The sequence below is a fragment of the Sphingomonas sp. genome (assembly GCF_017745215.1).
GTDB lineage: Bacteria > Pseudomonadota > Alphaproteobacteria > Sphingomonadales > Sphingomonadaceae > Sphingomonas.
The window spans coordinates 112284-167881 of sequence record NZ_JAGHZV010000004.1 but is presented as its reverse complement, the minus strand read 5'-3'; the positions used below and the strand labels follow the sequence as shown (position 1 = coordinate 167881).

The window sequence follows — 55598 nt, the reverse complement described above, 5'->3', positions numbered from 1 at the left end:
TCCGAATTCGTGGCGCGCCAGCTTGCCGGCCCGCTCGCTGCCGGCGACGTCCCGACCGTGCGGCATCTCGCGGCCGATTATGTGCAGGCGGCCGACCTCGCCGCGCTCGAGGTGCGCGATCGCGAGGGCCGGCTGGTGGCCAGGGCCGAGCTCGCCGACAAGATCGTCGACACGCTGCCGCTTCGCACGCTCCCGGTCGTCCACAAGGGCGAACCTGTCGGATCGATCACCGCGCGCGCCCAGCTCGACGGGCTGCACGACACGTTGCGCGGCCTTGTCGTGCCGGTGCTGCTGCTGGCGCTGGTACTGCTCGGCGCTTCCGCAATCGCGTCGTGGCAGTTCAGCCGCTATCTGTCGCGCCACCTGCGCGCCGTCCGCAAGACCGCCGAGCGTATCCGCGGCGGCGCATTCGGCGCCACGCTCGAGCCGCGCGGTGCGCCAGACCTGCGCGCCGTGTCAGAGGCGATCAACGCAATGTCGCTTCGCCTTGCCGAACTCCACGCGGGGCAGCAGGCCGTGATCGAGGAACGCACGCGCACGCTCCAGTCGACCTTCGAGCATATGGCCGAAGGCGTGGCGATCTTCGACGCGGCGGGCCGGCTGCGCGCGAGCAATCCCAATTTCGCGGGGCTGGCGGGCCTTCCCCCGCAATCGGGCGACGGGATCACGCTTGCCGGGCTCGTGGACATGCACGCCGCCGCTGGCGCCTATGCGGCGCCCGAAATGGCGCCCTTCGAAACGCTCTGCCGCGCGACCGAATGGGACGGCCCCTCGCTCGCGTTCGAGATGCCGATGGGCGATCGGATCGTCGCGATCCGCCGCACGCGCCTCCCCGACGGCGGCTTCATCGCGATCCACGAGGACGTGACGCGCCAGCGCGCCGACCAGCGCCGCCTGCTCCACGGCGCCAAGCTGGCGACGCTCGGCGAGCTGGCGACGGTCACCGCGCACGAGCTCAACCAGCCGCTCAACGTCATTCGGCTGACCGCCGACAACGCCCGGGCGAGGGTGGCCGAAGGCCGGGCCGAGCCGGACTATCTCGAGCAGAAGCTCGCGCGCATCGCCGAGCAGACCGCCCGCGCCGCCGCGATCATCGACCATATGCGCGTGTTCGGCCGCAAGCCTGCCGAGCAGCCGCGCCCGTTCGACCTGGGCGAGGCGGTGCGCTCGGCGGTCGGCTTTTTCGGCGAGACGGCTCGGCTAGACGGATGCGCGGTGGAGCTGGATATCGCGGACGGCGTGATGGTCCGAGGCCACCCCAGCCTGATCGAGCAGGTGGTCGCCAATCTCGTCTCCAATGCGCTCGGGGCGTTCCGCACGAACCGGACCGAACGGCCGCGGCTGCGCATCCGGGTGCACAAGGTGGAGAGCGGGGCCGAGGTGACGGTGTCGGACAACGGCGGCGGCATTCCCGCCGAGGTGCTCCCGCACATCTTCGAGCCGTTCTTCACCACCAAGGGAGCGCAGGAAGGAACCGGGCTCGGGCTCTCGATCAGCTATGGGATCGTCGGCGATATGGGTGGGCAGTTGAGCGCCGCGAATCTCGGTGACGGCACCTCGTTCGCGTTCGTCCTGCCGTTGTGCGCCGAGGCCGGCGGCTGACCCAGCTGCAATCCTTGAAGGATGGCGGCTTCTGGATGCATCCGACCCATGAAAACGTGCATGTCCGATCTTTGACAGCGCAGCTGTCGATGACAGCGACGCATACCGGGCAATGCCACCCGTTAGATCGAAACCGGGCAGGCCTTGAGCGATAACCATACCCCCGTGCACCGCATTCTTCCGATCGCGAGGTTACTTAAGCGGTCTTCGAACGCGGCACCGCCGCCCGCAGCTGATCGAGATAGTCGCTCCACCACTGGTGCATCGCCACGCGTTCCTCCCAGTAGCGGCCGCGATTGTAGGTGCCGCGGATCGAATCGGTATCGGCGTGCGCGAGCGAGCGCTCGATCGCATCGGGGTTCCACTTGCCGCTCTCGTTGAGCAGCGTGGATGCAGTCGTCCTCAGGCCGTGGGCAGTGACTTCTCCCACCGCATAGCCCATGCGCCGGAACGCTTGGTTGACGGTATTCTCGCTGAGCGGCCGGCGCGAAGTGTGGAATGCCGGGAACACAAAGCCGTCCGGGCCGGTCAGCTCGTGGAGCTCAGTCAGATAGGCCACCACTTGCCGCGACAAGGGCACGGCGTGCGGCCGACGCATCTTCATCCGCTCCGCCGGAATCTTCCACACGGCATTTTCGAAATCGATCTCGGGCCATCGGGCGTGCCGGAGCTCGCCGGGTCGGGCCATGACATGGGGCGACACCTGCATCGCGAGCCGCGTGATCAGATGGCCCGAATAGGCGTCGATCGATCGAAGCAGTTCGCCCACCGCCTTCGGCTCGAGAATCGCAGCATGATGCTTCGTCCTGGGCGTGACCAGCGCTCCGCGGAGCAGCGACGTCGGGTCGGCCTCGCAGCGGCCTGTCGCGACGCCGTAGCGGAAGACGCGGCCGGCGAAGGAGCGGCAGCGCCGCGCGGTCTCGTGCTTGCCCTTCGCCTCGATACGCTTGAGCGCCGCGAGAACGTCAACCGGCTTCAGCTCGGCGAGCGGGCGGGTGGCGATTGGCGCGAGCTGCTCCAGCAGCCAGTTAGCCTTGGTGACCGTCGTGTCCGCGCGGCCCTCCCGCACCATCTTGTCGATATATTCCTTCGCGACGTCCCCGAACGGGTTGGCGGCGTTGTACATCGCGAGGAGCTTGGCGCGCTTGCGCTCGGCGCCGGGATCCACGCCTTCACGAAGCTGACGCCTTGCGTCATCCCGCTTCTGGCGCGCTTCGGCCAATCCGACCTCCGGATAGCCGCCGAGCGCAATGCGCTTGTCCTTGCCGAGGTGGCGATACTTGAAGCGCCACAGTTTCGAGCCGGTCGGATGCACCTCGATGTACAAGCCGCGCTCGTCGGTGCGCTTGTAGATGCGCTCCTGCGGTTTGAGCGCGCGAATCTCCAGATCCTTCAAAGGCATGGCGAACAATCCCGATCAAGCGGTCCAGCCTGAGCGACCCATTCCCGACTCTCTCCAGATGGCCCCAAGGCCATCAAAAAAGTGGGGCCATCCATGGTCCAAACGGTGGCCCGATTCGTGGGGCCATCGTATGAAATCTGTTGAGACGGCTTAGGACCCGACATCGAAAAAATGGCAGATTTCTGCCGTTTTGTCGAGGCTTATGAGACCTTTTGAGGGGGGTAAATGGTGCCCAGAAGAGGACTCGAACCTCCACGCCCTTGCGAGCGCCAGCACCTGAAGCTGGTGCGTCTACCAATTCCGCCATCTGGGCACGGGGTAGGCGGGCGCCTCTAGGGGAGGCGGCTCCCGATTGTCAACCGGGCATTCGGCCGCCCCGGCACATTCCTCGCGCGCCCGCGTCCCGCGCCGACTGATATCCCACGCCGGAATTCGCGGCCGCACCAGCCCGGCGCCACCCCGGCGGTGCCGTACTCCTCCCGCCGCTGCTCCCAACGCTCGCCTTTCGCGCCACGCCCGCGCAGCCGCCGCTTGCCGTTTGCGCGCCGGCGCGGCATGGGACGAGTCCCCCCTGTGCGAGGCTCGTGTGAGACAATGGCTGCGATGAAGGACAAGCTCGTTTCCCTGATCGGCGGCGGCGGCTTTCTGGGCCGCTATGCCGCGCAGGAACTGCTGCGCGCCGGCGCGCGCGTGCGAATCGTCCAGCGCCGCCCGCGCGAAGCCTGGTTCCTCAAGCCCCAGGGCGGGCTCGGCCAGACCCAGTTCGTCGCCGCCGACGTCGCCCTGCCCGAGACGATCGCCCGCGCCGTCGACGGCTCCGACGCCGTGGTGAACCTCGCCGGCACGCTCGCCGGCGACTTCCACGCCATCCACGTCAAGGGCGCGCAGACCGTCGCCCAGGCTGCGAGCCGCGCCGGTGCGGGCGCGCTGGTCCACGTCTCGGCGCTCGGTGCCGATGCCGAATCGCCCTCCGCCTACGGCAAGTCCAAGGCGGCGGGCGAGCGCGTCGTGCTCGAGGCCTTCCCCGGCGCGACGGTCCTGCGCCCCTCCTTCCTGTTCGGGCGCGAGGACCAGTTCGTGAACCGCTTCGCCGCGATGATCGCCGCATCGCGGATCGTGCCGGTGCTCGCGGGCCGTACCCGCTTCCAGCCCGCGTGGGTGGTCAATGCCGCCGAAGCGATCGTCGCCGCGCTCGCCGACCCGGTGGCGCACGGCGGCAAGACCTATGCGCTGGGCGGACCCGACGTGCTGACCATGGCCGAGCTGTTCCAGTGGATCGCGAGCGAGATCGGCCGCGCGCCGGCACTCGTCGACCTGCCCGACCCGATCGGCGCACTCGTCGCGGCGATGCCGGGGACGCCGATCAGTGGGGACCAGTGGCGGATGCTCAAGGCCGACAATGTCGTCGCGGACGGGGCACCGGGCTTCGCCGCGCTCGGCATCGCGCCGGTGCCGCTGGGCAGCGTCGCGCCGGGTTGGCTGGTGCAATATCGCCGCCACGGCCGGTTCGGCTCGGCCGAGGCGGCCTGAGGCTCATCGAAGAATACGCGCGGAGGGCGCTCGCGCGGGCGCCCCGCAGTGAAGGGGGCGTAGCGTGATCGAAATACTCGTCATCATCCTGCTTGGCATCGTCGAGGGGGTCACCGAATTCCTGCCGGTCTCGTCGACCGGGCACCTGATCCTCGCCTCCGAACTGCTCGGCTATGATTCGGCGCGCTGGGCGCTGTTCAACATCGTCATCCAGCTCGGCGCGATCCTGGCGGTGGTGGTGCTCTACTGGCGGACCTTCTGGGCGGTGCTCCAGGGACTGCTCAAGGTCGACCCGGTGTCGATCCGCTTCGTGCGCAACGTGATCGTCGGCTTCATCCCCTCGGCGATCCTCGGCGTGCTATTCAACAAGTACATCGAGGCGATGCTCGGCTCGCCGATGATCGTCGCGGTGGCGCTGGTCGTCGGCGGCATCGCGATCCTCGCGGTCGAGCGGCTGGCGAAGCCCGGCGAGATCCACGGCGTGGCGGAGATGCCGCTGTCGCGCGTGATCGGCGTCGGCCTGATCCAGTGTCTCGCGATGATTCCGGGCGTCAGCCGTTCGGGCGCGACGATCATGGGCGCGCTTGCGCTGGGGGTCGAGCGGCGGACCGCCGCCGAGTTCAGTTTCTTCCTCGCCATCCCGACGATGCTCGGCGCGACCACGCTGGAGCTCGCCAAGCACCATGACACGCTTGGCGCCGCCAATTCGGTGGGCTGGGGCGGGGTCGCGCTGGGCTTCGCCGTGGCGTTCGTCGTCGCGGTGCTGGTCGTGCGCTGGTTCGTCGGGCTGGTGAGCAAGCGCGGTTTCGCCCCCTTCGCCTGGTATCGAATCGTCGCCGGATCGACCGCGCTGGTCTGGCTGCTCATGCGATAGGGCCGATATGGCCATAAATATCTCGAAGATTGCCCGAGGGCCGAGTTCGCTGCGGGTAATTTGAAGAGATAGGTCAGCAAACATGACCTATTCGTGCTGAATCCGCGTGACTCCGCTGGGGCGAGGGGCTATGGGCATCGCATGGCCGACGATGCGATGCTCAAATTCGTGGTGCGGGGGCAGGCCTATCCGGCCAAGCGCGCCCCCGAGCTCCGCGCCGAAGATTTCCGCGAGATCGCGGACCGCTATGCCGTTCCCGATGCGGCGGCGCAGGCGGGCCGCTGCTCGCAATGCGGCGTGCCCTATTGCTCGGTGCATTGCCCGCTGCAGAATCACATTCCCGACTGGCTGCGCCTGACAGCCGAGGGGCGGCTGCGCGAAGCCTATGAGCTGTCGAACAGCACCTCGACGATGCCCGAGATCTGCGGCCGCATCTGCCCGCAGGACCGCCTCTGCGAAGGCAATTGCGTGATCGAATTCTCGGGCCACGGCGCGGTGACGATCGGCTCGGTCGAGAAGTTCATCACCGACACCGCCTGGGAAGAGGGCTGGGTCGAGCCGCTCGTCGCCGGCCCGGCGAACGGCATGTCGGTCGGCATCATCGGCGCGGGTCCCGCGGGGCTGGCTGCGGCCGAATATCTCCGGCTGATGGGCTATGCCGTGCACCTCTACGACCGGCACGACCGCGCCGGCGGGCTGCTCACCTATGGCATCCCCGGGTTCAAGCTCGAGAAGTACGTCGTGATGCGCCGGGTCGACCGGCTGGCCGCGGGCGGCGTCGAGTTCCACCTCGGCTTCGAGGTCGGCCGCGACGCGACGCTCGACGCGCTGCGGCAGAAGCACGACTCGATCCTGATCGCCACCGGCGTCTACAAGCCGCGCGCGATTCACGCGAAGGGCGTCGATGCGAGCGGCGTGGTCGAATCGCTCGACTATCTGATCGCCTCGAACCGCAAGAGCTTCGGCGACGACGTTCCCGAATTCGAGGACGGCCGGCTCAATGCCGCGGGCAAGCATGTCGTCGTCGTCGGCGGCGGCGACACGGCGATGGACTGCGTGCGCACCGCGGTGCGCCAGGGCGCGGCCTCGGTGAAGTGCCTCTACCGCCGCGACCGGGCGAACATGCCGGGCTCGCAGCGCGAAGTCGCCAATGCCGAGGAGGAAGGCGTCGAGTTCGTCTGGCTCTCGGTGCCCGACTCGTTCGAGGGCAACGGGGCGGTGAGCGCCGTCAAGGTCGCCAGGATGCGGCTCGGCGCGCCCGACGCGAGCGGCCGCCGCGCGCCCGAGGCCGATCCGGGCAACGAAGTCGGCATGCCAGCGGATCTGGTGATCAAGGCGCTCGGCTTCGATCCCGAGCCACTGCCGCAGCTGTTCGGCGCGGCCGAGCTCGGCGTCACCCGCTGGGGCACGCTCAGGACCGACGGCGCGACGATGATGACCAACCTCGACGGCGTGTTCGCCGCCGGCGACATCGTGCGCGGTGCGAGCCTGGTGGTCTGGGCGGTGCGCGACGGCCGCGACGTCGCGCCGCACATGGATGCCTGGATGCGCGCGCACGCCCGCCAGGCCGAGAGCGTGGCGGCCTGAGATGACGAACAAGGCTCACGCCCTCGCCGGCGCAATAGCGCTGGGTCTCGCATTCGCGACGGCTCCCGCCGTGGCGGCGCCGCCGCTGCCCGTCGCCGTCGCGGTGGCGGACAGGCCGCTCGACGCGCTGGTCGCGGCATTGGTGCCCGACGACCGGATGACCGAGATCGCGATCCTTGCCTTCGATCGCCAGGTCGAGAAGGGCGGGGACGATACTTCGTCGCTCTTCGCCCGGCACCCTGGCTTGCGCGACCGCGTCGCCGATGCGCTGCGGCCCGAAGTCGCCAGGGTCACGCGCAAGGCGCTGCCCGAGCTGCGCACGCGGATCCGCGTGATCCTCGCGGCCGAGCTTTCGCCGCAGGAGATCGTCGATGCCGGCGACTTCTTCGCGAGCCCGACCGGGCAGAAGGTCTATGGCGCCGCGCTCAAGTCGATCGGCGACAATGCCGGCTCCGGCGAAGCCGATCGCAGCGCCGCGGCGACCAGGGCGGTGATGCAGAGCCTCGGCGCCGACGATTATCCGGTGATGCTCAAGTTCGGCGCGAGCAGCGCCTCGACCAAGATGAAGTCGATCAACCCGCGGATCGCCGAGGCGAGCAAGGCCTGGGCGCTCGCGCTGGTCGCTAAGAATGAGGCGAGGATGCGCCGCGTCGCGCGCAAGGCGACCGAGAAGTTCCTGGCCGACGAGAAGCGGGGGAAGGCATGAGTCTGGGCAAGTCCTTGATCGGCGCCGCGGTACTGTTTTGTCTCGCCGGCACTTCGGTCGCTGCGGGCCCCGAGGATCACGAGGCGCTGGCCAGGCGCTTTGTCTCGGTGCTGCCTGCATCGGACGAGGCGGCCGAGCCGACTCGGCTCGATGAGGGCCAGGCCCAGCGTCAGGCCGATCTCGTCAAGGCCAACCCCGGCAAGGCCGACGCCGTGCGCGCGGCCTTCGCACGCCGCATTGCCTGTTCGGACGAGAAGCGCGACGCGATGCTCCCGGCGATGATGCTCGCCATCGCGCGCTCGCTCAGCGACGAGCAGCTCCAGTCGCTGATCGCCTTCTACACCTCGCCCGATTTCGCGCGGCTCTCCGCGCTCGACGGCGAGAGCGCCGAAGCCAAGGCGCTGATGGCGCGCTATCCGCTCGAGAAGTTCGCCGAGGCAATGAAGGCCTATGCCACGGCGCATGTGATCGAGGACGTCATGGCCGCCGAGCAGGCGTGCGACGCCGAGCTCGACGAGGCGCTCGCCAAGACGGGAGTCCGGCCATGAAGCTTGCTTTTCGCGTTGGTTTCGTCCTTGCCGGCGCTGCGGTGCTCGCGCTCAGCCCCGCTTCGGCACTGGCCCAGACGACGCTCGCGCCGACGCCTGCGCCTGCCGCCGCGCCGGTCGCGGATCCGGCGAAGCTCGCCGTCGCACGCCAGATCGCGGTCAAGGTCTTCCCGCTCGGCAGCTACAAGCGGATGTTCGGCGACGGCTTCGGCAAGATGATGGACGGCATGGCCGACAGCTTCGCCGAGATGCCGATCAGCACCCTCTCACAGATCGCGGGCCTCTCGCAGGACGACGTCAAGGACCTGGGCGACGCCAAGATCGGCGAGGCGATGAGCATCTACGATCCGCACTGGCGCGATCGGATGAAGCTCGGCACGTCGAGTGTGTTCAAGCTCGTCGCCGAGCTGATGGGCGAGTTCGAGCCACGCATCCAGGAAGCGCTTGCGCGTGCCTATGCCCATAATTTCACCCTGGACCAGCTGAACGAGCTGCTGGCCTTCTTCAACACGCCGACGGGGGCGCTCTACGCCGATCGCTCGATGCTGATGTTCATGGACCCGGAAGTGATGAAGGAGAGCCAGGCGCTCGTCCCCGAGCTCATGAAGAAGATGCCCGAGATCATGAAGGACGTGCAGGAGGAGCAGGCCTCGCTGCCGCCGCCGCGCCGCATCCAGGATCTGAGCCCCGAGGATCGCAAGAAGCTTGCCGGGCTGCTGGGCGTCAAGGTCGAGAACCTCGACGATCCCAAGACCGAATGACCCTCCGTCTCCGGAAGACCGACTGATGACCGACTCGCTTGAAGCCCAGCGCGAACGCCTTGCCCGCGAGGGCATGTACCGCCCCGAGTTCGAAGGCGATGCCTGCGGCGTCGGCCTCGTCGCCGCGACCGACGGCAAGGCGAGCCGCCGCGTCGTCCAGTCGGCGATCGACGCGCTCAAGGCGGTGTGGCACCGCGGCGCCGTCGATGCCGATGGCAAGACCGGCGACGGTGCCGGCATCCATGTCGACCTGCCGGTCAGGTTCTTCGACGATGCGATCGCCGCGGGCGGGCATCGCGTGATGCCCAACCGGCTCGCCGTGGGGATGATCTTCCTGCCGCGCACCGACTTGGGGGCGCAGGAAGCGTGCCGCACGATCGTCGAGAGCGAGCTGATCGAGGCGGGCTACACCATCTACGGCTGGCGCCAGGTGCCGGTCGACATCCGCGTGATCGGCCAGAAGGCGCAGGCGACGCGTCCCGAGATCGAGCAGGTGATGATCGCCGGGCCGCTTCCGGGCGCAAAGGGCGCCGCCGAGTTCGAGAAGGAACTCTACCTCGTCCGTCGCCGGATCGAGAAGCGCGTGATCGAAGCGCAGATCAGCGGCTTCTACATCTGCTCGCTGTCGTGCCGCTCGATCATCTACAAGGGGCTGTTCCTCGCGGAGTCGCTCTCGGTCTTCTACCCGGATCTCCAGGACGAGCGGTTCGAGAGCCGCGTCGCGATCTTCCACCAGCGCTATTCGACCAACACCTTCCCGCAATGGTGGCTGGCGCAGCCGTTCCGCTGCCTCGCGCACAACGGCGAGATCAACACGATCCGCGGCAACAAGAACTGGATGCTGAGCCACGAGATCAAGATGGCCAGCCTCGCGTTCGGCGACAATTCGGAGGACATCAAGCCGGTGATCCCGGCCGGCGCGAGCGACACCGCCGCGCTCGACGCGGTGTTCGAGGCGATCTGCCGCTCGGGGCGGGACGCGCCCACCGCCAAGCTGATGCTCGTCCCCGAAGCCTATTCGGACGAGGACACGCCCGCCGACCATCTCGCGATGTACAAGTACCTCGCGAGCGTGATGGAGCCGTGGGACGGCCCCGCCGCGCTGGCCATGACTGACGGCCGCTGGGTGGTCGCCGGCATGGACCGCAACGCGTTGCGCCCGCTTCGCTACACGCGCACCGACGACGGGTTGCTGATCGTCGGCTCGGAGTCGGGCATGGTGCCGGTCCCCGAGACCGAGATCGTCGCCAAGGGCCGGCTCGGGCCGGGCCAGATGATCGCGATCGATCTCGACGAGGGCACGCTCTACGACGACCAGGCGATCAAGGACCGGATCGCCGGCGAGGCCGATTATGCCGCGAAGATCGGCGAGTTCCTGACGATCGACAAGCTGCCCAAGGCCGGCCCCAAGGCAGTCGAAGTCCAGCGCTACGACCGCGCCGAGCTCACCCGCCGCCAGGTCGCGGCCGGGCAGACGCTCGAGGACATGGAGCTGGTGCTGGCACCCATGGTCGAGACCGCCAAGGAAGCGGTCGGCTCGATGGGCGACGACACGCCGCTTGCGGTCATCTCGGACAAGCCGCGGCTGATCAGCCAGTTCTTCCGCCAGAACTTCAGCCAGGTCACCAACCCGCCGATCGACTCCCTGCGCGAGCGGCAGGTGATGACGCTGCGCACGCGTTTCGGCAATCTCGCCAACATCCTCGATACCGAGGGCGCGCCGGGCAAGGTGCTCGTGCTCGAGAGCCCGGTGCTGACGTGCAGCGACTGGGAGCGGCTGAAGCGCCATTTCGGCAGCCAGGCGGCCGAGATCGACTGCACCTTCGAAGTCGGCGACGATCCCGAAGGGCTGCGCGACGCGATCCGCCGCATTCGCAACCAGGCCGAGCAGGCGGTGCGCGCGGGCTGCACCGAGCTGTTCCTCACCGACGAGGCCATCGGGCCCGACCGGATGGCGATCGCCGGCGTGCTCGCCGCGGCGGCGGTGCACACGCACCTCGTCCGCCGGGGCTTGCGGAGCTTCGCGAGCGTCAACATCCGCACCGCCGAATGCCTCGACACCCATTATTATGCGGTGCTGATCGGCGTCGGCGCGACGACGGTGAACGCCTATCTCGCCGAAGCCTCGATCGCCGACCGCCACGGCCGCGGCCTCTTCGGCGACCTCACGATCGAGCAATGCCTCGCGCGCCACCGCAAGGCGATCGACGAAGGGCTGCTCAAGATCCTGTCGAAGATGGGCATCGCGGTGATCTCGTCGTACCGCGGCGGCTACAACTTCGAAGCGGTGGGCTTGAGCCGCGCGCTGGTCAACGACCTCTTCCCCGGCATGCCCGCGAAGATCTCGGGTGAAGGCTATGCCTCGCTCCATCTGTCGGCGCGGATGCGGCACGACGCCGCCTTCACCCCCGGCATCGTCGCGCTGCCGATCGGCGGCTATTACCGCCAGCGCAACGGCGGCGAGACGCACGCCTATTCGGCGCAGCTGATGCACCTGCTCCAGACTTCGGTCTCGAACGACAGCTATTCGACCTATCTGCAATTCTCGCGCGGCGTGCGCGACATGCCGCCGGTCTATCTGCGCGACCTGCTCGAGTTCAACTTCCCCGAGCACGGCATCTCGATCGACCAGGTCACGCCGATCACCGAGATCCGCAAGCGCTTCGTGACGCCGGGCATGTCGCTCGGCGCGCTCTCGCCCGAGGCGCACGAGACACTGGCGATCGCGATGAACCGCATCGGCGCCAAGGCGGTGTCGGGCGAAGGCGGCGAGGACAAGTCGCGCTACACGCCCTATGAAAACGGCGACAACGCCAACTCGGTGATCAAGCAGATCGCTTCGGGCCGGTTCGGCGTCACGGCCGAATATCTCAACGCCTGCGAGGAGATCGAGATCAAGGTCGCGCAGGGTGCCAAGCCCGGCGAGGGCGGGCAGCTGCCCGGCTTCAAGGTCACCGAGTTCATCGCCAAGCTCCGCCATGCGACGCCGGGGGTGACGCTGATCAGTCCGCCGCCGCACCACGACATCTATTCGATCGAGGACCTGGCGCAGCTCATCTACGATCTGAAGCAGATCAACCCGCGCGCCCGCGTCTGCGTGAAGCTCGTCTCGTCCGCCGGCATCGGCACCGTCGCGGCGGGTGTCGCCAAGGCGCACGCCGACGTGATCCTCGTCGCCGGCCACGTCGGCGGCACCGGCGCCTCGCCGGTCACCTCGGTGAAATACGCCGGCACGCCGTGGGAGATGGGCCTTTCCGAGGTCAACCAGACGCTCACGCTCAATGGCCTGCGCGGCCGGGTGGTGCTGCGCACCGACGGCGGGCTCAAGACCGGGCGCGACATCGTCATCGCCGCGATCCTCGGCGCCGAGGAGTTCGGCATCGGCACGCTCAGCCTCGTCGCGATGGGCTGCATCATGGTGCGGCAATGCCATTCGAACACCTGTCCCGTGGGCGTCTGCACGCAGGACGAGCGGCTGCGCGCCAAGTTCGTCGGCACGCCCGAGAAGGTGATCAACCTGATGACCTTCATCGCCGAGGAAGTCCGCGAGATCCTGGCGCGGCTCGGCTGCAAGAGCCTCGACGAGGTGATCGGCCGCACCGAGCTGCTGAAGCAGGTCAGCCGCGGCGCCGAGCATCTCGACGACCTCGACCTGAACCCAGTGCTCGCCAAGGTCGACGCCGACGACGCCAACCGCCGCTTCAGCCTCGGCACCTGGCGCAACGAAGTACCCGACAGCCTCGATGCGCAGATGATCAAGGACGCCGCCCCGGTCTTCTCGCGGCGCGAGCGGATGCAGCTCACCTATACGGTGCGCAACACCGATCGCGCGGTGGGGACGCGGCTGTCGAGCGAAGTCACGCGGCTCTACGGCATGTCGGCGCTCGCCGACGGGCATGTCCATGTCCGCCTGCGCGGCACGGCCGGCCAGTCGCTCGGCGCATTCCTGTGCAAGGGCATCACCCTCGAAGTGTTCGGCGATTCGAACGACTATGTCGGCAAGGGCCTGTCGGGCGGGATCATCATCGTCCGCCCGATGGTGAGCTCGCCGCTCGAGAGCTGGAACAACACGATCGTCGGCAACACCGTTCTCTACGGCGCGACGTCGGGCCGGCTGTTCGCCGCCGGCCAGGCGGGCGAGCGCTTCGCGGTGCGCAACTCGGGCGCGCAGGTCGTGGTCGAAGGCTGCGGCGCGAACGGCTGCGAGTATATGACGGGCGGCGTCGCGGTGGTGCTGGGCAAGGTCGGCGCCAATTTCGGCGCGGGCATGACCGGCGGCATGGCCTTCGTCTACGATCCCGACGCGAGCTTCGAGCGCCGCGCCAATCCCGAGAACATCACCTGGCAGCGCCTCGCCTCGGCGCATTGGGAAGGCGTGCTCCGCGGCCTGGTCGAGGCGCACGCCGAAGCGACCGACAGCCGCTACGCCCAGGGCCTGCTCGACGAATGGGACCGCGTGGTGGGGAGCTTCTGGCAAGTCGTGCCCAGGGAGATGCTGACCCGGCTGCCGCACCCGCTGGCCGAGGACGCTGTGGAGGACGTGGAGATGGTCGCCGCGGAGTAGCGGAACGCTATCTCCGCCGCGTCAGTCGCCCATCCTTCCCGCCGCGTAGAGCACGATGTTGCGCGCGAGCAGCCGATAGACGGACGGTTGCGGCGTGTCGTTCTCGATGATCTCGGCGGCCGTAACGTGGAAGTTCGAAGCGAGATCGGCGCAGGCGTCCTGTACGCCCGCCAGGATCGGCTCGCGGACGTCCTCCGCGGTCAAGCCCTGGTGGTGCCGGCGGCTTCCGATCGGCGGAAGCACCGCGATCGGAAAAGGCGCGCCCGCCCCGCACCGCAAACAGTTCCACGCCGCGTCCTCGCGCGCAAGCCCGGCTCCGCGACCGGCGGCGCGGTGCTCGCTTGGCGAACCGCACGCTCAGCGCCCGACGATCGTCGCGCTCAGCCGCGGCGGGGGGATGAAGGAGAGGAGCATCAGCGCCGGGATCGCGAGCAGCTTGGTCAACCGATAGGCGAGCGGCTGGGGCGCGGCTGGCTCCTGCTCGATGCGCTCGGCGGCCTCGATCAGCAGCGCGCGCGCGTCGTCGGCATGGTCGCGGTGGACGAGGATCGGGATGCCGCCCAGCGCGAGCGTGATCGGGCAGTCGACGCCGCTGTGCCCGGCATTCTTGGCATAGGCCGGAATGCCGTACCATTCGAACATCGAGAGCATCACGGCGATCTGCGGCGCGCGATAGGCGATCGCCACGGTTTCGAAGGGTTCGTCCGACACGGCAGGCCTTCCTGTCGCACAGGCTGCGCTGTCGCGCGTTCCGGAGCAAGCGCAATCGTCCCCGCTTTACGCGCCCGCGCGGCCGGGCCTAAAGCGAAGGCCATGTGGCAACTCTATCAATTCCCGCTCTGCCCCTTCTCGCGCAAGGTGCGGCTGCTGCTCGCCGAGAAGGGCGTCGGCTACGAGCCGGTGAAGGAATATCCCTGGTTGCGGCGCGACGAGTTCGTCGACCTCAATCCCACCGGCCAGGTGCCGGTGATGGCCGATACCGAACGCGGGGTGACGCTGATCGATTCCTCGGTGATCTGCGAATTCTTCGAGGAGACCGTCTCCAAGTCGCCGATGCTCAACGGCACCGCGACCGACCGCGCCGAGCAGCGCCGGCTGATGATCTGGTTCGACGAGCATTTCTTCCGCGACATCACCGCGCCGCTGCTCCACGAGCGGATGCTCAAGCGCATCGTCTACAAGCAGGCGCCCGACGGCACCGCGCTGCGCACCGCGATGAAGGCGGCGGTCAGCCACCTCGATTACATCGATTATCTGCTCGACCACCGCACCTGGCTCGCCGGGCCGCAGATGAGCCTCGCCGACCTGGCAGCGGCGGCGCAGATCTCGATCGCCGACTATCTCGGCGGGATCGACTGGAAGAGCCATGAGCAGGCCAAGCGCTGGTACATCGGCATGAAGAGCCGCCCGAGCTTCCGCCCGCTGCTCGCCGAGCGGATGGAAGGCATCGCGCCCCCCGCCGATTACGAGAAGCTCGACCTATAGGCCCTTGGCGGCCGCCGAAAACCTGCGATAGTCGGATCCGGGCCGGGGGCGCAGATCCTCCGGCAAAGGGGGAGGCCATGGCTGAGACCGGCACCGAACGCTGGAATGCGCTCGACGCCCTGCGCGGCGCCGCCGTCGCCGGGATGATCATCGTCACCAGCCCGGGCGACTGGAACGCATCCTATGCGCCGCTTCGCCATGCCGAGTGGAACGGCTGGACGCTGACGGACATGGTGTTCCCCACGTTCCTGTTCAGCGTGGGGCTTGCGCTCGGGCTGTCCTTCCCGCGTCCGCTCGATCGGGCGGACGCGCGCAAGGCGCTCTGGATCCGCGTCGCGCGACGCGTGATCGCGCTCGTCCTGCTCGGGCTCGTGCTCAACGCGCTCATGGAATTCGGGCGCAGCCTGTGGATGCCGCAGGCGAGCGTCCCCGACACGGTGCGGATTCCGGGGATCCTGCAGCGGATCGCGCTCTGCTACCTGCTCGGCGTCGCGCTGATCGTGGCGACCGCGCTGCGCGATGCCGATGGCCGCTCGCGCGTGAACCCGATCGCGATCTCGATCGCCATCGCCGTGGCGCTGCTGCTCTATTGGGGCCTGATGATGCTGGTGCCGGTGCCGGGGTTCGGCGCCGGGCGGCTGGATCCCGCCGGCAATCTCGCCGGCTATGTCGATCGCGCGATCTTCACGCCGCCGCATCTCTGGTGGCTGGGCTGGGCGACGCCCGGTGGACCGCCGGTCTATGACCCGGAAGGGCTGCTCTCGACGCTCCCGGCCACCGCCAATTTGTTGTTCGGCGTGCTGGCGGCGCTGGAATGGCGGCGAGCGCCAGCGCGGGCGCCCGTGCGGATCGCGATCGCCGGTGCGGTGCTGTTCGCCGCGGGGCTGGCGTTCGATCCGCTGTTCGCGATCAACAAGCGGATCTGGACGAGCAGCTTCGCCTTGCTGAGCAGCGGCTTTTCGGCGTTGTTGCTCGCGGCCTTCGCGCTGGCGCTGGGGAGCAGCCTTGCCGAGCGGCTGTCGGCGCCGCTGCGCATCCTCGGCGGCAATGCGATCCTGGGCTTCACCCTGTCGATCGTGCTCGGCGTCATTGGCGGGATGCCGTTGCTTCACCTCGGCGGGAAGCCGGCGACGCCGCAGGCCTGGGGCGATGGCGTCGCGCTGGGCATCGTGCCCGATCCCCAGCTCGCCTCGCTGGCTTGCGCGTTCGCGATCCTCGCCCTGATCACGCTCCTGATCTGGCCGTTGCACCGGCGCGGCATCCACTTCCGGCTCTAACCGCGGGCATGGGCAGGGCGCGCGCGTCAGGCTAAGACTGGCCGCGAACCGCATGATCCGGAGGCGCCGCGATGCTCGAACATGTCCCCTGGTGGCTCGGATCGGCGCTCAAGGGCGTGCGCGCCGGCGTGGGCAAGCTCGCGATCGTCCAGCCCGAGCTCGGGACCTTCGAGGCGCTGCGGCTGGTGAGTCCCGCCTTCGCCAACGGCGGGCGGATCCCGCCGCGCTTCACCGCTGATGGTCCGGGCGTCTCGCCGCCCCTGTTCTGGACCGGCGTGCCCGAAGGGACCGAGCGGCTGGTGCTGATCGTCGAGGACCCCGACGCGCTCGCCCCCCAACCGGTGGTGCACGCGGTGGTGTGGGACTTGCCGGGCAGCGACGGCGAGCTCGCCGAGGGCGCGATCACGGCGGACGGCGCGGGCGACGAGAGCGGCGACGTCGGCCGCAACAGCCTGTTCGGCGAGGGCTGGCTGCCCCCCGATCCGCCGCCGGGACATGGCGAGCATCATTATGCCTTCCAGCTCTTCGCGCTCGGGCCCTGCCCCGAGGTCGGGCGCAGCCCGGGTCGCGGCGCTGTGGTGAAGGCGATGGCGGGGCACGTCCTCGCGGCAGGCCTGCTCACCGGTACCTATTCGCGCGGCGAAGGCGCGTCGGTGGGACCGATCGGGTACGCCGCGCCGGCTTGAGACGGGCCCGCCAACAATGGACGTCATCCCGGCGAAAGCCGGGCCCCGGGCCACGGGCGATGACCTGCTTGACCCTGGGTTCCCGGCTTTCGCCGGGATGACGATGATCGGATCGGCTTGGGGCGGTCAGCCGTTGACGATCGTCCCGCCGTTCGGGTGCAGCACCTGCCCCGACATGTAGCTCGAATCCTCGCAGGCCAGGAACAGGAAGGCGGGTGCGACTTCGTTGGGCTGGCCCGGGCGGCCCATCGGCGTCGTCTCGCCGAAGGTCTCGAGCTTCTCCGGGTTCGCACCGCCCATCGGGTTGAGCGGCGTCCAGATCGGCCCCGGCGCGACCGCGTTCACGCGAATGCCCTTCTCGACGAGGTTCTCGGAGAGGCTGCGCGTGAAGGCCGTGATCGCGCCCTTGGTCGCGCTATAGTCGAGCAGCTCCTTCGAGCCCTGGTACATCGTCACCGAGGTGCAGTTCACGATCGCCGAGCCCTTGCCCAGGTGCGGCAGCGCCGCCTGGACCATGAAGAACATCCCGAAGATGTTGGTCTGGAAGGTGCGGCGGAGCTGCTCCTCGCTGATGTCGCGGATGTCCTCGTCCGGATGCTGCTCGCCGGCGTTGTTGACCAGCACGTCGAGCCGGCCGAACGCCTCGATGACCTGCTCGACCGCGCGCTCGCACATCTTCTTGGAGCCGACATCGGCGCGGATCGTGATCGCGCGCCGGCCCTCGGCCTCGACGATACGCTTCGTCTCCGCCGCATCGTCGTCCTCGAGCAGGTAGAGGATCGCGACGTCCGCGCCTTCGCGCGCATAGAGCGCGGCGACGGCGCGGCCGATGCCGCTGTCGGCGCCGGTGATCAGCGCCACTTTGTCCTTCAGCCGTCCCGATCCGGGGTAGCGCGGTTGCCATTGGGGTTTGGGTTCGAGGGCGCTCTCATGGCCGGGCAGCGCATCCTCGTGGATCATTTCATCGGTGTCGCTCATATCGGCAGCTCTCTCCTGGGGCTGCCTGGCGTAACCGGCGCGGAAGGCCCGTTGTTCCGCGCATCTCCTTGTTTGTGCGGCCATTGCCGCCTGGTTGAAGGTCAGGCGATGAGGCTCATCCCCTGGGTGCCGCTGACGACGATCAGGACCGCGGTCAGCATGAACGACGCGACGCCGAAAGCGATCTGCCGTACCATGTTCTTATCTCCCTGCATTGTCTTGTTGCCTTGTTGGTCGGGGTTCGTGCCGGTCAGGCGACCGGCACGATCGGCGCCGAAGCGAACAGCGCGACGGCAGTGAAGAGCAGCGCACCGAAGACGGCGACGGTGTTCTGGAAGGCGCTGAAACGGACAGTCATGGTAGATACTCCCTGGTGTTTGGCTGGCCGGACCGTTCCGGCTGCCGGTGCCAGGAAGATTGCAGGGAGCGTGCCAATTTACTAAGTCGTTGAAATTGCTGATAGCGCGCTGCGTTGCAACATTGTTCTTGGGATTTTGTTCGCCGGATCATGGTGAATTGCGCCAACTGTCGGTGAATCTTCAAACGATGGGGTCGATATGCCTCCAGCCCATCGTCACCCCGGCCTCGTGCTGGGGGCCACGCAGCCGCATCGACTGCACCAAGGCTCTATTCCAGCCCTCGTCTCCCGGTGGACCCCGGCACAAGGCCCGGGTGACGGCACATTCGTGATCCGTTGAAAGCGATCCGCGGGTCGAACGGCCTCAGCCGATGTGGACGCGGTTCCGGCCGCCTTCCTTGGCGACATAGAGCAGCTGGTCGGCGCGCTGGAACGACGATTGGTAGCTGTCGCCGCGAACCACGAGCGTGAGCCCGGCCGAGAAGGTGACCGCGCCGAGCGGCTCGTCGCTCTCGCGCAGGCGGTAGCGCTTCGCGGCGACACTGGCGCGCGCGCCGTCGAGCGTGGCGCGCGCGATCTCCAGATCGATGCCCGAGAAGAGCACCGCGAATTCCTCGCCGCCGTAGCGCGCGACGAGGTGGTGGCCGCAGGAATGGGTGAGCGCGTCGGCGATCGCCTTGAGCACGCGGTCGCCCACGGCATGGCCGAAGCGGTCGTTGACCGACTTGAAGTGGTCGACGTCGCACATCGCGACGCAGATTTTCTCGCCCGATGCGGCCTGGGCGGCATAGGCCTCCTCGAAGGCGCGGCGGTTGGGCAGGTCGGTCAGCGGGTCGCGGCGGGCGTTGTCGCGCGCTTCCTCGAGCTTCTTGCGCAGCTCGCTCGCCTCGCGCGTCGCGGCTTCGAGCCGAGTCTCGGCCGAGCGGACGCGCTCGAGCATCGTGCCGGTGATCCGCGCGACTTCGTCGATGCTGCCGCCGACGTCGTTCGCAGCGGCGGTGCGCTTGATCGCCGCGGCGCTCTCGGCGAGGTCGCGGCCGAAGCCTGCGGTCTCGGCGCGCATCGCATGGACCATGTCCTCGAAGCCTTCGACCTGCATCTGCGTCTGCGCGACGAGGCCCTGGTGCGCCTGGGTGGCGGCCGCGGTGTTGGCGGCGGCGCCGGTATCGGCGGGCACGGGCTTGAGGTCGTAGTTGAGCGTCTCGATGTCGCGCAGCGTCAGCCGCACCCCGCCGTCGGTCAGCGCCATCACGGCGCGCGCGAGCGGACCCTGCGGGTCGGCGAGCACGTGATAGGCGAAGGCGAAGTTCGCCGGATCGGGCTCGAGCCGCTGGTCGAACAGGAACGCGCCGATCCGATCGTACAGGCGGCGCGCCGCTGTCGCATCGGTGCACGGTCCCTGGACGGCTTTCGTTGCGGCCATGCGCCCGCTGATCCCTTGTTTCGATCGGCAGGTGCGGTCAGCACGCCGATGTGCGGCAAGGGTTAGCGGGCAATCGCTAAAATAGAGTTGTCGCCCGATTCATCTTTGATCGGATGCGGAACGATTCCGGATCGAATCGATGCCGCCGACTCAATGATGCTTGTGCGCCTCATGGTATTTGCGCACCGCTTCGAGCGTCAGTTTCACATGATCGGCCGGATTCATGTCGCTGTGCGCGAACAGGATCTTGCCGCCCGGCGCGATCACATAGCTGGTGCGGCTGGTGATCGTCGTCGGCGTGCCGTCGGGCTTCTTGAGCAGCACGTCATAGCCCTTGATCACCGCCGGGCTCGCCGCGGCGACCGCGAACTTGCCCGAGCAGAGCTTGGTGTCGGCCGAGAATTCGACGATCCGGTCGACATTGCCCGCGGTCATGCCGATCACGGTCGCGCCGGCCGCCTGGAAGTCGGGCACCGCCTCGGCGAAGGCGTGCGCCTCGGCGTTGCAGCCGCCGGTGAAGGCGGCGGGGAAGAAATAGAGCACCACCGGCCCCTTCTTGAGCGCGGCCTTGAGGTTGACCGAGAAGGGCTTGCCCGCCAGCGCGCCTTCCGCGGTGAAGTCGGGCGCGACCTTGCCTGGCGTCAGCTCGGCGGCGGCGGGGACGGCGAAGGGAAGGGCCAGGGCAGCGAGCAGGATCAGCGGACGGCGCATGCGAAAGTCTCTCCGGTCTGAGTTGGAACGCTTGTACGAGGTCGTTGCGCGCCTGTCCAAGCCGATCAGCGACACCTTAACGCGTCAGCGCGATGCCGAACCGCACATGCCTGTCGCTGACGTTGAACCGGTCGAGCGTCTCGCCATAGCCGGTATAGGCCTGCCCGAAGACATAGAAACCGATACCATTGTCGAGCTTGGCAAGCGGATAGGAGAGGAACGCCTCGGCCGATCCCTTGCGCGTTTCGAAATTGCCGCGGCCGGTGACGCTGAGCTTGATCCCGTCGGCCTGGCCGATCGCGGCGGTGAGCGAGGTATAGCCCCAATAGTCGGTGAGGCCGTGCGCCGCCTGGACGCGGCCGACATAGTACCAGGCCTGGGGCGCGACATCGAGCCGCCAGCCGCTGCCGAGGTCCCAGCTCTTCTGGACGCGCGCGAAGATGCGGTTGGCGTCGACCGAGCCGATGTCGCCGCGCCCGTTCGAATCATGGCGATAGCCGATCGCGAGCGTGACATCGTCGGTCACCGGCAGGTCGGTGTAGATCTCGGGGCTGTAGTTGGTCGAGCGCACCGGGCCCGAAGGCTCGTCGAGCGCCCAGAACATCGTCTGGGTATAGGCGAAGCGCAGCCGCCCGAGGTTGAGCGGGGCGTGCTCGCCGAACGGGCGGAAGGCGAAGCTGAACTGCACCTTGGCGCCCGCGTCCTGCAGCCCGAAGGCGCCGTAGATCGGCTCGTGCGGCTCGAACCGGTCGAGGAAGCCCGCCGACGAGCCGGTCGAGCTCTGCACCACGGTCTCGCCCGGGCCGGGCATGTCGGCGGCGGGGTGCGCCTCGCCCGGCGGGATCGCCTTGCCGGCGACGCTCACCGGCACGTAGCGGCGCTTGGCGAAGGCGCCGGGCGCCACCGTCTCGCGCGGCGCGGGCAAGCGCTCGAGCACCAGCCGCGTGCCGTCGGTCGCGGTGACTTCGATCTCGCGCGGGCCTTCGTCGTCGGTCGGCTTGTCGGTCTCGTTGACGAGGAACACCTCGACCCCGCGCAGCGCCTCGACTTCGCTCGGCGGCTGGCTCGGCACCGCGCGCAGCTGCGCCATCGCGGGCGTCGCGGCGAAGAGGCAGACGGCGAGGGCCAAAGGCAAGCGCATCGCTCCGCCGCTTGGCAGGCGATCGTGACAGTTGCGAGTCCAAACTGCAGGCTGGCGTCATCCGGCTCGCGGCCCTAGGCGGGAACCATGCCCGTCACCGATGCCGACATCGCGCTCACCCACCGCCTCGCCGACGCCGCCGGCGCAGCGATTCGCCCTCGCTTCCGCGCCGAGTTCGGGCTTGAGACCAAGGCCGATCTCTCTCCGGTCACGCTCGCCGACCGCGAGGCCGAGGAAGCGATGCGCCGGCTGATCATCGCCGAGCGGCCGATGGACGGCATCGCCGGCGAGGAGTTCGGCGTGCGCGAGGGGACGAGCGGGCGGCAATGGGTGCTCGATCCGATCGACGGCACGCGCGCCTTCATCGCCGGGCGGCCGATCTTCGGCACGCTGATCGCGCTGGTCGAGGACGGCTGGCCGGTGATCGGGGTGATCGACCAGCCGGTGCTGCGCGAACGCTGGATCGGCGTGGTCGGTCGCGCGACCGAGTTCAACGGCGCGCCCGCGAGCACGCGCCTGTGCCGCGAGCTCTCGCAGGCGCTGCTCGCGACGACGTCGCCGGCGCTGTTCGACGATGCCCAGCTCCATGCCTTCGAGCATCTCGACGCGGCGGTACGCAGCACGGTGCTGGGCGGCGACTGCTATAATTACGCGTGCCTGGCGTCGGGCCATCTCGACGTGGTGGTCGAGGCCGGCCTCAAGCTTCACGACTTCGCCGCGCTGGTGCCGGTGGTCGAAGGCGCGGGCGGGCGGATGTGCGACTGGCAGGGCGACCCCCTCCACGCCGGGAGCAACGGCGAGGTGATCGCTGCGGGCGATCCGGCGCGGGTGGACGACATCCTCGAAGCGATGGCCTGCGGGGGGCATTGAGCTCTCTCCCCAAGCCGTCATCCCGGCGAAAGCCGGGATGACGATTCAAGTTGGTCAGGTTCGTGCCAGGCCCTAAGCCGCCGCCTCGCGCACCGCGTCGCAGATGCGGTCGACCACCGTCTCGACCTGCCCGCGGTCGTCGCCCTCGGCCATCACGCGGATCACCGGCTCGGTGCCCGAGGGGCGGATGACGAGACGGCCGTTGCCGTTCAATTCGGCTTCCGCCGCTGCAATGGCTTCCTTCACCCGCGCATCCTCCAGCGGCTTGCCGCCCTTGAAGCGCACGTTCTTGAGGATCTGCGGCAGCGGATCGAAACGATGGAGCACTTCGCTCGCGGGCGCGCCGGCGCGGACCAGCTCGCCGAGCACCTGCAGCGCCGCGACCAGCCCGTCGCCCGTCGTCGCATAATCCGACAGGATGATATGCCCCGACTGTTCGCCGCCGACATTATAGCCCGACGAACGCATCTTCTCGAGCACATAGCGGTCGCCGACCGAGGTGCGCACCAGCCCGAGCCCCTGCGCCGAGAGATGCCGCTCGAGCCCGAGGTTGGACATGACGGTGGCGACCAGCCCGCCGCCCTTCAGCCTGCCCTGGCGCGCCCAGCCCGCGGCGATCAGCGCCATCAGCTGGTCGCCGTCGATCACCTTGCCCTTCTCGTCGACGACGATCAGCCGGTCGGCGTCGCCATCGAGCGCGATGCCGATCGCCGCGCCCGATGCCACCACGCTCTCGCAGAGCGTGTCGGGTGCGGTCGAGCCGACGCCGTCGTTGATGTTCTTGCCGTTGGGGCTGACTCCGATCGTGACGACTTCGGCACCCAGCTCCCACAGCGCCGAGGGCGCGACCTGATACGCCGCGCCGTTTGCGCAATCGATCACGACCTTGAGCCCGTCGAGCGTGAGATCCTCGGCGAAGGTCGACTTGGCGAAGTGGATGTAGCGCCCGCGCGCATCCTCCACGCGCCGCGCGCGGCCGATGTCGCCCGCCTGCGCGAGCTGCGGCTCGCCTTCGATCAGCGCCTCGATCGCTTCCTCGTCGGCGTCCGAGAGCTTGTAGCCGTCGGGGCCGAACAGCTTGATGCCGTTGTCGGCGAAAGGATTGTGCGAGGCCGAGATCATCACGCCCAGGTCGGCGCGCATCGAGTGCGTCAGCATCGCCACGGCGGGCGTCGGCATCGGCCCGACCAGCACCACGTCCATGCCGACGCTGGTGAACCCCGCGACCATCGCATTCTCGAGCATGTAGCCCGAGAGCCGCGTGTCCTTGCCTATCACCACGCGGTGGCGGTGGTCGCCGCGCCGGAAATGCGCGCCGGCGGCCATGCCGACCTTCATCGCCATCTCGGCGGTCATCGGGCGAACGTTGGTGAGCCCGCGGATTCCGTCGGTCCCGAAATATTTTCTTGCCATGACGCACCTTCTCGCGGCCTTGTGCCCGCCGCAGGGCGTCCTGATAGCGCCGAAACCAACCGAGAGCGAGCATGTCGGCGCTATTCCATCCCCTTCTGCTGATCGTCGGCCTCCTCCTCGGCAAGCTCGGCAAGCCCCAGCCGGCGCGCATCCTGTTCGCGCTCGCGGTCGGCCTCGCCGCGGGAATCGTCGGCGCAGCCTGGGCGCCCGACCAGGCGCTGGCCTGGACGAGCTATGTCGAGCCCTTCGGCACGCTCTGGCTCAACGGTCTCCGCATGGCGATCGTGCCGCTGGTGGTGGGCCTGCTGGTCACCGGCATCGCCGCCACTGCCGATGCCGCGCGCGCCGGGCGGCTGGCGGGGCGGGCGATCCTGACCTTCGTGGTGATCCTCACCGCGAGCTCGATCCTCGCCGCGCTGCTCACCCCGGCGCTGCTCCAGCTCTGGCCGCTCGACCCGCACGCCGCCGCCAAGCTCCAGGCGAGCTTCGCGACCGCCAAGCCGGCGGGCCCCGTCCCCGGCTTCGGCGACTTCCTGGCGGCGCTCGTCCCGACCAATCCGATCGCGGCGGCGGCGAACGACGCCTTCCTGCCACTGATCGTCTTCACCACGGTCTTCGCCTTCGCGGTGATGCGGCTGCCCGACGCGCAGCGGAGCGTGCTCACCGCCTTCTTCCGCGCGCTGGCGGACGCGATGCTGGTGGTGATCGGCTGGGTGCTGTGGCTCGCGCCGATCGGGGTGTTCGCGCTGAGCTACAGCTTCGGCGCGCACGCCGGGACCGCGGCGATCGGGACCTTGCTCCACTATGTCGCGATCGTCGCCGGCGTCGGGCTGGTGGTATGGGCGGCGGCCTATCCGCTCGCGCTGTTCGGCGGCGGCGTCGGCATCGGCCGCTTCCTCTCGGCGAACGCGCCGGTGACCGCGGTGGCGGTGAGCACGCAGAGTTCGCTCGCGTCGCTGCCGGCGATGCTGCGCGCCTCGGAGCGGATCGGCGTGCCGGTCGCGACCTCGGGCGTGGTGCTGCCGCTGGCGGTGGCGATGTTCCGCGCGACCGGGCCGGCGATGAACCTCGCGGTCGCCATCTATGTCGCACATGCGCTGGGGATGCAGCTGACCGCGGCGCAGCTTGCCTTCGGAGTGATGGCCGCGACGGTGACGACGATGGGCGCGGTGAGCCTGCCGGGCTCGATCAGCTACGTCAGCTCGATCGCGCCGATCGCCGCGGTGATGGGCGTGCCGATCGAGCCGCTCGGGCTGCTGGTCGCGGTGGAGACGCTGCCCGACCTGGTGCGCACGCTCGGCAATGTCGCGATGGACGTCGCGGTGACCGCGACGATCGCGCGCCACTCGGGCGAAGGTGAAGCGCCGCGGAGCGAGACCGACGCGCTGCTCGGGGGATAGGCGTCACCGCAACGCCACAATCGGCGCGCAGCCTCCAGCGATGATCATGATCGCCCTCCCGCTCGCAGCGCTCCTTTCGAGCACCGGCCCCGATACCGAGGTCACGCGCCACCGCTTCGAAGGCGCGCGGATCGAGCGATATGGGCCGATGCCGCCGTTCGACTCGGGGTTCCTGTGGATGCTGCGCGAGATGCGCGTCACCACCGCCGAAGGTGAAACGCGCACGCTCTACGTGACGCACCTGAGCAAGAACCAGGACTATCCACAGCCGGGATCGCATTGCGACTTCACCACGGTCGTACGGCACATCGCGGGTACGCCCGACGGCGCGATGATCACCGCGGACGGGGGACGCGATTCACCGCTCGGCGACGTGGTCGAGGACCTGCGCTGCGACAAGCCCTAGCGCAGCAGCACCAGTTCCTCGGCCATGCTCGGGTGGAGCGCCACGGTCTGGTCGAACGCGTCCTTGGTCAGGCCCGCCTTCACCGCTACCGCCGCGGCCTGGAGGATCTCCGGCGCCTCGGGGCCGATCATGTGGAGCCCCACCACGCGCCCGGTGTTGCCGTCGCAGACCATCTTGTAGAGCGAGCGCTCGTTGCGGCCGGCGAGGACGTTCTTCATCGGCCGGAAGTCCGAGGCATAGACCTTGACCGCGCCCAGCCGGTTGCGAGCCTGGCCCTCGGTGAGGCCCACCGAAGCGATCGGCGGGTGGCTGAACACTGCGCTGGGGACGTTCTCATAGTCCACCCGCGTCGGCTTGTTGCCGAAGATCGTGTCGGCGAAGGCCTGGCCCTCGCGGATCGCGACGGGGGTCAGCTGGATGCGGTTGGTGACGTCGCCCACCGCGAAGATCGAGTCGACGCTCGAGCGATTGTCGTCGTCGACCTTCACTGCGCCCTTGTCGTCGAGCAGCACGCCGACCGCCTCCAGCCCCAGCCCCTCGCTGTTGGGGACGCGGCCGGTGGCGAAGAGCACGCAGTCGACCGTTACGGGCTCATGGTTCTTCATCTCGACGGTCAGCGAGCCGTCGTCGTTCTTCACGATCCCCTTGAACCCTGCGTTGAAGCGGAACTCGATCCCCTTCATCATCGAGATCTGGAGCAGCCGGTCGCGCAACTGCTCGTCATAGCCGCGCAGGATCGCGTCCGAGCGGTTGATCAGCGTCACCTTGCTGCCGAACTCGTTGAAGATCCCGGCGAACTCGTTGGCGATATAGCCGCCGCCCGCGATCAGGATGCGCTTGGGCAGCGCTTCCAAGTGGAAGACCTCGTTCGAGGTGATGCCGTGCTCGCTCCCCGGGCAATCGGGAATCTGCGGGCGCGCGCCGGTGGCGATGAGGATATATTTCGCGCTGACCTTGCGGCCGCTCGCCAGCGTCACTTCGTGCGGGCCGGTGACGGTGGCGCGCTCGAGCAGGATGTCGACCTTGTTGTTGTTGAGCGTGTCCGTGTACGCGGCGTTGATCCGGTCGACATCGGCCAGGACATTGTCGCGCAGCACCGTCCAGTCGAAGTCGCATTCGGGGACGTTCCAGCCGAAGCGACGCGCGTCCTTGAGGTCCTCGGCGAAATGCGCGCCGTAGACGAGCAGCTTCTTGGGCACGCAGCCGCGGATCACGCAGGTGCCGCCGACGCGATATTCCTCCGCGACCGCGACGCGCGCGCCATGCGCCGCCGAGACCCGCGCGGCGCGGACGCCGCCCGATCCGGCGCCGATCACGAACAGGTCATAGTCGTAGCTGGGCATTTTCTGGTCCTCGTTGCGTGGGGCGCAATTTCGTGTCGAGGGCGGCACGGTTCAAGCAGCCTCGCGCGACTTCGCTGGCCGGCGCCTTAGAGACACGCCCGTTCCGAGCCAAATGCCTTTCCGCTATCGACGCGATACGCCTCAGCGCTTGCGGACGAACTCGGCGCGCAGCACCAACCCCTTGATGCCGTCGAACTTGCAGTCGATCTCCTGCGGATCGCCGGTGAGGCGGATCGACTTGATCAGCGTGCCGCGCTTGAGCGTCTGGCCCGCGCCCTTGACGGGCAGATCCTTGATCAGCGTGACCTGATCGCCGTCCTGCAGAAGATTGCCCACCGAATCGCGAACTTCCACGGCGTCGACTGTCGCGGCCATGGCCGCCGCGTCGGTGGCGCTGATCCATTCGCCGCTTGCCTCGTCGAACACATAGCTGTCGTCGTCGCCCATCAACCGAACGCCCGCGCGATCAGGTCGGTCGTCGAGGGATCGAAGTCGCCGCCCTTCTCCGCCGCCTTGGCCATCTCCTTGCCCAACTCCACCCCGAACTGGTCGAAGGCGTTGATCCCCAGCAGCGCCGCATTTACGAAGGTCCGCTGCTCGTAGAAGGCGATCAGCGCGCCGAGCGTGCGCGGGTCGAGCTGGTCGAGCAGCAGCGTGGTCGAGGGCCGGTCGCCCGGATAGGCGCGCGCCTCGTCGGCATGGCCGCGGCCCGCCATCAGCGCCGCGCCTTGCGCGAACATGTTGAGCAGCAGCTGGCGGTGGTGCGCCTCGTCGAGCGAATCGCCGCCCTCGATCGCACCGATGAACTCGACTGGCACGAGGTGGGTGCCCTGGTGGAGCAGCTGGAACACCGCATGCTGCGCATCGGCGCCCACCCCGCCCCAGGTGATCGGCGAGGTCGGATAATCGACCGGCTGTCCTTCGGCGGTCACGCGCTTGCCGTTCGATTCCATCTCGAGCTGCTGGAGGTAGCTCGGCAGCAGCGCGAGCCGCTCGTCATAGGCGAAGACCGCGCGCGTCTCGCAGCCGCGGACCTGGGTGTAATAGAGGTCGGCGAAGGCGGCGAGCACCGGGGCGTTCTGCTCCAGCGGGGTGAAGCGGAAGTGGCGGTCCATCTCGGCCGCGCCTTCGAGCAGTTCCTCGAACGCGTCCCAGCCCAGCGCCAATGCCGCCGGGAAGCCGATCGACGACCAGAGCGAATAGCGCCCGCCCACCGACTCGGCGAAGGGCAGGATGCGCGTCTCGTCGACGCCCCATTCGATCGCCTTTTCGGGATTGGCGGTGAGCGCGATCACCCGGCCATAGGGATCCTCGACGCCGTTCTCGGTCAGCCAGGCGAGCGCGCTCTCGGCGTTGAGCAGCGTCTCGGTGGTGGTGAAGGTCTTGGACGCGACGGCGATGAGCGTGGCCTCGGGATCGAAGGCGTCGAGCGCTGTCTCGAGCGCGACGCCGTCGACGTTCGAGACGATCGCGACGTCGTAGCGGTCCATGTCGCGGCCGAGCGCGTCGACGAGCAGGTCGGGCCCCAGCGCCGAGCCGCCGATGCCGATGTGGATGAGGTGGCGCACCGGCCCCAGCGCCTCGGCCTCGATCGCGTCGATCAGCGCGCGCATCCGCGAGTGGAAGAGCTTGGCGCGCGCCACGCTGTCGGGCGCGCCCTCGCCGCGCTCGGCGCTGTGCTCGACCGCGCGGCCTTCGGTGACGTTGACGATGTCGCCCGCGAACAGCGCATCGCGCTTGGCGGTGAGGCCCATTGCCTGGGCAATCTCGGCGAAGGCGGCGATCGCCTCGCGCGTCAGATGCGTCTTCGACCAGTCGAAATGGATGCCCGCGACATCGGTGCTGAGCGATGCGAGCCGGTCGGGATCGTCCGCGAACAACTGGGTGAGCGGGGTGCGCGGCAGCGCCTGGACTTTCGACCAATCGGGAACGGGCATGGGATTTCCTCCTGGCTTCGCACCCGCCCTATCGTCCCGTTGCGGAAGCCGCCACCCGGATTCCCGCGCTTGACGCCAAAGCGCTGCCCGAGGCACAGCAGCGCGCATGGAAAACACCACGCCTGCCGGGCCCGAGGGCGCCGACAAGACCGCCGGGGCCGCAGCGGCGCCCAAGTCCGAATGGCGCGACCTCGGGCTGTTCCTGCTCAAGCTGGCGGTGGTGGTGATCGTCATCCGCAGCTTCATCTTCTCGCCGTTCAACATCCCGAGCGAGTCGATGCTGCCGCGGCTGCTGATCGGCGACTATCTGTTCATCACCAAGTTCAACTACGGCTATTCGCGCCACTCGTTGCCGTTCAGCGTGCCGCTGCTGCCCAACATGCACTGGGCCGATCCGGCGCGCGGCGACGTCGTCGTGTTCAAGGCACCCGAGCATAATGGCGAGGACTGGATCAAGCGCGTGATCGGCCTGCCGGGCGACACGGTTCAGATGGTGGGTGGCCAGCTGATCCTCAACGGCAAGCCGGTGCCCAAGGAGAAGATCGCCGATTTCATCGTGCCGGTCTCGCCCAATTTCGGCTGCGAGAAGATCCAGTTCCAGGAGACCACGGCCGACGGCAAGGTCCAGTGCCGCATCCCGCGCTATCGCGAGACGCTGCCGAACGGGAAGCAATATGAAGTGCTCGACCAGGGCACCGATCCCAATCGCGCCTTCGACCCCGACAATACCGAGGTCTATACCGTGCCGCCGGGGCATGTCTTCCTGATGGGCGACAACCGAGACGATTCGACCGACAGCCGCTTCGCCCAGCCGCCCAACGGCCCGGGGATCGGTTTCGTGCCGATGGCCAATCTCGAGGGCCGCGCGGTCGCGACCTTCTGGTCGACCGACGGCAGCGCCAATTGGTTCCTGCCTTGGACCTGGTTCACCGCGGCGCGCTGGGAGCGGATGGGGCGCGGTTTTTGACCGACGCGACCCTGGCCGAGTGGATCGCCGCGACCTTCGGCCAGGCGCCGGGCGACCTGTCCGGCTATGAGCGCGCGCTGACCCACGGCAGCCAGGCCGCGGCGAACTACGAACGGCTCGAGTTCCTCGGCGACCGCGTGCTGGGGCTCAGCATCGCCGAGTGGCTCTACCTGCGCTTCCCGGGCGAGCCCGAGGGCATGCTCTCGCGCCGCTTCAATTCGCTGGTGACGGGCCAGGTCTGCGCCGAGATCGCGCGCTCGCTCGACGTCGCGGCGCACCTCAAGCTCGGCAAGCAGGCGCGCGAGGATGGCGCTGCGGACAGCGACAATGTGCTCGGCGACGTGATGGAGGCGCTGATCGGCGCCTTCTACCTCGATTGCGGGCTGGAGGCGGCGCGCAGCTTCATCCGCGCCGCCTGGGACAGCCGGATCGAGGCACAGCCCCAGGCGCCCAAGCATCCCAAGTCGGCGCTCCAGGAATGGGCCGCCGCGCACAACCGCCGCCCGCCGGAATATACCGTGCTCGACCGCGCGGGACCGAACCACGCGCCGCGCTTCACCGTGAAGGTCTCGATCGGCAAGCTGGCCGAAGCGACGGCGGAAGGCACGAGCAAGCAGGAGGCGGAGACCGCGGCGGCGGCGGCACTGCTCGAGGAGTTGCGGGGATAGCCTTCCCCCTGATCGTCACCCCGGCGAAAGCCGGGGCCCAGGGCCACGCGCGATTCGCTCTCCTACTCCTGGGTCGCGGCTTTCGCCGGGATGACGCTTTGGTTTCAGTCGAGCGCGATCTGCTCTAGAGGCGCGCGATGGAATCGACGAACCCCACCCAACGCTGCGGCCTGATCGCCGTGGTCGGCGCGCCCAATGCCGGCAAGTCGACTTTGGTCAATGCGCTGGTCGGCCAGAAGGTCGCGATCGTCAGCCCCAAGGCGCAGACCACGCGCGCGCGGCTGATGGGGATCGCGATCGAAGGCGACACCCAGCTGCTGCTCGTCGACACGCCCGGCATCTTCGCCCCCTCGCGCCGGCTCGACCGGGCGATGGTCGCCGCCGCGTGGGAAGGCGCCGAGGGCGCCGACGCCGTCGCGCTGGTGGTCGACGGCAAGGGCGGGATCGGCCCCAAGGTCGAGACCGTGCTCGAGAGCCTCGAGACCCGCCGCGAGCCCAGGATCCTGATCCTCAACAAGGTCGACGTCGCCGACAAGCCCAGGCTGCTCGGCCATGCCGCGCGGCTGAACGAAGCGCTGCCGTTCGACGAGACCTTCTTCGTCTCGGCCACCACCGGCGACGGCGTGCCCGAGCTGAAGGCCGCGCTTGCCGCGCGCATGCCCGCTGGGCCATGGCACTTCCCCGAGGACCAGGTCTCCGACGCGACCGAGCGGATGATCGCCGCCGAAGTGACGCGCGAGCAGCTCTACCTCCAGCTCCACGCCGAGCTGCCCTATGACAGCGCGATCGAGACCGAGAAGTACAGCGAGCGCGAAGACGGCTCGGTCGAGATCCACCAGCAGATCCTCGTCGCGCGCGAGACCCAGCGCGCGATCGTGCTCGGCAAGGGCGGCAGCCGGATCAAGGAGATCGGCGCGCGCGCCCGCGCCGAGCTCTCGAAGCTGATGGGCGTCCCCGTCCACCTCTATCTCCACGTCAAGGTGAACCCGAAGTGGGAGGACGATCGCGCGCTTTACCGCGAGATCGGTCTCGATTGGGTCGAATAATCGGCGACTTTCACGGCTGGGTAAGATCGGCGTGAGATGAAGCGGGCTTGGTTCAACGGAATCGGCCCGGACACGACGGATGAGCAAGAAGATCAAGGCGGCGATCGTGCAGGATGCGCCGCTGCCGCTGGCGATCGGCGAAGGCCTGGATCGCGCGGTGCAGCTCGCCAAGCAGGCGATCGAGACCGGCGCGAAGGTGATCGCGTTCGGCGAGAGCTTCCTCGGCGGCCAGCCCGCCTGGCTCGAGCATCATCCCGCCGCCTCGCTGTGGGAGCATCCCGGCACGCGCGAGCTCCACGCGCTGCTGCTCGACCAGGCGGTCCGCGGCAATGATCCGCGCTTCCAGCCGCTGCAATGGGTGGTCGACATCGCCGATGTCGCGGTCTCGATCGGCGGCTATTCGCGCGTGCGCCGCAGCCTGTTCAACACCCAGTTCCTGTTCCGCCCCAAGGCACCGGTGCTCGTCCACCGCAAGCTGATGCCCGCCTCGAACGAGCGGATGCTGATCGGCACCGGTGACGGATCGACGCTCGGCGTGCACGAGGCGCCCTGGGGCAAGGTCGGCCAGCTCGCCTCGAACGAGCATTGGATGCCGCTCGCCCGCGCGGCGATGCACCACAGCGGCGAGGCCGTGCACGTCGCCGCCTGGCCGACGGTGCGCGACATCAGCCTGCTCGCCTCGTGCCACTATGCCTATGAGGGCCGCGCCTTCGTGCTCGCCGCGGGCACGGTGCAGCACCACGACGACTATCTCCACGGCTATGCCCGCGCCGGCGGCGACGGACCCGGCCGCGCATTGCTCGACCAGTTGCCCGAGGGCAGGCTCCAGCACGGAGGCAGCGCGATCGTCGCGCCCGACGGGGTGGTGATCGCCCAGGCCGGCGAAGGCCCCGAGATCCTCACCGCCTGCCTCGATCTCGGCGAGATCGAGCACGGCCTGGCGACGCTCGACATCGACGGCCAGCATGCCCGCCCCGACGTGTTCGAGCTGCGCATCGACCGGCGCCCGCGCACGGGCATCGTCGACAGCGACGACGAAGCTTCCGAAGCGGCCTGAAGGCGCTTCGGGCCACCGGCGAAGGTCGAGACCCGGGACGGGGACGGACAGCACCCATCCTCCCGGGTCTCGGCCTTCGCCGGTGTATCTCCGCTCCCCTTCTTCGTCGGGGTGGTCGATCGTTTTGTTGCTTGGCCTGACCCGGCGGCTCCCGCTATCGCGCGGCTTCGCAGCTGGGGAGAAGCCAAATGCCCTATCGTTTCGAGACGCTCGACGTGTTCACCGACCGCCGCTTCGGCGGCAACCCGCTCGCGGTGTTCACCGACGCGGCGGGGATCGGCGAGGCCGAGATGCAGGCGCTCGGCAACGAGTTCAACCTGAGCGAGATCACCTTCGTCTTCGCCCCCGAGGACCCGGCGAACACGGCGAAGGTGCGGATCTTCACCCCCGCGCACGAAATGCCCTTCGCCGGCCATCCGAGCATCGGCACCGCCTGGGTGCTCGCGCGCCATGGCAAGGCGAAGGGCGGCGAGATCCGCCTCGAGGTCCCCGCGGGCGTGGTGCGCGTGGTGATGGCCCATGGCGCGGACGGCGAAGTGACCGGCGGCATGCTCACCGCGCCGCAGCCGCTCTCGACCGGCCGGACGGTCGACGTTGCGACGATCGCGGCCTGTGCGGGCCTCGCGCCCGAGGACGTCGTCACCGCGACGCACCCGCCGATCGCCGCGAGCGTCGGCGCGAGCTTCGTCTTCGCCGAAGTGACGCCCGAGGCGCTGCCCCGCGCGCTCCCCGAGCTCAGCGGCTTCCGCGCCGCGACCCGGGCCTATGGCCCGCGCTTCGAGCTGTTCCTCTACGCCCGCGACGGCGACCGGATCGACGCGCGGATGTTCGCGCCGCTGGTCGGCGTGGTCGAGGACCCGGCGACGGGCAGCGCCAATGCCGCGCTCGCCGCGCTGCTGCTCTCGATCCTCGGCGGCGACGAAGCGCGCTTCGCGGTCCGCCAGGGCGAGACGATGGGCCGGCTCAGCCTGCTCGACATCGAAGCGCTGCGCACGCCCGAAGGCATCCTCGGCCGCGTCGGCGGCTCGTGCGTCGCGATGATGACGGGGGAGTTTCTTTAACCTTCAAATCGTCATCCCGACTTTCGCGGGGATGACGACTGTGAGAAAACCCCCTTCCACCGGGCCTCTTTTCATTCGCTGCCAAGGGGTGTATTGCTCATCCAATACACATGAACAGGGAGACCCGAGAATGCGCCTTCTGCTGATCTGCGCCGCCGCCCTGCCGCTCGGCGCGTGCCATGCGAGTTGGGAGCACAAGGGCACCGAAGTCGCGCCCAGCGGCACGGGCGCGACGCGCAGCTACGCCGCGACCGGCTTCACCGGCGTCGACGTGCGCGGTTCGGACGACGTGATCGTCAAGGCCGGCCAGGCCTTTTCGGTGACCGCGCAGGGCGATTCGAAGCTGCTCGACAAGCTCGACATCCGCGTCGACGGCGACACGCTGCGCATCGGCCGCAAGGAAAGCTGGAGCTGGAGCGGCGGCAACGCGCGCATCACCGTGACGATGCCCAAGCTCACCTCGGCGAGCGTCGCCGGCTCGGGCAACCTCACCGCCGATCGAGCCGAGGGCGACTTCTCCGGCGACCTCGCGGGTTCGGGCAATCTCGAGGTCGCGGGCCTCGCGGGCGGCAAGGTCGATCTGTCGGTCGCCGGCTCGGGCAACATCAAGGTCTCGGGCACGGCGCAGAGCCTCCATGCCGACACCGCCGGCTCGGGCGACATCGACGCGCGCGGGCTCAAGACCTCGAGCGCCAACGTTTCGGTCGCGGGCTCGGGCAACGTCAACGGCAATGTCGAGGGCGAGGCCGACGTCTCGATCGTCGGCTCGGGCGACGTCGACCTGGGTGCGAGCGCGCATTGCAAGGTGAGCGCGATGGGCTCGGGCGAGGCGCACTGCGGGCGCTGAGCCGGGGTTTTTTGCATCGGCGGCGCAGGCGTGCGAAACCCGCACCATGCGCCGCCTCCTGCCGCTGATCCTGCTCCTCGCCGCGGCGCCCGCGGGCGACCAGCGCAGCTTCATCGTCAGCGGCTTCGATCGGCTGCGCGTCGACGGGCCGTTCGAAGTGGCGGTGGTCCCCGGCAGCTCGCCCGACGCGCACGCCGAAGGGACGCGCGACGCGCTCGACCGCGTCCAGGTGCGCACCGACGGCACCACGCTGGTGGTGAGCGCGGGCACGCTCGGCTGGGAAGTCCGCGCGCGCGACGCGATCACGCTGCCCAAGGTGACGGTCGTCGCGCCATCGCTGCGATCGGTGCTGATCACCGGCGGCGGCAAGGTCGATGTTGCCGAGCTCAAGGGCCAGCGCGTCGAGGCGACGGTGAACGGCGCGGGCTCGCTCAGCATCGCCAATGTCGACGCCGAGAGCTTCTCGGGCTCGCTCACCGGCGGCGGCTCGATCCTGGTCAGCGGCAAGGCGGGGCAGGCGAACTTCAATTCGCTCGGCTTCGGCAGCATCGACGCTTCGGGTCTCATCGCTGGCGACCTGGTGGTGCGCTCGAACAGTACTGGCGGCGGGCACTACGCCGCACGCTTCACCGCGCGGGTGACCGCGATGGCGACGGGTTCGGTGCGCGTCGAAGGCCAGCCCAAATGCTTCCTCTCGGGCACGGGCCCGATCAGCTGCGGCGACAATTCGAACGTGGAGCGGCGGTAGACTCGAACTCGATCACCCTGAATCGTCATCCCGGCGGAAGCCGGGATGACGGCTGATCAAACCTGATCGGGTTTGCTTCTACGCCGCCAGCGGGAACCTGAGCAGCCGGTCCTCCAGCGCCACCAGCGCTTCCGCCCGCGGCCCCACCGCCCGCACGATCTCGCGGTGGCGCGCGTCGAGCCCACCGGTGAGCGCGCCGAACGCCGGCAGGATCAGCTTGGTCGCGGTCGCGACGAAGCAGCGTCGCGACACCAGCCGCCCGCGTACGCTCACGCGCAGCTTGGGGTGGAAATGCCCCGATAGCTCGGGCCGCGCATCGGCGGGATCCGCTTCGTGGCGCAGCATCACCCCGTCGACCTCGGCCTCCTCGGCGATCCGCCCGCCGAAGGGATCGGCGAGCGCCTCGTCATGGTTGCCGGTGATCCAATGCCAGTCGACGCGCGCCGTCAGTCGCTCGAGCAGAGCGCGCGCATCCTCGGGCAGCCGCTCGCAGCCCAGCGAATCGTGGAAGCTGTCGCCCAGGCACCAGAGCTCGCCCGCGCCCGTCCGTGCGATCAGCGCTTCGACCGCGTGCAGCGTCGCCAGCGAATCATAGGGCGGTAGCATCTGGCCGTGCCCGGCGAACCAGCTCGCCTTCTCGAAGTGGAGATCGGCGACGAGCAGCGCGCGCCGCGCCGGCCAGTAGAGCGCGCCCTGTGCGAGCGCGCGAAAATCGTGGCCGGCGAACGAAAGGGGAACCATGCCCCGCTATCGCGCGGGGGAAGGCTCCAGGTCAACAGCGTCTTATCGGCTGACTCTTGTCGCCGCGACGGAGCAGCGCATGCTCGCCGTCGACGCGCTCGACGGTGTAGCGGATGACGTCGGGCGGATCGAGCGTCTCGCTGTCCTCGCCTTCCTCGCCCTCCTGGCTCATCCGCTGGGTGATCGTTTCGGTCACCTCGTTGCCCGCAGCCTGCCAGCTGCCGAAGTCGCCGTTGGCTTCCACCTTGCCGTCGGCGCCATAAGTGACGCCGAAGTCGCTCGCGCAATCGTCGCCATAGGCCCAATGGTCGACCAGCCAGGTCGAGAGCGGCGCATCGAGCGGCGGGATCGGGCTGGGCGTCGGTGTCTCGACCTTCGGGATCGCGCTATTGCCTTCGGGCGCGCCGCCGCATCCGGCGAGCGCCAAGATCAGGATTCCGACAATCCAGCGTCCAGCCATGCAGCCCTCCCTCGCCGGAGGAGGATAGCCGCAATCCCTGCACCGCAACAGGCCTCACGCCGCAACCGGCGCCTTCGCCATCGCGCCCACTTCGGCGAGGATCCGCACCCAGGAGCGCATCCCCTTGTGGAAGCTCTTGAGATCGTATTTCTCGTTGGGCGAGTGGATGTTGTCGTCGGGCAGCGCGAAGCCGACCATCACGCTGTCCATCCCCAGGATGCGCGAAATCGAATTGACCACCGGGATCGACCCGCCGCAGCCGAGCAGCGCCGACTTGCCCCATTCGGCGTCGAGCGCGGCGCGCGCTGCGGCGACTTCGGGGCTGTCGCTCGCCAGGCTGATCGCCGGGCTGCCGGGGCCGCGCAGGCTGAACTCGGCGGTGCAGTCGGAGGGCAGGCGGGTGCGGACATGGTCCTCGAACGCCGCCCAGACCTTGTCCGGATCCTGCGTGCCGACGAGGCGGAAGCTGATCTTGGCGTGCGCCTCGGCGGGGATCACGGTCTTGAACCCCTCGCCGGTATAGCCGCCCCAGATGCCGTTGACTTCGGCGGTGGGCCGCGACCAGCTCTGCTCGAGCACGTCATAGCCCTGCTCGCCCGCGGGCACGCTGAGCCCCACGTCGCCGAGGAACGCCTTGTCGTCGAAACCGAGCGCATCCCACGACTTGCGGACATCGGCGGTCACTTCGGGCACGCCGTCGTAGAAGCCGGCGAGCGTCACGCGGCCGTCGGCGTCCTTCATCTCGCCGAGGATCGTCGCGAGCAGCTGGATCGGGTTGCGCGCCGGGCCGCCGTAGAGTCCCGAATGCAAGTCGCGCGACGCCGCATGGATGGTCACTTCGCCCGCGACATTGCCGCGCAGGCCGATGGTGAGGCCGGGCGTCTCGGTATCCCACATCAGCGTGTCGCAGATCATCGCGAAGTCGGCCTTCAGCTCCTCGGCATTGTCGTGGAGGAACGGATCGAGGCTCTGCGAGCCCGACTCCTCCTCGCCCTCGAGCAGCATGGTGACGCGGCAGGGAAGCTGGCCGCTCGTCTCCTTCCAGGCGCGGCACGCTTCGATGAAGGTGCGCAGCTGGCCCTTGTCGTCGGACGAGCCGCGGCCGGTGATCTGCCTGGCGCCGTCGGCGCGCGTCTCGATCGCGGGATCGAAGGGATCGCGCCGCCACAGGTTGAGCGGATCGACCGGCTGGACGTCGTAATGGCCGTAGAAGAGGATGTGCGGGCCCTTCGCGTCCCTGGGACCGTCATGGTGCGCGACGACCATCGGATGGCCGGGCGTCGGCGCGACGCGGGCGGTGAAGCCGAGGCCGACCAGCTCATCGGACAGCAGCTGCGCGGCGCGCACGCATTCGGCGGCATAGGCCGGGTCGGTCGATACCGAAGGCACGCGCATCAGCGCGAACAGGCGGTCGACGGTGTCGTCGAGGTGATCCTCGATCCAGGCGAGAGCGGGGGCGGAGTCGGTCATCGGAAGGACTTAGGCCTGGGGCCGGACCCTCGCAAGCGCCACGCCTTCTTCGTCCTCCCGGCTTTCGGCGGGATGACGAGGCGTTGGAAAAATCAGGGCTGTTGCGCGAGCAGATACAGCTGCCGCAGCGCGTCGATCGGCTTGAGCCCGTCGGCGGCTTCGTAATGCCAGAAGGTCCAGCCGTTGCACGACGGCGCCTGCTGGAGCGTCGCGCCGACCTTGTGGATCGAGCCTTCGCAACCCTCGGCGCGCAGCGATCCGTCGGCCTGGACGGTCGCGCGCCAGCGGCGGCGCGTGTCGCTCAGCACCTGGCCCGGCTCGAGCAGCCCGCATTCGACCAGCGCGCCGAACGCCACCCGCGGCGCGGCCTTGCCCGCCTGCATCGTCTTCAGCGCCGATTCGTCGAGCGGCAGCGCCGCGGCGATCCGGTCGGTCGCGGCGGCGCAATAGCCCGGCTCGCGCTCGATGCCGATCCAGCGCCGCCCCAGCCGCTTGGCGACCGCGCCGGTGGTGCCCGTGCCGAAGAAGGGGTCGAGGATCACGTCGCCCGGCTGCGTCGTCGCGAGCAGCACGCGGTAGAGCAGCGCCTCGGGCTTCTGGGTCGGGTGGACCTTGACGCCATTGTCCTTCAGCCGCTCCTGCCCGCCGCAGATCGGGAATTCCCAGTCCGAGCGCATCTGCAGCTCGTCGTTCAAGGTCTTCATCGTGCGATAGTTGAAGGTGTAGCGCGCCTTCTCGCTGGTCGACGCCCAGATCATCGTCTCATGCGCGTTGGTGAAGCGCGTGCCCTTGAAATTGGGCATCGGGTTCGACTTGCGCCAGACGATGTCGTTGAGGATCCAGAAGCCGAGGTCCTGGATCGCCGCGCCGACGCGGAAGATATTGTGATAGCTGCCGATCACCCAGATCGAGCCCGAATCCTTGAGCACGCGGCGCGCCTCGGCCAGCCAGGCGCGGGTGAAGGCATCGTAGGCGGCAAAGCTGTCGAACTTGTCCCAGGCGTCGGTGACTGCGTCCACATGACTGCCGTCAGGCCGGCTGAGGTCGCCGCCGAGCTGGAGGTTGTAGGGCGGATCGGCGAAGATCACGTCGATCGACTTGGACGGCAGCGAGCGCATCGCTTCGATGCAATCGGACATCAGGATGGTGTCGAGCGGCAGCGCGCCCTCGGCAATTGCCGCGACCCTGGCCCGGCCGTTCACCTTCTCAAGCACACCCATCGCAGAAAATCCCCCGGTTGGAGGCGCGTTTTCGTCGCCGTCGGACTCCGCCGTCAAGCGGAGATTGGTTAACGAAAATCCTTCCCAAATGGTTAGGACTCAGAACATTTCGAGACTTATCCACATCTGGAGTCGTGAAGTTATCCACAGGCACAAGCGCTGGGGTGTGGCACGAAAGACTCAGCCGGTCCGGATCGCGAGCCCCGCCGGGCGCTTCCGGCGTCCTATAATGGGCTGAGACCATTTCCCGAGGATCCGCAACCCGATGATGCACGAAGCCGCCGCGCCCGAGGCCGCCGCCGCGCCGACCGCCGACGACGTCGTCAATTTGATGCTGAGCGTGATGTCCGACGGGCTCGACCATCCCGAGCTGTGGGAGGTCATCCCCGGCCTCGCGCGCGATCCCGCGCTGGTGCCCGCGCTCCAGCAGCGCCTGGCGTACGAGCCCAACTATCTCACCAAGACCTGCCTGCGCCTGCTGCTCGGCATGTGCGCCTCGGCCGACGGCGAGACTGCGGAAGTGCTCGAGATCCTCTCGCCGCTCGCTGCCCAGTTCAGTCAGTCGCTGCTCGTCCAGGGCGCGCTGTTCCACCTCGAGGCCAAGCTCGACCCCGGGAATCCGAAGTACCAGCTGCAGGGCAAGGTCTGCCTCACGCCGTTCAGCCAGCTCGACGTGCTCGACGGCAGCACGCACCAATGCTGCGCGAGCTGGCTGCCCGCCTCGCTCGGTAACCCGCACGTCGCCGATTGGGAGACGATGTGGAACGGCGAGACCGCGCAGGCGATCCGCGCGAGCATGCTCGACGGCTCCTACCGCTACTGCAACAAGCGCACCTGCCCCTATATCCAGGGCAACAAGCTCCAGCCGATCGCCGAGCTGGAGGCCGATTCCAAATGGGGCGAGATCATCAAGGCGCGCGAGACGCGCATGCCGCGCGGGCCCGAGACGATCAACCTTTCCTACGACCGCACCTGCAACCTCTCGTGCCCGAGCTGCCGCACCGAGCGCTACGCCGCCGACGACGCGACGCGCGACCGCTACGAGGCGCTGCAGGAGCACATGATCCTGCCGCTGCTCAAGAATGCGAAGACGGTCTACATCACCGGCTCGGGCGATCCGTTCGCGAGCAAGAACTTCCGCCGGCTGATGGAGCAGCTCACGCTCGAGGATTATCCCGAGCTCAAGTTCATCGTGATGACCAACGGGATGCTGTTCACCCCGCGCCAATGGGCGGCGTTCCCTTCGCTCCACAATCGCGTCCAGTCGCTGCGGATCAGCGTCGACGCGGCGACCGGACCGACCCACGAGCTGCTCCGCCGCGGCGCGCGCTGGGAGACGATGCTCGAGAACATGACCTTCGCGGGCACGCTCAAGGCCGAGGGGCTGATCGAGGATTACATGCTCACCTTCACGGTGCAGAAGGAGAATTACCGCGAGATGGGCGACGTGGTCGATCTCGCGCGCGAGATGGGCTGTTCGAGCGTCTATTTCGGCCGCGTGACCAACTGGGGGACGTTCAGCGAGGCGGAGTATCAGGACAAGGCGGTGTTCGTACCGGGCCATCCCGAATACGACGCCTTCGTCGAGGCCACTCTCGACCCGCGCCTGCGCGATCCTCTGGTGTGGCCGAGCGACCTCGACGAGTTCATCCGCGCGGAGCGGTGAGGCGAGTCGACCGGCCGAAGAGTCACAAGAGTCACGACCCGTCGCCGGGATTCGGCCATCCGGACTTCACCTGGTTCAAAGAGCGGCCGGACGGGTCCAGCCGCGCCAGCCAAGCAGCCGAATTCCTACATTGCAAGCGCCTCGGCCCGCGCCCTATTCCGCCGCGAAGTCGAGGTGGCGTGCTGAACTCGTTTACGCAGCGTGGCACCGATAAACGCCATCCCGAGCAGCATCATTGCCCACGTGTACGCCTCGGGGACGGAGGAAATGCTCAACTGAGTGGGTGAGAAATACAAGCCCGTGGTACCGGCATGCAAGGGATGCGGCTGAGAGGTTAGGCGCCGAAAAGAAACGGCCGCACCCGAAGGGGGTAGGATGGGGTGAATTCCGTAGACATCATCATCGCCCTCGATCACGTTAGAATAAATGCTCGCCACACCGCCTAGTTCTACATCATAAACAACGTCCAACGTATCAACCGTAACATCGCGCAATGGGATATATACGAATAATCCTGTATCGATTTCTGTATTGATAAATCCATTGGTCGGTAAATATATTAGATATACATCTTTGATTTTTATCTTTGCGACACCACCAAAATAGGATTTATCTGCTTCCACGTGCGACGGAATATCAAACCAAATCTCAAACGGCCTACCAGTAAACAATTCATTCAGGCCCCAGAAGCCCAGACTCTCGGTACACGCTGCTGTTCTTGTGATGGAAATGCGCGTGGTCGCGCCCGCACTCGTGGCGCTAATGCAGGCGAATATGATAAGTAACGCCGCTCGAAGCATCGCCCCCTCCAGACTATCCGATCGATAATGCGATCTTTGGGCGAAAATTCGGGGAAGTCTATTCCGTTAAAATCGACGCGGAGAGCCTCAACTCACTCTGCGCCACCGGCGCGAAGCTCCGCCGGTGGTGCGGCGTGGGGCCCAGCGTGCGCAGCGCTTCCTGGTGGACCCTGGCGGCATAGCCCTTGTTCGAGGCCCAGCCATAGCCGGGATGGAGCGCGTCGAGCTCGATCATCAGGCAGTCGCGGTGGTGCTTGGCGACGATCGACGCCGCCGCGATCGACAGGCTGAGCGCGTCGCCGCCGACGATCGCGGCGCTGCGATGGTCCCAGTCGGGGCAGCGGTTGCCGTCGACGAGCACCATCGCCGGCGCGAAGCCAAGCGCCTCGACCGCGCGGGTCATCGCCAGCATCGTCGCCCAGAGGATGTTGAGCGTGTCGATCTCCTCGACGCTCGCGAGGCCGATGCCGACCTTCGCGCACTCGAGCAATTGCGCGCAGAGCTTCTCGCGGCGCGGCGCGGTCAGCGCCTTGGAATCGTCGATCCCCTCGGGGATGCACCTGGGGTCGAGCACCACCGCGGCGGCGACCACCGGCCCGGCGAGCGGGCCCCGGCCGGCCTCGTCGACGCCGGCGATCGGGCCCTTGTGGAGCCGCATGTAGCGGCGCTCGTGCTTGAGGTCAGGCATCGCTGAGACGCACCTCCACAACCGTCATCCCGGCGAAAGTCGGGACCCAGGGCAGCAGGCTGCATCGCTCGTGGCCCTGGGTCCCGGCTTTCGCCGGGATGACGGAAGGAAGAACGCTGACCGGAAGAAGAAAAGCGTCAGGCATCGCTGAGGCGCCACGGCGGGAAGCGGCGCATCTCGCCGGCCTGGTAGAGGCAGACGACGTTGCCTGCGGGGTCGCGCAGCCGCGCCTCGCGCCACCCCCAGGTCTCGTCGCGTGGTTCCTGGTCGAACGCGAAGCCCTGGCTGCGCAGGAAATCCACCTTCAGATCGAGATCGCCGCATTCGAAATAGACCACCGGCTTGCCCGCGATCTCGTCCGCCGCCTCGATCGAGAAGGTCGCGCCGCCCTCGGTCTCGAAGCGGGCGTAGCGCGGCTTGGAGCGGACGATCTGCTTGAGCCCGAGCAGCCGGTAGAAATGCTCGCTCGCCGCGAGGTCCTCGGCGGGGACGGTGACCTGGTTGAGCATCGGCTCGAAGCGGGTGAGGTTGAGGTCGAGCCGCACGCCCTGCTGCGCCATCGGGCCATGGCCCTGCCCCAGCCCCGGCGCGTCGCGCATCGCCATCCGCACGAAGCGCCGCGCGCGCGTCACGGCCTCGACCAGGCTCCAGTCCTTGGCGAGCTCGACCGCGATCGCGCTCGACAGCGTGCAGCCGGTGCCGTGGGTCGACTCGCCGTCGATCCGCGCGTTGGTCCATTCCACTTCGGGCGGCTCGCCGCTGCCGTCAGGACAAAAGAGCCGGTCGGTGACTTGGCGGCCCTTGGCGTGGCCGCCCTTGACCAGCACCGCGCAGCCGCGCCGCGCGACGAGGCTGCGCGCGCTCTCGCGTTGCCGCGCCTTGTCGACCGAGGACATGCCCGAGAGCGCCTTCAACTCGGGGAGGTTGGGCGTGCAGACGGTGCTCAAGCGCATCAGCCGCTCGAAGGCGGCGATGGTGGCGTCGTCGGCGAGGCTGGCGCCCGATGTGGCAACCATCACCGGATCGAACACGACGGGCACGCCGGGCAATTCCTCGAGCTTCTCCGCCAGCATCAGCGCGGTCCGCGCCGAGCCGATCATGCCGACCTTGATCGCGTCGACGCCCAGGTCGCGCACCACGGCGTCGATCTGCGCGGCGACGACGTCGGTCGGGATCGGGTGAACCGCGTCGACGCCCTGGGTGTTCTGCGCAGTGACGGCAGTGATCGCGGTCATCGCATGGCCGCCGAGCATCGAGACGGTCTTGATGTCCGCCTGGATTCCCGCGCCGCCGCCCGAGTCCGAGCCGGCGACGATCAGGACGCGCGGGATCATGCGCGCCCCCGAAGCGACACTGGACGAACCGACTCATGCATGACGTGCATGGCGCTTGCCTCTCGCACAGATCGGCCCCCCAGCGACAGGGGGCAAATGATCAGCCTTGGAACTTCCTCGCGGTGGAGGCGGGGTTGTTCCTGAGCGCCTTGCCCACGCGCGTCGGCCGATCGAGCAGCTCGCCGCCGCAATTGGGGCAGGCATCGTCGAGCGCCTCGGCGCATTCGGCGCAGAAGGTGCATTCGAACGAGCAGATGAACGCGCTGCCCTCGTCGGCGGGCAGGTCGGTGCCGCAGCGTTCGCAATCGGGGCGCATCTCGAGCATCGCGGCGATCCTTAGGCGCATCGCGACTGCGAGGAAAGCGCTAGGGTTCGCGCGCGACGAGCGGGAGAGTGCGGCGATGATGTTCGCGAAACGGCTGCGGGAAGGGGTGAGGTCCGGGCGGATCACCTGCTCGGTGCGGATCTGGCAGCGGCCCAAGGTCAAGACGGGCGGCGTCTATGCGGTCGAGGGTGGGCACATCGTCGTCGAGGCGATCCGCGAGATCGTGATGGAGGACGTCACCGAGGAGCTGGCGCGCCGTTCGGGGTTCGACGGAATCGGCGACCTGCTCGAGACCGCGAGGCACGGGCCGGGGACGAACGTGTATCTGGTGGAGTTCCGCTTCGTGGGGACGGAGGGTTGAGGGAGTCGACCCGGTCAGGGTTAGTCAGCCATCATCCCGGCGAAAGCCGGGATGATGGTCGAGAGGTCCGGGGCACGTGCTTCGTCACCCCAGCAACCCCTCCACCCACGCCGGCACCAGCACACCCGCCGGCCCTCGGCGGCTCTCGCCGAACCAGCCGCTGCCCTCGGACGGATCGAGGTTCATCTCAAGCGTCTCGGCGCCATGGTAGCGCGCGGTCTGGACGAAGCCCGCGGCGGGATAGACTGCGCCCGAGGTGCCGATCGACACGAACAGGTCGGCACGCGACAGCGCCGCTTCGATCCGCTCCATGTGATAGGGCATCTCACCGAAAAAGACGATGTCGGGCCGCAGATACGGCGCCCCGCAGGCCTCGCAGCGCGACCGCGGCGGCAGCGAACCCCGCCAGACCACGCGGTCCCCGCACGCCGCGCACAGCGCCGAGAGCAGCTCGCCATGGATGTGCACCATCCGCTTCGAGCCCGCGCGGTCGTGCAGGTCGTCGACATTCTGCGTGACCAGCAGCAGCTCGCCCGGCCATTCGGCATCGAGCCGCGCGAGCGCATGGTGCGCGGCATTGGGCTCGACCTCGCCCAGCTTCGCCCGCCGCTCGTCGTAGAAGCGATGCACCAGCTCGGGGTCGCGCGCGAGCGCCTGGGGCGTGCAGACATCCTCGACGCGCTGCCCCTCCCAAAGCCCGCCGGGCCCGCGGAAGGTGGCGACGCCGCTCTCGGCCGAGATGCCCGCGCCGGTGAGGATGACGATGTTCCGGATTTCGCGCATGCCGCCCCGATAGCGCAGTCAGAGCGCCCGGAACATCACCAGCGCATCGACGAACCCCAGCCGCGGATGCCGGAAGGCGCCGGGGAGGGTCCCCACCAAGTCGAACCCCATCGCCTGCCAGAGATGGACCGCGGGCGCGTTGCTGCTCACCACGAAGTTGAACTGCATCGCGCGGAAGCCCATCGCGCGCGCCGCTTCCAGCGAATGCGCGCAGAGCGAACGCGCCAGCCCACGCCCGCGCGCCTCCGGATGCACCGCATAGCCGGCATTGGCGACATGGCTGCCCGGCCCCGGCTGGTTCGCGCGGACATAGGCGGTGCCGAGGATGCGCCCCGCCTCCGCCGCCACGAACACGCTTCGCCCCGGCCCGCCCCAATAGGCCAGCGCCTCCGCCTCCCCCATCGCCGAATCGAGCGCATAGGTCTCGCCCTCGCGGATGATCGGCTCGAGCACCGTCCAGATCCCTCGCGCGTCGGCAGGCGTGGCGGGGCGGATCTCCATGCCCGCGCCATGCGCCAGCCCGGGGTGAAACGAAACCCCTGTCGCCGGCCCGCGCGCTGTGCCAGAGCGGCGGCCATGACGAGCATCGGCATCTACGGCAGCCAGGGGAAGATGGGCCAGGCGATCGCGGGCGTCGCGCCTTCGCTGGGCGCGCGGCTCGCGGGCGGCGCCGATGCGGGCGACGATCCCGCCGGCCTCGCGCGCAAGGCCGACGTCCTCGTCGACTTCTCGACCGCGAGCGCGATCGAGGCGCACCTCGCCGCGGCCGTCGCCGCGCGCACGCCGATCGTGATCGGCACCACCGGCCTCACCCCGCGCCACCACGCGCTGATCGACGCCGCCGCCGACGACATCGCGGTGCTCCAGACCGGCAACACCTCGCTCGGCGTCGGGCTGCTCGCGCGGCTGGTGCGCGAGGCGGCGGCACGGCTCGGATCCGAATGGGACGTCGAGATCGTCGAGATGCACCACCGCGACAAGATCGACGCGCCCTCGGGCACCGCGATCCTGCTCGGCGAAGCGGCGGCCGAGGGCATGGGCACCACGCTCGCCGAGGCCGCGGTGATCGGGCGCGAGGGCCTCACCGGCGCGCGCGCGACCGGCACGATCGGCATCTGCAGCCTGCGCGGCGGCTCGGTGGTCGGCGATCATAGCGTGATCCTCGCGACTGCCGGCGAGCGGATCGAGCTGATCCACCGCGCGCAGGACCGTGCGATCTTCGCGCGCGGCGCCGTCCAGGCAGCGCTGTGGCTCGCGGGGCAGGAGCCCGGGCGCTACACGATGGACCAGGTGCTGGGGGTGTGAAGAAATCCGACATCGTCGAGTTCTTCTCCCGGCTCGCGGCCGACAATCCGCATCCCGAGACCGAGCTCGAATCGGTCAACGACTACACGTTGCTCGTCGCCGTCGTGCTCTCTGCCCAGGCGACCGACGCCGGCGTCAACAAGGCGACGCGCAGGCTCTTCCAGGAGGTGGACACGCCGGCGAAGATGGTGGCGCTCGGCGAGGACGCGCTCAAGCAGCACATCAAGACGATCGGGCTGTTCAACACCAAGGCGAAGAACGTCATCGCGCTCTCGCGGGCACTGATCGCCGACCATGGCGGCGAAGTCCCCGCCGACCGCGACGCGCTCGAGAAGCTCCCCGGCGTCGGCCGCAAGACCGCCAATGTCGTGATGAACGTCGCCTTCGGCGCGGAGACCTTCGCGGTCGACACGCACATCTTCCGCGTCTGCAACCGCACGCGCCTCGCACCGGGCAAGACGCCGCTCGCGGTCGAGAAGGGACTCGAAAAGGCCGTGCCCGAGCCGTTTCGCGTACACGCTCATCACTGGTTAATTTTGCACGGCCGATATGTGTGCAAGGCTCGGACTCCCGAGTGCTGGCGCTGCCCGGTGGCGGATCTCTGCCCCTACCAGCCCAAGACACCGGCGCCGAAGCGAGCCAGGGCCGACACCTAGGAGGAAGCTATGCGCCTGATTCTGACTGCCGCCGCCCTGCTGATCGCCGCCGCGCCCGCGCCTGCCCCGCAGAAGAAGGATGCGGTTCCCGTGGCCACGCCCGACGGCAAGCCGGTCTCGTGCATCATCGGCCGCCAGATCCGCCAGACCTATGTGCGCAGCGACAATGTGATCGATTTCGAGATGCGCGGGGGCCAGGTCTATCGCAACGAACTGCCCGGCGGGTGCCCGGGCCTCGCCAGCGAGAAGCGGTTCCTGCACAAATCGTCGATCGACGAATATTGCTCGGTCGACACGATCACCGTGCTCCACAGCCCGCCCATGATCGAAGGCGCGACCTGCGGCCTGGGCGAGTTCCAGCCGGTGAAGCTGGTGAAGCCGGCGAAATAGGCTCCGATCGCCGGCGCGGCCGAGGCGGCGCCGGCGAGCCACGAACCCACTGGCGCACCCGCGCGCGCTTTGCTACGCGCCGTCGCCCAGGCACCCGTAGCTCAGCTGGATAGAGCGCTGCCCTCCGAAGGCAGAGGTCACAGGTTCGAATCCTGTCGGGTGCGCCAGCTTCTCGAGCGCCCCGAGGTCGGGCCCGTCGTCGGCCGCCGCCTCGCTCCGCCGTTCCATTCCAAAGCAGAACCTTACTCCCCCAAAGCCAGAATTGGCTCGACAATTCCCACCATTTCGGTAGGGATTCCTTACCGGCCAAAATGACTGATTCGTCAAAGGGAGACTGACCATGTCATGCCGCCTCTCAAGAGGCTGCGCGCCGGTTCCAAGCGCGCGCCGCTGATCCGCTCCATCACCGCTCCGTCCTGACGTCGTAGCCGCCCGCGGCTGCGCGCGAGGGCCTTTTCACGCCACCTTCGGGCCCAGCGCCCGCGGGATCGATGCCGCATGCCTTCCGCACGCGGCCAAGCACCTAGGGGGTTCGCTTCACCATGACTTCTTCCCGCTACCGCCGGCGCCTGCTCGCCGCCGCCGCGCCGCTCGCGCTGTTCGCCGGCGAGGCGCAGGCGCAATCCGCCGGCACCGTCGCCGCCGCCGCCTCGGCCACCGACGAGACCGCGAACGACACCACCGCCGACAATGACGCCGGTGCCCAGGGCACCGACATCATCGTCACCGCGCGCCGCCGCGAGGAGCGCGCGCAGGACGTGCCGATCGCGCTCAGCGTCGTCTCGGGCGACACGATCGAGCGGACCGGGCGCACCAACCTGCTCCAGATCGCCGAGCTCACGCCCAGCCTCACCATCCGCAGCAACAATGCGCGCAACACCTTCGCCAACATCCGCGGCCTCGGCTCGAACTCGGACCAGAACGACGGGCTCGAGGTCGGCGTCGGCTTCTATGTCGACGACGTCTATTACGGCCGCATCGGCGCCTCGCAGTTCGACCTGATCGACCTCGACCGCGTCGAAGTGCTGCGCGGGCCGCAGGGCACGCTGTTCGGCAAGAACACGACGGCGGGCGCGATCAACATCACCACGCGCGCGCCGAGCTTCGACCCCGAGTTCCGCGCCGAGGCAAGCCTGGGCGAGCGCGGCTACCACCAGGTCCGCGCCTCGGCCTCGGGCGCGCTGATCGCCGACAAGGTCGCGGCGCGGCTCACCGTGTCGGACACGCATTCGGACGGGCTGCTGCGCAACGCCTACAACGGCCGCGACGTCAACGACTTCGACAATTTCACCGCGCGCGGCCAGTTGCTGATCAAGCCGGCCGACACGATCACCGTGCGGCTGATCGGCGACTATTCGAAGCAGACCTCCTATTCGCGCGCGTCGAGCATCGTCGGCGTCTTCACCAAATACGCCAATGGCGCGACGGTCTCGAACAACTTCTACGACCGCGTCGCGCGCGCCGGCTACGTGCTGCCGTACGACCCCAATGATCCCTTCGCCAAGGTCGTCGACTTCGACGCGAACGTGCAGGCGAACATGGAAGGCTATGGCGGCTCGGCGAAGGTCGACTGGGACCTGGGCGGCGCGACGGTCACCTCGGTGACCGCCTATCGCTGGTGGGACTGGTACCCGCTCAACGACCAGGACAACACCTCGCTCAGCATCAACATCCGCGGCGGCACCACCAACTGGCAGCGCCAGTTCAGCCAGGAGCTGCGGCTGAGCTCGAACGGCACGCGGGCGATCGACTATACCGTCGGCCTCTATTATTTCTGGCAGGTCATCCACGGGCTCGGCCAATACCAGCTCGGGCCGCAGTACGCGGTGTGGAACAACCCCAGCGCCAACCGCACGCTGGCCAACTACGCCTATACCAACTTCGAATCGGACTCGATCATCGAGCCCAGGACCAAGAGCTATGCCGCCTTCGGCCAGGCGACGTGGAACATCAGCGACGCGCTCAAGCTCACCGCGGGCCTGCGCTTCACCCATGAGGACAAGACCGGGCTGTTCGACCAGAAGACGGTCGCCGGCAACGACCTGAGCCTGCTCTCGACCGCCGATCGTGCGACGGCGCAGGGCCTGCGCGACGCGCTCTATCCGGTGGTCCGCTATACTGTGGCGACCAGCGACGACAAGCTCACCGGGCAGATCAACCTCGCCTACAAGCTCGCGCCCGACGTGCTGGCCTATGCGAGCTATTCGCGCGGCAGCAAGTCGGGGGGCATCAGCCTCGGCACGCTGCCTGCGGGCGTCTCGCCGGTGGTCAGGCCCGAGACGGTGAATGCCTGGGAAGTCGGCCTCAAGAGCCAGTTCTGGGACCGCAAGGTCACCTTCAACACCGCCGCCTTCTGGACCGACGTGGAGAACTACCAGGCGGCGATCACCGAGAATATCGGCAACACCACCTCGTTCCGCCGCTACATCTCGAACATCCCGGGCGTGCGCTCGCGCGGGCTCGAGGGCGACCTGACGATCGCCCCGAGCCGGGCGATCAGCTTCACGGCCTCGGCCGCCTATATCGACGCGACCTACAAGCGCTACACCAACGCCCAGAACGCGCCCGACCGGCGCAACGTCAGCGAGATCCAGGACCTCTCGGGCCAGAGCCTCGCGAACAGCCCCAAGTTCGTCTACACGCTCGCGACCGACCTGACCCAGCCGATCGGCGACGACGACGAGGCCTATGCCCGCGTCGACTACACGCATCGCTCGTCCTACGACACGAGCGGCAGCTGGTCGCAATATACGCTGATCCAGCCCTATGGCGTGCTCAACGCGCGCATCGGCTTCCGGATAAGCGACGGCAAGTTCGACCTGTCGTTCTGGGCGCGCAACCTGCTGAACGAGAAGTATTTCACTGCGCTCAGCGCGGCGAACAACGGCCTGATCACCGGCAACATCGGCGACCCGCGCACGCTCGGCGCCACCTTCCGCACCAGCTTCTGATTCCCAGGGAGAACTTCCATGCTCGAGAGACGTGATTTTCTGCGCGGCGGCGCTGCGCTCGGCCTCGGCGGCGTGTTCATGGGCGGCGTCGCCTGGTCGCGCCCGTCGGACGCGGTCCGCACCATCCTGCCTTCGGCGAGCCACGACACGCTCGCGCTCAAGGTGCTGCTCGACAAGCCGCCGAGCGACGTGCCCGTGCTCAAGATCGACGGGCGCGAGGTGAAGGCGCAGAAGATGGACAGCGACGGCTATGCCTGGGGCTTCGTCCAGAAGGGGCTGAAAGGCGGCACCCGCCACGACCTCGCGCTCACCGACGGGCGCGGCGGCGCGCTGCGCGAGCCTTGGCAGCTGAGCACTTTGCCCCCACTCGACTCGCGCCCCGAAAGCTACCGCGTGCTGTTCTTCACTTGCGCCGGCGGCGAGGAAGCGCTGGGGCCGGACCAATACCTTCCCCAGGCCGTGCGCCGGGCATTGCTGGACCGGGCGCTCAGTTATGCGCCCGACCTCGCGATCGCCAACGGCGACCATGTCTATTGGGACCAATGGACCACGCAGCGCTACGCCAAGAACCCCCAGCGCGGCGCGCAGACCGCAGCGTTCCAGCGCAGCATCGCCTGGATCGACGAGGACACCGCCTTCGATTCGGACACCAACCGCCGCTCGGTCAACACGATCGTCGGCCGCCAGATCGCCGCGCTCTACGAGGATCGCTTCGCCTCGGTGCCCTTGCTCTTCATCACCGACGACCATGATTATTACGAGAACGACAATGCCGGCACCTGGGGCTATGCGTTCCCGCCGCGCCCGTTCACGCTCGCGCTCCAGCGCCGTACCGCCGCGCTCGCCTATCCCTTCGCGCTGCACCGGCCGCAACTGCCCGCCTATCAGGCCGAGACGCTCGAGACGGTGCGGATCGGCAAGCTGCTCGAGCTCGCGCTGTTCGACTGCCGCCGCGGCTGGTCGACCGACGGCAAGGGCGTGCTCTTCCCCGACGTCGAGAAGCTGATCGTCGACCGGCTGCGGACGTCGGAAGCAGCGCAGTACGTCCACGTCCCCTCGAACCCCTTCGGCTGGTCGAAGGGCGCGCTCGGCGAATGGTACGGCGACTTCCCGCCGGGCGAGACGCCGCAGGTCAACGACAAGCGCTACTGGCAGCAGAGCTGGTTCGACCAGCACCAGCGGCTCGCCAGGGCGCTCTCCTCGCAGAAGGGCCGTGCGGCGGTGACGATCTCTGGCGATCTCCACGCCAGCGGCGCGACGAAAATCACGCACAGCGGCGACCTCGACCTCAGCGCCAACCCGATCAACGCGCTGCTCGCGGGTACGATCGGCACCGCGAAGAACGGCTTCCCGAGCAGCGCGCGCGGCGCCTTCCCCTTCACGCCCGCCGCGCTGAAGGCGACCGACATCAACAAGCTCGAGGAGCGCAACGGCTTCACCTTGTTCGACGTGACCGCCGACAAGATCGTCGTCCGCCAGTTCCGCTGGCGCCCGCCCGAGCCGGTCGCGGCGATCGCGAGCCTCGAGCCCTATGACACCTTCACCATCGAACGGCCGGCGTGACCATGCGGCGCAGGAGCCTGATGAAGGCATTGAGCGCGGCCTCGCTGGTCGCGGCGGCGGGGCCCCTTTCGGCCTCGCCGTCGCCCGCGGCCCGGCGCCACCTCGTCGCCGGGCTCGAAGCCTGGAAGCTGCCGGTCAACCACCGCGGCGACTGGCTGGTGCTGCGGTTGAGGACCGAGTCCGGCCTCACCGGCATCGGCGACGCGTCGCACGGCGGCACCGACGCGAAGACGGTCGCCTATCTCAGGCGCTTCGCCGAGCTGCTGCGCGGACGGAGCATCTTCGAGGTCGAGGCCTTCCGCCAGGCCGTCGCGCCGATCCTCGCGCAGGAGCCCGGCGCCTCGGCGATCGTCGCGGCGAGCGCGCTGGAGCATTGCCTGTGGGATTTGATGGGCAAGGCGCTCGGCGTGCCGACCCACGACCTGCTCGGCGGCGCGGTGCACGCGCGCATCCCGCTCTACGCCAACATCAATCGCTCGACGCTGCCGCGCACTGCCGATGCCTTTGCGGCGATGGCGGCGCGCGCGGTGGGCGAGGGCTTCTCGGCGGTCAAGCTCGCGCCGTTCGACGAAATGCCCGCCGACGTGTCCCGCACGAACGACGTGACGCCGCTCATCGACCAGGGCGTCGCCCGCGCCGAAGCCGTCCGCGCCGCGATCGGGCCGAAGCGCAGGCTGCTCCTCGACGCGCACAGCCGCTTCACCGGCGCCGAGGGCCTCGCGCTCGCCAGCCGCCTCGAGCCGCTGGACCTCTACTGGCTCGAGGAAGTCACCCCCGCCGAGCCGATTGAGCCCCTCGCCGCGATCAACCGTGCGGCCAGGATGCCCACCGCCGGCGGCGAGTCCGTCCGCGGCGTCGCGGGCTCCTACCCTTATATCCGCGCCGGCGCGGTCGACATCGTCATGCCCGACGTCAAGATCTGCGGCGGCATGCTGGAGCTCAAGAAGATCGCCGCGCTCGCCGAAGCCGCGGGGCTCGCCGTCTCGCCGCACGGCCCCGCGAGCCCGGTCGGCAACCTCGCCGCCGCGCAGGTCGCCGCGACCTTGCCCAACTTCACCATCCTCGAACATTCGTTCGGCGAAGTTCCCTGGCGCGCCGAGCTGATCACGCCGTTCGAGACGCTCGACCGGGGCGCGATGGTGCTCGCCACGGCACCCGGCTTCGGCGCCGCGCTCAACCCACAGGCGCTGGCGAAATACGGCAGCCCGATCTGAGGGCTGCCCACGGGCTCATACCAGCGTATGCTATCCTCCGGCGCTTCGCTGCACGAAATGTTGCGGAGCCGGAAGGAGCAGGCATGCGGAGGACGAAGCGAAGGATGCAGCGATGCCGGTGATCCGCCGGCCCCTGCTCCTCGGCGTCGCGGTCGTGCTGGCGCTGGTGATCTTCGCGATCGACTATTGGAGCCCGCTCGACGGCGCGGTGGCGGTGCTCCAGACTGCGGTGATCCTGCTCGTCGCGCCGCTCGGCCGCCGCTTCGTCGTCGGCGCGGGGCTGAGCGCGGGCACGCTCGCGATCGTCGCCTTCTTCGGCGGGCACATGCATTCGATGTCGGAAGGCGCGCTCTCGCGGCTCGGCGTGAGCCTCGTCGCGATCCTGATCACCACCCTGCTCTCGCTGCGCGACCGCTCGACGCGCACCACGCTCGGCGAGCAGGCGCGCATCCTCGAGCTGTCGCACGATACCGTGGTGATCCGCGACCGCGGCGACGTGATCCTCTATTGGAACGATGGCGCCGAGCATCTCTACGGCTGGCCGCGCGTCGAGGCGCTGGGCAAGCGCTGCAACGAGCTGCTCCAGAGCAGCTTCGCCGCCGCCGAGGTGGATGCCGCGATGGAACGCGAGGGCCATTGGTCGGGCGAAGTCACCCGCACGCGGCGCGACGGCAGCCGCGTCGTGCTCGCCAGCCGCTGGCTACTGCGCCGCGATCCCGAAGGGCGGCCGGTCGGCATCATCGAATCGAGCGCCGACCTCACCGAGGCGCGCCGCGCCGACGCCGAGCGCCGCTCGTCCGAGCAGCGCTTCCGCACCATCTTCGAATCCGCCGGCTTCGCGACCTGGGAGTCCGACTGGTCCGAGACGCTGCGCATCGCCACCGAGGACGTGCCCGACGGCCAGCCGATCGAGCCCTGGCTGGTCGCGCGCGCCAGCCTCACCCAGGCGGCGATGGCCGCCGCGGTGATCCGCCAGGTCAACCAGGCCGCAGTCGAGCTGTTCGACGCCGAGGCCGCGGGCCAGCTCGTCGGGTCGAGCATGTGCGAACGCTATTTGCCCGAGGCGATGCCCGCGGTCGCGCAGATCCTCGCCGCGCTTGCCGGCGGCGCCGACGAGGCCGAGAGCGAGATGCGGCTGCTCACGCTCGGCGGCCGCGTGATCGACGTGGTGGTGCGCGTCAACGTGCTCCCCGAGAGCCATGAGGGCTCGCACATGCTCGTCACCGCCTATGACGTGACCGAGCGCAACGAAGCGCGCGCGCGGATCGAGCAGACCTCGGCCGAGCTCGCGCATGCCGCGCGCGTGTCGATGCTCGGCCAGCTCGCTGCGTCGATCGCGCACGAGGTCAACCAGCCGCTGACGGCCATCGTCAACTACGGCAAGTCGGCCAAGCGCTGGCTCTCGCGCGACGAGCCCGATCTCGGCGAGCTCGACCTCTGCCTCGACCGGATCGTCTCGAACAGCACACGCGCCGCCGACGTGATCGGCCGCGTCCGCGGGCTCGCGCGCAAGGCCGCGCCGCAGACCGAGCCGCTCGACCTGATCGAATTGAGCGAGGAAGCGATGGCGCTCGTCCAGCGCGAGGCGCGCGCCGCGGGGGTGACGATGCGGCGGCTCAACGGCGAGGCGCCTCCGCTCGCCGCGGGCGACCGCGTCCAGGTCCAGCAGGTGCTGGTCAACCTGCTGATGAACGGCATCCAGGCGATGCGCGACGTGCGCGGCGGCCGGCGCGAGCTCAGCGTCGCGATCGGCGAGGCCGACGCCATGCTCCGCGTCGCGGTGGAGGACAGCGGCACCGGCTTCGCGGGCGACGGCGCGCAGCGGATCTTCGAGCCCTTCTTCACCACCAAGGAAGACGGCATGGGCATGGGCCTGTCGATCTGCCGCTCGATCATCGAGGCGCAGGGCGGCCGGATCATGGCGAGCAACAACGACGGGGAAGGCGCCACCGTCGCCTTCACCTTGCCCCTCGCGACGGCCGAGCCGCATGCGCTGGCCCAGCCCCCTTCTTTGATATGATAGCTAGCTGCATGAAAAAGCCCGATCCTCTGGCAACATCGCGATTCTCGCGACAGGAGTGAGCCGAGTGCCAAGTGGTTCCGTGATCTGCATCGTCGACGACGACGAGGAAGTGCTCGACAGCATCGGGACCTTCTTCCGCTCGGCGGGCATCAATGTGCGCAAGTTCGGCGCCGCCGAGGCGCTGCTCGCCTCGCCCGAGCTGCAGACGATGAACTGCCTGATCACCGATCTCCACATGCCGGGCATGGACGG

At 68.6% G+C, this 55598-nt stretch carries 52 protein-coding genes and 2 tRNA genes (2 of these 54 cut by a window edge); 32 read left to right on the top strand and 22 right to left on the bottom strand.

Going from position 1 to position 55598, the window contains the following annotated elements; translation table 11 throughout:
• On the top strand, positions 1-1602 hold the 3' portion of the coding sequence (locus J7495_RS05950) for an ATP-binding protein (protein WP_294055334.1). It extends 165 nt beyond the left edge of the window; only the last 1602 of its 1767 coding nucleotides appear in the window; its start codon lies beyond the left edge, outside the window; the stop codon is at positions 1600-1602.
• 196 nt (positions 1603-1798) lie between these two features.
• Here the strand turns inward: J7495_RS05950 and J7495_RS05945 are convergent, their stop codons facing one another.
• Together J7495_RS05945 and J7495_RS05940 are read right to left on the bottom strand one after the other, a co-directional pair.
• Positions 1799-3004, bottom strand: coding sequence for an integrase arm-type DNA-binding domain-containing protein (locus J7495_RS05945; RefSeq protein ID WP_294055332.1), 1206 nt, complete (start codon positions 3002-3004; stop codon positions 1799-1801).
• Between the two features lie 226 nt (positions 3005-3230).
• Positions 3231-3317: transfer RNA gene (locus J7495_RS05940), tRNA-Leu, on the bottom strand.
• 290 nt (positions 3318-3607) lie between these two features.
• On the opposite strand from J7495_RS05940, the gene J7495_RS05935 reads away from it, so the two are divergent.
• The 7 genes from J7495_RS05935 (at position 3608) to gltB (ending at position 13574) form a co-directional block, all read left to right on the top strand.
• Positions 3608-4534, top strand: coding sequence for a complex I NDUFA9 subunit family protein (locus tag J7495_RS05935; RefSeq protein ID WP_294055478.1), 927 nt, complete (start codon positions 3608-3610; stop codon positions 4532-4534).
• A 64-nt stretch (positions 4535-4598) separates the two neighbouring features.
• On the top strand, positions 4599-5408 hold the full coding sequence (locus J7495_RS05930) for an undecaprenyl-diphosphate phosphatase (RefSeq protein WP_294055330.1): 810 nt from the start codon (positions 4599-4601) through the stop codon (positions 5406-5408).
• A 141-nt stretch (positions 5409-5549) separates the two neighbouring features.
• Positions 5550-6995: an NAD(P)-dependent oxidoreductase gene (locus J7495_RS05925; RefSeq protein ID WP_294055328.1), complete on the top strand. Its 1446-nt coding sequence runs from the start codon at positions 5550-5552 to the stop codon at positions 6993-6995.
• A 1-nt stretch (position 6996) separates the two neighbouring features.
• Entirely contained in the window at positions 6997-7701 is a 705-nt protein-coding gene (locus tag J7495_RS05920) for a DUF2059 domain-containing protein (protein WP_294055326.1), read from the top strand.
• Entirely contained in the window at positions 7698-8249 is a 552-nt protein-coding gene (locus J7495_RS05915; RefSeq protein WP_294055324.1) for a hypothetical protein, read from the top strand. Before J7495_RS05920 ends, J7495_RS05915 begins: the two co-directional genes overlap by 4 nt.
• Positions 8246-9010, top strand: coding sequence for a DUF2059 domain-containing protein (locus J7495_RS05910; protein ID WP_294055322.1), 765 nt, complete (start codon positions 8246-8248; stop codon positions 9008-9010). The genes J7495_RS05915 and J7495_RS05910 overlap by 4 nt, the downstream gene beginning before the upstream one ends.
• A gap of 25 nt (positions 9011-9035) precedes the next feature.
• Positions 9036-13574, top strand: coding sequence for a glutamate synthase large subunit (gene gltB / locus J7495_RS05905; protein ID WP_294055320.1), 4539 nt, complete (start codon positions 9036-9038; stop codon positions 13572-13574).
• Between the two features lie 21 nt (positions 13575-13595).
• On the opposite strand, the gene J7495_RS05900 is transcribed toward gltB, so the two are convergent.
• Positions 13596-13817 carry a hypothetical protein gene (locus tag J7495_RS05900; RefSeq protein ID WP_294055319.1) on the bottom strand — a complete coding sequence of 74 codons (222 nt, stop codon included), beginning with the start codon at positions 13815-13817 and terminating at the stop codon, positions 13596-13598.
• Between the two features lie 114 nt (positions 13818-13931).
• On the bottom strand, positions 13932-14285 hold the full coding sequence (locus J7495_RS05895) for a hypothetical protein (RefSeq protein WP_294055317.1): 354 nt from the start codon (positions 14283-14285) through the stop codon (positions 13932-13934).
• A 102-nt stretch (positions 14286-14387) separates the two neighbouring features.
• On the opposite strand from J7495_RS05895, the gene J7495_RS05890 reads away from it, so the two are divergent.
• The 3 genes from J7495_RS05890 to J7495_RS05880 all read left to right on the top strand — a co-directional run bounded on the left by J7495_RS05890 (position 14388) and on the right by J7495_RS05880 (position 17022).
• On the top strand, positions 14388-15059 hold the full coding sequence (locus J7495_RS05890; RefSeq protein WP_294055315.1) for a glutathione S-transferase family protein: 672 nt from the start codon (positions 14388-14390) through the stop codon (positions 15057-15059).
• A 77-nt stretch (positions 15060-15136) separates the two neighbouring features.
• Positions 15137-16336, top strand: a complete 1200-nt coding sequence (locus J7495_RS05885) for a heparan-alpha-glucosaminide N-acetyltransferase domain-containing protein (protein WP_294055313.1) — start codon at positions 15137-15139, stop codon at positions 16334-16336.
• A gap of 71 nt (positions 16337-16407) precedes the next feature.
• Complete coding sequence (locus tag J7495_RS05880; protein ID WP_294055312.1) at positions 16408-17022, top strand: YbhB/YbcL family Raf kinase inhibitor-like protein; 615 nt, start codon at positions 16408-16410, stop codon at positions 17020-17022.
• Between the two features lie 126 nt (positions 17023-17148).
• On the opposite strand, the gene J7495_RS05875 is transcribed toward J7495_RS05880, so the two are convergent.
• The 4 genes from J7495_RS05875 to J7495_RS05860 all read right to left on the bottom strand — a co-directional run bounded on the left by J7495_RS05875 (position 17149) and on the right by J7495_RS05860 (position 21633).
• The gene (locus J7495_RS05875; protein WP_294055310.1) at positions 17149-18000 is read right to left on the bottom strand and encodes a glucose 1-dehydrogenase; all 852 of its coding nucleotides are present in this window, start codon (positions 17998-18000) and stop codon (positions 17149-17151) included.
• A gap of 722 nt (positions 18001-18722) precedes the next feature.
• Positions 18723-19781, bottom strand: a complete 1059-nt coding sequence (locus J7495_RS05870) for a GGDEF domain-containing protein (RefSeq protein ID WP_294055308.1) — start codon at positions 19779-19781, stop codon at positions 18723-18725.
• A 150-nt stretch (positions 19782-19931) separates the two neighbouring features.
• A complete protein-coding gene (locus J7495_RS05865) occupies positions 19932-20492 on the bottom strand; it encodes a redoxin domain-containing protein (RefSeq protein ID WP_294055306.1) in 561 nt (186 codons plus the stop codon).
• 76 nt (positions 20493-20568) lie between these two features.
• Positions 20569-21633: a phospholipase A gene (locus tag J7495_RS05860; protein ID WP_294055304.1), complete on the bottom strand. Its 1065-nt coding sequence runs from the start codon at positions 21631-21633 to the stop codon at positions 20569-20571.
• An 87-nt stretch (positions 21634-21720) separates the two neighbouring features.
• Between J7495_RS05860 and hisN the strand changes: the two genes are divergently transcribed.
• Entirely contained in the window at positions 21721-22503 is a 783-nt protein-coding gene (gene hisN / locus J7495_RS05855) for a histidinol-phosphatase (RefSeq protein WP_294055302.1), read from the top strand.
• Positions 22504-22575: 72 nt separating this feature from the next.
• On the opposite strand, the gene glmM is transcribed toward hisN, so the two are convergent.
• Entirely contained in the window at positions 22576-23916 is a 1341-nt protein-coding gene (glmM, locus tag J7495_RS05850) for a phosphoglucosamine mutase (RefSeq protein WP_294055300.1), read from the bottom strand.
• A gap of 71 nt (positions 23917-23987) precedes the next feature.
• Between glmM and J7495_RS05845 the strand changes: the two genes are divergently transcribed.
• Positions 23988-25316, top strand: a complete 1329-nt coding sequence (locus tag J7495_RS05845) for a dicarboxylate/amino acid:cation symporter (RefSeq protein WP_294055298.1) — start codon at positions 23988-23990, stop codon at positions 25314-25316.
• A 46-nt stretch (positions 25317-25362) separates the two neighbouring features.
• Positions 25363-25722 (top strand): hypothetical protein, encoded by a 360-nt coding sequence (locus J7495_RS05840; RefSeq protein ID WP_294055297.1) that lies wholly within the window; start codon positions 25363-25365, stop codon positions 25720-25722.
• Here the strand turns inward: J7495_RS05840 and gorA are convergent.
• The 3 genes from gorA to pgi all read right to left on the bottom strand — a co-directional run bounded on the left by gorA (position 25719) and on the right by pgi (position 29002).
• On the bottom strand, positions 25719-27065 hold the full coding sequence (gorA, locus tag J7495_RS05835; protein ID WP_294055295.1) for a glutathione-disulfide reductase: 1347 nt from the start codon (positions 27063-27065) through the stop codon (positions 25719-25721). The two genes, J7495_RS05840 and gorA, sit on opposite strands and share 4 nt — an antisense overlap.
• A gap of 141 nt (positions 27066-27206) precedes the next feature.
• Positions 27207-27512: an alkylphosphonate utilization protein gene (locus J7495_RS05830; protein ID WP_294055294.1), complete on the bottom strand. Its 306-nt coding sequence runs from the start codon at positions 27510-27512 to the stop codon at positions 27207-27209.
• Positions 27512-29002 (bottom strand): glucose-6-phosphate isomerase, encoded by a 1491-nt coding sequence (gene pgi, locus J7495_RS05825; protein ID WP_294055292.1) that lies wholly within the window; start codon positions 29000-29002, stop codon positions 27512-27514. The genes J7495_RS05830 and pgi overlap by 1 nt, the downstream gene beginning before the upstream one ends.
• A gap of 106 nt (positions 29003-29108) precedes the next feature.
• On the opposite strand from pgi, the gene lepB reads away from it, so the two are divergent.
• The 7 genes from lepB to J7495_RS05790 all read left to right on the top strand — a co-directional run bounded on the left by lepB (position 29109) and on the right by J7495_RS05790 (position 35396).
• On the top strand, positions 29109-29969 hold the full coding sequence (lepB, locus tag J7495_RS05820) for a signal peptidase I (protein WP_294055290.1): 861 nt from the start codon (positions 29109-29111) through the stop codon (positions 29967-29969).
• Positions 29966-30637, top strand: coding sequence for a ribonuclease III (rnc, locus tag J7495_RS05815; RefSeq protein WP_294055289.1), 672 nt, complete (start codon positions 29966-29968; stop codon positions 30635-30637). Before lepB ends, rnc begins: the two co-directional genes overlap by 4 nt.
• Before the next feature lie 137 nt (positions 30638-30774).
• Positions 30775-31683 (top strand): GTPase Era, encoded by a 909-nt coding sequence (gene era, locus J7495_RS05810; RefSeq protein ID WP_294055287.1) that lies wholly within the window; start codon positions 30775-30777, stop codon positions 31681-31683.
• 79 nt (positions 31684-31762) lie between these two features.
• Entirely contained in the window at positions 31763-32740 is a 978-nt protein-coding gene (locus J7495_RS05805; RefSeq protein WP_294055285.1) for a nitrilase-related carbon-nitrogen hydrolase, read from the top strand.
• A 188-nt stretch (positions 32741-32928) separates the two neighbouring features.
• Complete coding sequence (locus tag J7495_RS05800; RefSeq protein WP_294055283.1) at positions 32929-33801, top strand: PhzF family phenazine biosynthesis protein; 873 nt, start codon at positions 32929-32931, stop codon at positions 33799-33801.
• Between the two features lie 130 nt (positions 33802-33931).
• On the top strand, positions 33932-34648 hold the full coding sequence (locus tag J7495_RS05795) for a head GIN domain-containing protein (protein WP_294055281.1): 717 nt from the start codon (positions 33932-33934) through the stop codon (positions 34646-34648).
• Between the two features lie 46 nt (positions 34649-34694).
• Positions 34695-35396, top strand: coding sequence for a DUF2807 domain-containing protein (locus J7495_RS05790; protein WP_294055279.1), 702 nt, complete (start codon positions 34695-34697; stop codon positions 35394-35396).
• Between the two features lie 78 nt (positions 35397-35474).
• On the opposite strand, the gene pdeM is transcribed toward J7495_RS05790, so the two are convergent.
• The 4 genes from pdeM to J7495_RS05770 form a co-directional block, all read right to left on the bottom strand.
• Complete coding sequence (pdeM, locus tag J7495_RS05785) at positions 35475-36137, bottom strand: ligase-associated DNA damage response endonuclease PdeM (protein ID WP_294055277.1); 663 nt, start codon at positions 36135-36137, stop codon at positions 35475-35477.
• 31 nt (positions 36138-36168) lie between these two features.
• Positions 36169-36597, bottom strand: coding sequence for a hypothetical protein (locus tag J7495_RS05780; protein WP_294055276.1), 429 nt, complete (start codon positions 36595-36597; stop codon positions 36169-36171).
• A gap of 54 nt (positions 36598-36651) precedes the next feature.
• Complete coding sequence (locus J7495_RS05775) at positions 36652-38067, bottom strand: M20/M25/M40 family metallo-hydrolase (RefSeq protein WP_294055274.1); 1416 nt, start codon at positions 38065-38067, stop codon at positions 36652-36654.
• Positions 38068-38159: 92 nt separating this feature from the next.
• The gene (locus J7495_RS05770; protein WP_294055272.1) at positions 38160-39287 is read right to left on the bottom strand and encodes a site-specific DNA-methyltransferase; all 1128 of its coding nucleotides are present in this window, start codon (positions 39285-39287) and stop codon (positions 38160-38162) included.
• A gap of 265 nt (positions 39288-39552) precedes the next feature.
• On the opposite strand from J7495_RS05770, the gene J7495_RS05765 reads away from it, so the two are divergent.
• The gene (locus J7495_RS05765) at positions 39553-40953 is read left to right on the top strand and encodes a radical SAM protein (RefSeq protein WP_294055270.1); all 1401 of its coding nucleotides are present in this window, start codon (positions 39553-39555) and stop codon (positions 40951-40953) included.
• 125 nt (positions 40954-41078) lie between these two features.
• Here the strand turns inward: J7495_RS05765 and J7495_RS05760 are convergent, their stop codons facing one another.
• The 4 genes from J7495_RS05760 to J7495_RS05745 form a co-directional block, all read right to left on the bottom strand.
• Entirely contained in the window at positions 41079-41753 is a 675-nt protein-coding gene (locus tag J7495_RS05760; protein WP_294055268.1) for a PEP-CTERM sorting domain-containing protein, read from the bottom strand.
• Positions 41754-41811: 58 nt separating this feature from the next.
• Positions 41812-42441, bottom strand: a complete 630-nt coding sequence (locus J7495_RS05755; RefSeq protein ID WP_294055266.1) for a ribonuclease HII — start codon at positions 42439-42441, stop codon at positions 41812-41814.
• A 137-nt stretch (positions 42442-42578) separates the two neighbouring features.
• Positions 42579-43775 (bottom strand): bifunctional hydroxymethylpyrimidine kinase/phosphomethylpyrimidine kinase, encoded by a 1197-nt coding sequence (thiD, locus tag J7495_RS05750; RefSeq protein ID WP_294055264.1) that lies wholly within the window; start codon positions 43773-43775, stop codon positions 42579-42581.
• 100 nt (positions 43776-43875) lie between these two features.
• Entirely contained in the window at positions 43876-44100 is a 225-nt protein-coding gene (locus tag J7495_RS05745; RefSeq protein WP_294055262.1) for a DUF1272 domain-containing protein, read from the bottom strand.
• A 76-nt stretch (positions 44101-44176) separates the two neighbouring features.
• Between J7495_RS05745 and J7495_RS05740 the strand changes: the two genes are divergently transcribed.
• Entirely contained in the window at positions 44177-44461 is a 285-nt protein-coding gene (locus J7495_RS05740) for a hypothetical protein (protein WP_294055260.1), read from the top strand.
• A gap of 84 nt (positions 44462-44545) precedes the next feature.
• Here the strand turns inward: J7495_RS05740 and J7495_RS05735 are convergent, their stop codons facing one another.
• Positions 44546-45244: an NAD-dependent deacylase gene (locus tag J7495_RS05735; RefSeq protein ID WP_294055259.1), complete on the bottom strand. Its 699-nt coding sequence runs from the start codon at positions 45242-45244 to the stop codon at positions 44546-44548.
• A gap of 18 nt (positions 45245-45262) precedes the next feature.
• Positions 45263-45745, bottom strand: a complete 483-nt coding sequence (locus tag J7495_RS05730) for a GNAT family N-acetyltransferase (protein WP_294055257.1) — start codon at positions 45743-45745, stop codon at positions 45263-45265.
• Positions 45746-45820: 75 nt separating this feature from the next.
• On the opposite strand from J7495_RS05730, the gene dapB reads away from it, so the two are divergent.
• The 9 genes from dapB to J7495_RS05685 form a co-directional block, all read left to right on the top strand.
• Positions 45821-46549, top strand: a complete 729-nt coding sequence (gene dapB, locus J7495_RS05725) for a 4-hydroxy-tetrahydrodipicolinate reductase (protein ID WP_294055255.1) — start codon at positions 45821-45823, stop codon at positions 46547-46549.
• On the top strand, positions 46546-47205 hold the full coding sequence (gene nth / locus J7495_RS05720; protein WP_294055253.1) for an endonuclease III: 660 nt from the start codon (positions 46546-46548) through the stop codon (positions 47203-47205). Before dapB ends, nth begins: the two co-directional genes overlap by 4 nt.
• A 9-nt stretch (positions 47206-47214) precedes the next feature.
• A complete protein-coding gene (locus J7495_RS05715; protein ID WP_294055251.1) occupies positions 47215-47595 on the top strand; it encodes a hypothetical protein in 381 nt (126 codons plus the stop codon).
• 90 nt (positions 47596-47685) lie between these two features.
• Positions 47686-47762 (top strand) — tRNA-Arg (locus J7495_RS05710).
• A gap of 375 nt (positions 47763-48137) precedes the next feature.
• A complete protein-coding gene (locus tag J7495_RS05705; protein WP_294055249.1) occupies positions 48138-50546 on the top strand; it encodes a TonB-dependent receptor in 2409 nt (802 codons plus the stop codon).
• 18 nt (positions 50547-50564) lie between these two features.
• Positions 50565-52109, top strand: coding sequence for a twin-arginine translocation signal domain-containing protein (locus J7495_RS05700; RefSeq protein ID WP_294055247.1), 1545 nt, complete (start codon positions 50565-50567; stop codon positions 52107-52109).
• 20 nt (positions 52110-52129) lie between these two features.
• Positions 52130-53323 carry a mandelate racemase/muconate lactonizing enzyme family protein gene (locus J7495_RS05695; protein WP_294055246.1) on the top strand — a complete coding sequence of 398 codons (1194 nt, stop codon included), beginning with the start codon at positions 52130-52132 and terminating at the stop codon, positions 53321-53323.
• A gap of 118 nt (positions 53324-53441) precedes the next feature.
• The gene (locus tag J7495_RS05690) at positions 53442-55343 is read left to right on the top strand and encodes an ATP-binding protein (RefSeq protein WP_294055245.1); all 1902 of its coding nucleotides are present in this window, start codon (positions 53442-53444) and stop codon (positions 55341-55343) included.
• A 67-nt stretch (positions 55344-55410) separates the two neighbouring features.
• On the top strand, positions 55411-55598 hold the 5' portion of the coding sequence (locus J7495_RS05685; protein WP_294055243.1) for a response regulator. The gene runs 181 nt beyond the window's last position; the window shows 188 of its 369 coding nt (coding positions 1-188); the start codon lies at positions 55411-55413; the stop codon falls past the right edge of the window.

What these genes read in the sequence shown, in the direction of transcription:
- J7495_RS05925 (WP_294055328.1), top strand. Translation starts at nt 5,550, where the DNA reads ATGGCCGACGATGCGATGCTCAAATTCGTGGTGCGGGGGCAGGCCTAT.
- J7495_RS05890 (WP_294055315.1), top strand. Translation starts at nt 14,388, where the DNA reads ATGTGGCAACTCTATCAATTCCCGCTCTGCCCCTTCTCGCGCAAGGTG.
- J7495_RS05705 (WP_294055249.1), top strand. Translation starts at nt 48,138, where the DNA reads ATGACTTCTTCCCGCTACCGCCGGCGCCTGCTCGCCGCCGCCGCGCCG.
- lepB (WP_294055290.1), top strand. Translation starts at nt 29,109, where the DNA reads ATGGAAAACACCACGCCTGCCGGGCCCGAGGGCGCCGACAAGACCGCC.
- J7495_RS05740 (WP_294055260.1), top strand. Translation starts at nt 44,177, where the DNA reads ATGATGTTCGCGAAACGGCTGCGGGAAGGGGTGAGGTCCGGGCGGATC.
- gorA (WP_294055295.1), bottom strand. Translation starts at nt 27,065, where the DNA reads ATGCCCAGCTACGACTATGACCTGTTCGTGATCGGCGCCGGATCGGGC.
- J7495_RS05695 (WP_294055246.1), top strand. Translation starts at nt 52,130, where the DNA reads ATGAAGGCATTGAGCGCGGCCTCGCTGGTCGCGGCGGCGGGGCCCCTT.
- J7495_RS05875 (WP_294055310.1), bottom strand. Translation starts at nt 18,000, where the DNA reads ATGAGCGACACCGATGAAATGATCCACGAGGATGCGCTGCCCGGCCAT.
- J7495_RS05945 (WP_294055332.1), bottom strand. Translation starts at nt 3,004, where the DNA reads ATGCCTTTGAAGGATCTGGAGATTCGCGCGCTCAAACCGCAGGAGCGC.
- J7495_RS05730 (WP_294055257.1), bottom strand. Translation starts at nt 45,745, where the DNA reads ATGGAGATCCGCCCCGCCACGCCTGCCGACGCGCGAGGGATCTGGACG.
- J7495_RS05770 (WP_294055272.1), bottom strand. Translation starts at nt 39,287, where the DNA reads ATGGGTGTGCTTGAGAAGGTGAACGGCCGGGCCAGGGTCGCGGCAATT.
- J7495_RS05885 (WP_294055313.1), top strand. Translation starts at nt 15,137, where the DNA reads ATGGCTGAGACCGGCACCGAACGCTGGAATGCGCTCGACGCCCTGCGC.
- J7495_RS05845 (WP_294055298.1), top strand. Translation starts at nt 23,988, where the DNA reads ATGTCGGCGCTATTCCATCCCCTTCTGCTGATCGTCGGCCTCCTCCTC.
- J7495_RS05760 (WP_294055268.1), bottom strand. Translation starts at nt 41,753, where the DNA reads ATGCTTCGAGCGGCGTTACTTATCATATTCGCCTGCATTAGCGCCACG.
- pgi (WP_294055292.1), bottom strand. Translation starts at nt 29,002, where the DNA reads ATGCCCGTTCCCGATTGGTCGAAAGTCCAGGCGCTGCCGCGCACCCCG.
- J7495_RS05800 (WP_294055283.1), top strand. Translation starts at nt 32,929, where the DNA reads ATGCCCTATCGTTTCGAGACGCTCGACGTGTTCACCGACCGCCGCTTC.
- J7495_RS05935 (WP_294055478.1), top strand. Translation starts at nt 3,608, where the DNA reads ATGAAGGACAAGCTCGTTTCCCTGATCGGCGGCGGCGGCTTTCTGGGC.
- J7495_RS05735 (WP_294055259.1), bottom strand. Translation starts at nt 45,244, where the DNA reads ATGCGCGAAATCCGGAACATCGTCATCCTCACCGGCGCGGGCATCTCG.
- J7495_RS05860 (WP_294055304.1), bottom strand. Translation starts at nt 21,633, where the DNA reads ATGCGCTTGCCTTTGGCCCTCGCCGTCTGCCTCTTCGCCGCGACGCCC.
- J7495_RS05830 (WP_294055294.1), bottom strand. Translation starts at nt 27,512, where the DNA reads ATGGGCGACGACGACAGCTATGTGTTCGACGAGGCAAGCGGCGAATGG.
- J7495_RS05775 (WP_294055274.1), bottom strand. Translation starts at nt 38,067, where the DNA reads ATGACCGACTCCGCCCCCGCTCTCGCCTGGATCGAGGATCACCTCGAC.
- era (WP_294055287.1), top strand. Translation starts at nt 30,775, where the DNA reads ATGGAATCGACGAACCCCACCCAACGCTGCGGCCTGATCGCCGTGGTC.
- J7495_RS05920 (WP_294055326.1), top strand. Translation starts at nt 6,997, where the DNA reads ATGACGAACAAGGCTCACGCCCTCGCCGGCGCAATAGCGCTGGGTCTC.
- J7495_RS05755 (WP_294055266.1), bottom strand. Translation starts at nt 42,441, where the DNA reads ATGCCTGACCTCAAGCACGAGCGCCGCTACATGCGGCTCCACAAGGGC.
- thiD (WP_294055264.1), bottom strand. Translation starts at nt 43,775, where the DNA reads ATGATCCCGCGCGTCCTGATCGTCGCCGGCTCGGACTCGGGCGGCGGC.
- J7495_RS05700 (WP_294055247.1), top strand. Translation starts at nt 50,565, where the DNA reads ATGCTCGAGAGACGTGATTTTCTGCGCGGCGGCGCTGCGCTCGGCCTC.
- J7495_RS05840 (WP_294055297.1), top strand. Translation starts at nt 25,363, where the DNA reads ATGATCGCCCTCCCGCTCGCAGCGCTCCTTTCGAGCACCGGCCCCGAT.
- dapB (WP_294055255.1), top strand. Translation starts at nt 45,821, where the DNA reads ATGACGAGCATCGGCATCTACGGCAGCCAGGGGAAGATGGGCCAGGCG.
- J7495_RS05870 (WP_294055308.1), bottom strand. Translation starts at nt 19,781, where the DNA reads ATGGCCGCAACGAAAGCCGTCCAGGGACCGTGCACCGATGCGACAGCG.
- J7495_RS05715 (WP_294055251.1), top strand. Translation starts at nt 47,215, where the DNA reads ATGCGCCTGATTCTGACTGCCGCCGCCCTGCTGATCGCCGCCGCGCCC.
- glmM (WP_294055300.1), bottom strand. Translation starts at nt 23,916, where the DNA reads ATGGCAAGAAAATATTTCGGGACCGACGGAATCCGCGGGCTCACCAAC.
- J7495_RS05745 (WP_294055262.1), bottom strand. Translation starts at nt 44,100, where the DNA reads ATGCTCGAGATGCGCCCCGATTGCGAACGCTGCGGCACCGACCTGCCC.
- J7495_RS05880 (WP_294055312.1), top strand. Translation starts at nt 16,408, where the DNA reads ATGCTCGAACATGTCCCCTGGTGGCTCGGATCGGCGCTCAAGGGCGTG.
- pdeM (WP_294055277.1), bottom strand. Translation starts at nt 36,137, where the DNA reads ATGGTTCCCCTTTCGTTCGCCGGCCACGATTTTCGCGCGCTCGCACAG.
- hisN (WP_294055302.1), top strand. Translation starts at nt 21,721, where the DNA reads ATGCCCGTCACCGATGCCGACATCGCGCTCACCCACCGCCTCGCCGAC.
- J7495_RS05910 (WP_294055322.1), top strand. Translation starts at nt 8,246, where the DNA reads ATGAAGCTTGCTTTTCGCGTTGGTTTCGTCCTTGCCGGCGCTGCGGTG.
- J7495_RS05915 (WP_294055324.1), top strand. Translation starts at nt 7,698, where the DNA reads ATGAGTCTGGGCAAGTCCTTGATCGGCGCCGCGGTACTGTTTTGTCTC.
- J7495_RS05795 (WP_294055281.1), top strand. Translation starts at nt 33,932, where the DNA reads ATGCGCCTTCTGCTGATCTGCGCCGCCGCCCTGCCGCTCGGCGCGTGC.
- gltB (WP_294055320.1), top strand. Translation starts at nt 9,036, where the DNA reads ATGACCGACTCGCTTGAAGCCCAGCGCGAACGCCTTGCCCGCGAGGGC.
- J7495_RS05765 (WP_294055270.1), top strand. Translation starts at nt 39,553, where the DNA reads ATGATGCACGAAGCCGCCGCGCCCGAGGCCGCCGCCGCGCCGACCGCC.
- J7495_RS05790 (WP_294055279.1), top strand. Translation starts at nt 34,695, where the DNA reads ATGCGCCGCCTCCTGCCGCTGATCCTGCTCCTCGCCGCGGCGCCCGCG.
- J7495_RS05805 (WP_294055285.1), top strand. Translation starts at nt 31,763, where the DNA reads ATGAGCAAGAAGATCAAGGCGGCGATCGTGCAGGATGCGCCGCTGCCG.
- J7495_RS05865 (WP_294055306.1), bottom strand. Translation starts at nt 20,492, where the DNA reads ATGCGCCGTCCGCTGATCCTGCTCGCTGCCCTGGCCCTTCCCTTCGCC.
- J7495_RS05780 (WP_294055276.1), bottom strand. Translation starts at nt 36,597, where the DNA reads ATGGCTGGACGCTGGATTGTCGGAATCCTGATCTTGGCGCTCGCCGGA.